55 protein-coding genes (2 of these 55 running past the window's edge) are annotated in these 55,575 nt (G+C 66.9%); 29 read left to right on the plus strand and 26 right to left on the minus strand.

The features are described 5' to 3' along the window. The 3 genes from AXYL_RS34325 to AXYL_RS14875 form a co-directional block, all read right to left on the minus strand. Positions 1-275, minus strand: partial view of a DUF4123 domain-containing protein gene (locus AXYL_RS34325; RefSeq protein ID WP_080551066.1) — the 5' portion only. It extends 148 nt beyond the left edge of the window; the window shows 275 of its 423 coding nt (coding positions 1-275); its start codon is at positions 273-275; its stop codon lies off the left edge, out of view. Beyond that, positions 265-621 carry a PAAR domain-containing protein gene (locus AXYL_RS14870; RefSeq protein ID WP_013393628.1) on the minus strand — a complete coding sequence of 119 codons (357 nt, stop codon included), beginning with the start codon at positions 619-621 and terminating at the stop codon, positions 265-267. Before AXYL_RS14870 ends, AXYL_RS34325 begins: the two co-directional genes overlap by 11 nt. A 96-nt stretch (positions 622-717) precedes the next feature. Next, positions 718-1,704: a Bug family tripartite tricarboxylate transporter substrate binding protein gene (locus AXYL_RS14875; RefSeq protein WP_013393629.1), complete on the minus strand. Its 987-nt coding sequence runs from the start codon at positions 1,702-1,704 to the stop codon at positions 718-720. 194 nt (positions 1,705-1,898) lie between these two features. On the opposite strand from AXYL_RS14875, the gene AXYL_RS14880 reads away from it, so the two are divergent. The 8 genes from AXYL_RS14880 to AXYL_RS14915 all read left to right on the plus strand — a co-directional run bounded on the left by AXYL_RS14880 (position 1,899) and on the right by AXYL_RS14915 (position 9,160). Continuing rightward, entirely contained in the window at positions 1,899-2,780 is an 882-nt protein-coding gene (locus AXYL_RS14880) for a LysR family transcriptional regulator (protein WP_013393630.1), read from the plus strand. A gap of 18 nt (positions 2,781-2,798) precedes the next feature. Then, positions 2,799-3,710, plus strand: coding sequence for a LysR family transcriptional regulator (locus AXYL_RS14885; RefSeq protein ID WP_013393631.1), 912 nt, complete (start codon positions 2,799-2,801; stop codon positions 3,708-3,710). Positions 3,711-3,829: 119 nt separating this feature from the next. Beyond that, entirely contained in the window at positions 3,830-5,035 is a 1,206-nt protein-coding gene (locus AXYL_RS14890) for a CaiB/BaiF CoA transferase family protein (protein WP_013393632.1), read from the plus strand. 90 nt (positions 5,036-5,125) lie between these two features. Beyond that, entirely contained in the window at positions 5,126-6,085 is a 960-nt protein-coding gene (locus AXYL_RS14895; RefSeq protein WP_013393633.1) for a Bug family tripartite tricarboxylate transporter substrate binding protein, read from the plus strand. A gap of 53 nt (positions 6,086-6,138) precedes the next feature. Then, positions 6,139-7,344 (plus strand): 3-sulfinopropanoyl-CoA desulfinase, encoded by a 1,206-nt coding sequence (acdA, locus tag AXYL_RS14900; RefSeq protein ID WP_013393634.1) that lies wholly within the window; start codon positions 6,139-6,141, stop codon positions 7,342-7,344. Positions 7,345-7,411: 67 nt separating this feature from the next. Further along, complete coding sequence (locus AXYL_RS14905) at positions 7,412-8,149, plus strand: SDR family oxidoreductase (protein WP_013393635.1); 738 nt, start codon at positions 7,412-7,414, stop codon at positions 8,147-8,149. Between the two features lie 67 nt (positions 8,150-8,216). Then, positions 8,217-8,534, plus strand: coding sequence for a DMT family transporter (locus AXYL_RS14910; RefSeq protein WP_013393636.1), 318 nt, complete (start codon positions 8,217-8,219; stop codon positions 8,532-8,534). Then, entirely contained in the window at positions 8,531-9,160 is a 630-nt protein-coding gene (locus AXYL_RS14915; RefSeq protein WP_013393637.1) for a TetR/AcrR family transcriptional regulator, read from the plus strand. Before AXYL_RS14910 ends, AXYL_RS14915 begins: the two co-directional genes overlap by 4 nt. 46 nt (positions 9,161-9,206) lie before the next feature. On the opposite strand, the gene AXYL_RS14920 is transcribed toward AXYL_RS14915, so the two are convergent. Next, entirely contained in the window at positions 9,207-9,467 is a 261-nt protein-coding gene (locus tag AXYL_RS14920; protein ID WP_013393638.1) for a DUF2798 domain-containing protein, read from the minus strand. 1 nt (position 9,468) lies between these two features. Beyond that, positions 9,469-10,365, minus strand: a complete 897-nt coding sequence (locus AXYL_RS14925; protein ID WP_013393639.1) for an NmrA/HSCARG family protein — start codon at positions 10,363-10,365, stop codon at positions 9,469-9,471. A gap of 109 nt (positions 10,366-10,474) precedes the next feature. Between AXYL_RS14925 and AXYL_RS14930 the strand changes: the two genes are divergently transcribed. The 3 genes from AXYL_RS14930 to AXYL_RS14940 all read left to right on the plus strand — a co-directional run bounded on the left by AXYL_RS14930 (position 10,475) and on the right by AXYL_RS14940 (position 12,339). After that, positions 10,475-11,368 (plus strand): LysR family transcriptional regulator, encoded by an 894-nt coding sequence (locus AXYL_RS14930; RefSeq protein WP_013393640.1) that lies wholly within the window; start codon positions 10,475-10,477, stop codon positions 11,366-11,368. Between the two features lie 97 nt (positions 11,369-11,465). Further along, a complete protein-coding gene (locus AXYL_RS14935; RefSeq protein WP_202798618.1) occupies positions 11,466-11,861 on the plus strand; it encodes a GNAT family N-acetyltransferase in 396 nt (131 codons plus the stop codon). Positions 11,862-11,928: 67 nt separating this feature from the next. Next, positions 11,929-12,339: a VOC family protein gene (locus tag AXYL_RS14940; protein WP_013393642.1), complete on the plus strand. Its 411-nt coding sequence runs from the start codon at positions 11,929-11,931 to the stop codon at positions 12,337-12,339. A 45-nt stretch (positions 12,340-12,384) separates the two neighbouring features. On the opposite strand, the gene AXYL_RS14945 is transcribed toward AXYL_RS14940, so the two are convergent. Beyond that, positions 12,385-13,311: an alpha/beta hydrolase gene (locus AXYL_RS14945; RefSeq protein ID WP_013393643.1), complete on the minus strand. Its 927-nt coding sequence runs from the start codon at positions 13,309-13,311 to the stop codon at positions 12,385-12,387. Positions 13,312-13,429: 118 nt separating this feature from the next. On the opposite strand from AXYL_RS14945, the gene AXYL_RS14950 reads away from it, so the two are divergent. Next, the gene (locus tag AXYL_RS14950) at positions 13,430-13,948 is read left to right on the plus strand and encodes an O-acetyl-ADP-ribose deacetylase (protein ID WP_013393644.1); all 519 of its coding nucleotides are present in this window, start codon (positions 13,430-13,432) and stop codon (positions 13,946-13,948) included. 39 nt (positions 13,949-13,987) lie between these two features. Here the strand turns inward: AXYL_RS14950 and AXYL_RS34050 are convergent, their stop codons facing one another. The 10 genes from AXYL_RS34050 to AXYL_RS15000 all read right to left on the minus strand — a co-directional run bounded on the left by AXYL_RS34050 (position 13,988) and on the right by AXYL_RS15000 (position 26,811). Next, positions 13,988-17,050, minus strand: a complete 3,063-nt coding sequence (locus AXYL_RS34050; protein WP_013393645.1) for an autotransporter outer membrane beta-barrel domain-containing protein — start codon at positions 17,048-17,050, stop codon at positions 13,988-13,990. Between the two features lie 407 nt (positions 17,051-17,457). Continuing rightward, positions 17,458-18,237 (minus strand): SDR family oxidoreductase, encoded by a 780-nt coding sequence (locus tag AXYL_RS14960; protein WP_013393646.1) that lies wholly within the window; start codon positions 18,235-18,237, stop codon positions 17,458-17,460. After that, positions 18,234-19,778: a class I adenylate-forming enzyme family protein gene (locus AXYL_RS14965; protein ID WP_013393647.1), complete on the minus strand. Its 1,545-nt coding sequence runs from the start codon at positions 19,776-19,778 to the stop codon at positions 18,234-18,236. The genes AXYL_RS14960 and AXYL_RS14965 overlap by 4 nt, the downstream gene beginning before the upstream one ends. 24 nt (positions 19,779-19,802) lie before the next feature. Then, positions 19,803-20,690: an ABC transporter permease gene (locus AXYL_RS14970; RefSeq protein WP_013393648.1), complete on the minus strand. Its 888-nt coding sequence runs from the start codon at positions 20,688-20,690 to the stop codon at positions 19,803-19,805. A 1-nt stretch (position 20,691) separates the two neighbouring features. Beyond that, positions 20,692-21,663, minus strand: coding sequence for an ABC transporter permease (locus AXYL_RS14975; protein WP_013393649.1), 972 nt, complete (start codon positions 21,661-21,663; stop codon positions 20,692-20,694). Positions 21,664-21,670: 7 nt separating this feature from the next. Continuing rightward, complete coding sequence (locus AXYL_RS14980; protein WP_013393650.1) at positions 21,671-23,314, minus strand: ABC transporter substrate-binding protein; 1,644 nt, start codon at positions 23,312-23,314, stop codon at positions 21,671-21,673. A 33-nt stretch (positions 23,315-23,347) separates the two neighbouring features. After that, positions 23,348-23,791 (minus strand): PaaI family thioesterase, encoded by a 444-nt coding sequence (locus AXYL_RS14985; protein WP_013393651.1) that lies wholly within the window; start codon positions 23,789-23,791, stop codon positions 23,348-23,350. Beyond that, positions 23,788-24,801 (minus strand): quinone oxidoreductase family protein, encoded by a 1,014-nt coding sequence (locus AXYL_RS14990; RefSeq protein WP_013393652.1) that lies wholly within the window; start codon positions 24,799-24,801, stop codon positions 23,788-23,790. The genes AXYL_RS14985 and AXYL_RS14990 overlap by 4 nt, the downstream gene beginning before the upstream one ends. Before the next feature lie 31 nt (positions 24,802-24,832). Continuing rightward, on the minus strand, positions 24,833-25,942 hold the full coding sequence (locus AXYL_RS14995) for a DUF2817 domain-containing protein (RefSeq protein ID WP_013393653.1): 1,110 nt from the start codon (positions 25,940-25,942) through the stop codon (positions 24,833-24,835). Then, the gene (locus AXYL_RS15000) at positions 25,942-26,811 is read right to left on the minus strand and encodes a VOC family protein (protein ID WP_013393654.1); all 870 of its coding nucleotides are present in this window, start codon (positions 26,809-26,811) and stop codon (positions 25,942-25,944) included. The genes AXYL_RS14995 and AXYL_RS15000 overlap by 1 nt, the downstream gene beginning before the upstream one ends. A gap of 134 nt (positions 26,812-26,945) precedes the next feature. On the opposite strand from AXYL_RS15000, the gene AXYL_RS15005 reads away from it, so the two are divergent. The 10 genes from AXYL_RS15005 (at position 26,946) to AXYL_RS15050 (ending at position 36,958) form a co-directional block, all read left to right on the plus strand. Further along, positions 26,946-27,833, plus strand: a complete 888-nt coding sequence (locus AXYL_RS15005; protein WP_013393655.1) for a hypothetical protein — start codon at positions 26,946-26,948, stop codon at positions 27,831-27,833. Beyond that, positions 27,830-28,525 (plus strand): hypothetical protein, encoded by a 696-nt coding sequence (locus AXYL_RS15010; RefSeq protein ID WP_013393656.1) that lies wholly within the window; start codon positions 27,830-27,832, stop codon positions 28,523-28,525. The genes AXYL_RS15005 and AXYL_RS15010 overlap by 4 nt, the downstream gene beginning before the upstream one ends. Positions 28,526-28,722: 197 nt before the next feature. Further along, entirely contained in the window at positions 28,723-29,559 is an 837-nt protein-coding gene (locus tag AXYL_RS15015; protein ID WP_013393657.1) for a transporter substrate-binding domain-containing protein, read from the plus strand. Between the two features lie 13 nt (positions 29,560-29,572). Further along, positions 29,573-30,310, plus strand: coding sequence for an amino acid ABC transporter permease (locus AXYL_RS15020; RefSeq protein ID WP_013393658.1), 738 nt, complete (start codon positions 29,573-29,575; stop codon positions 30,308-30,310). Continuing rightward, positions 30,300-31,109 (plus strand): amino acid ABC transporter permease, encoded by an 810-nt coding sequence (locus tag AXYL_RS15025; protein WP_013393659.1) that lies wholly within the window; start codon positions 30,300-30,302, stop codon positions 31,107-31,109. The genes AXYL_RS15020 and AXYL_RS15025 overlap by 11 nt, the downstream gene beginning before the upstream one ends. After that, complete coding sequence (locus AXYL_RS15030; protein ID WP_013393660.1) at positions 31,096-31,947, plus strand: amino acid ABC transporter ATP-binding protein; 852 nt, start codon at positions 31,096-31,098, stop codon at positions 31,945-31,947. Before AXYL_RS15025 ends, AXYL_RS15030 begins: the two co-directional genes overlap by 14 nt. Positions 31,948-32,009: 62 nt before the next feature. Then, positions 32,010-33,224, plus strand: a complete 1,215-nt coding sequence (metC, locus tag AXYL_RS15035) for a cystathionine beta-lyase (protein WP_013393661.1) — start codon at positions 32,010-32,012, stop codon at positions 33,222-33,224. Between the two features lie 122 nt (positions 33,225-33,346). Beyond that, positions 33,347-33,697 carry a VOC family protein gene (locus AXYL_RS15040; RefSeq protein ID WP_013393662.1) on the plus strand — a complete coding sequence of 117 codons (351 nt, stop codon included), beginning with the start codon at positions 33,347-33,349 and terminating at the stop codon, positions 33,695-33,697. Between the two features lie 8 nt (positions 33,698-33,705). Beyond that, on the plus strand, positions 33,706-34,635 hold the full coding sequence (locus AXYL_RS15045) for a CysB family HTH-type transcriptional regulator (protein WP_013393663.1): 930 nt from the start codon (positions 33,706-33,708) through the stop codon (positions 34,633-34,635). Positions 34,636-34,753: 118 nt separating this feature from the next. Further along, complete coding sequence (locus tag AXYL_RS15050) at positions 34,754-36,958, plus strand: rhodanese-like domain-containing protein (protein WP_013393664.1); 2,205 nt, start codon at positions 34,754-34,756, stop codon at positions 36,956-36,958. 25 nt (positions 36,959-36,983) lie between these two features. On the opposite strand, the gene AXYL_RS15055 is transcribed toward AXYL_RS15050, so the two are convergent. The 6 genes from AXYL_RS15055 to AXYL_RS15080 form a co-directional block, all read right to left on the minus strand. Continuing rightward, positions 36,984-38,363, minus strand: coding sequence for a hypothetical protein (locus AXYL_RS15055; RefSeq protein ID WP_013393665.1), 1,380 nt, complete (start codon positions 38,361-38,363; stop codon positions 36,984-36,986). A 65-nt stretch (positions 38,364-38,428) separates the two neighbouring features. Beyond that, complete coding sequence (locus tag AXYL_RS15060) at positions 38,429-38,914, minus strand: GlcG/HbpS family heme-binding protein (protein ID WP_013393666.1); 486 nt, start codon at positions 38,912-38,914, stop codon at positions 38,429-38,431. 142 nt (positions 38,915-39,056) lie between these two features. Continuing rightward, positions 39,057-39,665 carry a response regulator transcription factor gene (locus AXYL_RS15065; protein WP_193353243.1) on the minus strand — a complete coding sequence of 203 codons (609 nt, stop codon included), beginning with the start codon at positions 39,663-39,665 and terminating at the stop codon, positions 39,057-39,059. 17 nt (positions 39,666-39,682) lie between these two features. Then, positions 39,683-41,122, minus strand: a complete 1,440-nt coding sequence (locus AXYL_RS15070; RefSeq protein WP_013393668.1) for a sensor histidine kinase — start codon at positions 41,120-41,122, stop codon at positions 39,683-39,685. Between the two features lie 63 nt (positions 41,123-41,185). Further along, positions 41,186-42,346, minus strand: coding sequence for an HPP family protein (locus tag AXYL_RS15075; protein ID WP_041653512.1), 1,161 nt, complete (start codon positions 42,344-42,346; stop codon positions 41,186-41,188). Between the two features lie 95 nt (positions 42,347-42,441). Beyond that, positions 42,442-42,894: a MarR family winged helix-turn-helix transcriptional regulator gene (locus AXYL_RS15080; RefSeq protein ID WP_013393670.1), complete on the minus strand. Its 453-nt coding sequence runs from the start codon at positions 42,892-42,894 to the stop codon at positions 42,442-42,444. A gap of 80 nt (positions 42,895-42,974) precedes the next feature. Between AXYL_RS15080 and AXYL_RS15085 the strand changes: the two genes are divergently transcribed. Further along, positions 42,975-44,762 carry a chloride channel protein gene (locus AXYL_RS15085; RefSeq protein WP_013393671.1) on the plus strand — a complete coding sequence of 596 codons (1,788 nt, stop codon included), beginning with the start codon at positions 42,975-42,977 and terminating at the stop codon, positions 44,760-44,762. Here AXYL_RS15085 and AXYL_RS15090 read toward each other — a convergent pair. After that, positions 44,748-45,641 carry a LysR family transcriptional regulator gene (locus AXYL_RS15090; protein ID WP_013393672.1) on the minus strand — a complete coding sequence of 298 codons (894 nt, stop codon included), beginning with the start codon at positions 45,639-45,641 and terminating at the stop codon, positions 44,748-44,750. The two genes, AXYL_RS15085 and AXYL_RS15090, sit on opposite strands and share 15 nt — an antisense overlap. A gap of 131 nt (positions 45,642-45,772) precedes the next feature. Between AXYL_RS15090 and argC the strand changes: the two genes are divergently transcribed. Next, the gene (gene argC / locus AXYL_RS15095; protein WP_013393673.1) at positions 45,773-46,705 is read left to right on the plus strand and encodes an N-acetyl-gamma-glutamyl-phosphate reductase; all 933 of its coding nucleotides are present in this window, start codon (positions 45,773-45,775) and stop codon (positions 46,703-46,705) included. Positions 46,706-46,751: 46 nt separating this feature from the next. Here argC and AXYL_RS15100 read toward each other — a convergent pair whose 3' ends face one another. Beyond that, positions 46,752-47,657, minus strand: coding sequence for a LysR family transcriptional regulator (locus AXYL_RS15100; RefSeq protein ID WP_013393674.1), 906 nt, complete (start codon positions 47,655-47,657; stop codon positions 46,752-46,754). A gap of 137 nt (positions 47,658-47,794) precedes the next feature. Here AXYL_RS15100 and AXYL_RS15105 point away from each other — a divergent pair, with 137 nt between their 5' ends. From AXYL_RS15105 to AXYL_RS15120, 4 genes are read left to right on the plus strand one after another with little or no spacing between them, the layout of a single operon-like run. Continuing rightward, positions 47,795-49,366 (plus strand): ATP-dependent acyl-CoA ligase, encoded by a 1,572-nt coding sequence (locus AXYL_RS15105; RefSeq protein WP_013393675.1) that lies wholly within the window; start codon positions 47,795-47,797, stop codon positions 49,364-49,366. 37 nt (positions 49,367-49,403) lie between these two features. Next, positions 49,404-50,717, plus strand: a complete 1,314-nt coding sequence (locus AXYL_RS15110) for an MFS transporter (protein ID WP_013393676.1) — start codon at positions 49,404-49,406, stop codon at positions 50,715-50,717. Continuing rightward, entirely contained in the window at positions 50,714-51,862 is a 1,149-nt protein-coding gene (locus tag AXYL_RS15115) for a thiolase family protein (RefSeq protein ID WP_013393677.1), read from the plus strand. Before AXYL_RS15110 ends, AXYL_RS15115 begins: the two co-directional genes overlap by 4 nt. After that, positions 51,859-52,182 carry a zinc ribbon domain-containing protein gene (locus AXYL_RS15120; RefSeq protein WP_013393678.1) on the plus strand — a complete coding sequence of 108 codons (324 nt, stop codon included), beginning with the start codon at positions 51,859-51,861 and terminating at the stop codon, positions 52,180-52,182. The genes AXYL_RS15115 and AXYL_RS15120 overlap by 4 nt, the downstream gene beginning before the upstream one ends. Before the next feature lie 12 nt (positions 52,183-52,194). On the opposite strand, the gene AXYL_RS15125 is transcribed toward AXYL_RS15120, so the two are convergent. Beyond that, complete coding sequence (locus AXYL_RS15125; RefSeq protein ID WP_013393679.1) at positions 52,195-53,037, minus strand: TlpA family protein disulfide reductase; 843 nt, start codon at positions 53,035-53,037, stop codon at positions 52,195-52,197. A gap of 27 nt (positions 53,038-53,064) precedes the next feature. Beyond that, positions 53,065-53,829, minus strand: coding sequence for an IclR family transcriptional regulator (locus tag AXYL_RS15130; protein WP_041653515.1), 765 nt, complete (start codon positions 53,827-53,829; stop codon positions 53,065-53,067). A gap of 219 nt (positions 53,830-54,048) precedes the next feature. Between AXYL_RS15130 and AXYL_RS15135 the strand changes: the two genes are divergently transcribed. Further along, positions 54,049-55,575, plus strand: the 5' portion of a protein-coding gene (locus AXYL_RS15135; protein ID WP_013393681.1) for an acetolactate synthase large subunit. 21 nt of this gene lie beyond the right edge of the window; the window shows 1,527 of its 1,548 coding nt (coding positions 1-1,527); the start codon lies at positions 54,049-54,051; its stop codon lies beyond the right edge, outside the window.

A 55,575-nucleotide genomic window follows, 5' to 3' on the forward strand; every position in this document is an offset into this window, starting at 1 on the left:
AATGCAGGGGATCCATTGGGCATGCGTACTACTTTCAATCGCGCCTGCAAGGCTTCGGCCAGATCATCTATGGCGTAGCTGCTGAGGATCCAGATACAACCAAGCCCGCTTTCGGCCAGGCGTTGCAGCGCAGCGATGTGGGGATTCCCGTCGGAGGAGCAATCCAGCAGCCATAGGCCGGCATGGGCCAGCGCTTCATCAGGCGTGCCGTCGAACAGCGCTACGCAAGATGAGGAGCGGGATAAGGGATGGGTAGCCGAAACCTCATCGGGCAGCGGCTTCCAGACACTCCTGGCACAGCGTGTCGCTCTGGGCTGTGGCTATCGGAGCGGGATCGGACAGTCCTTGGGCAAAGCCGATACGCGCCACCATCTGTGACGCTATCAGTACGGCGCCGCAGGCGGTGCGCATTCCCTCCACGGCGGTGTCCTGGCCCATGAATGAATGATTGCGTCCCGGATCGGCCAGGATGGGAAAGGCGCCCTTGCATTTCGGGCATGTGACTTTATGTCCCACCAACGCGATCTCTCGTCCAAGGAGCATCGAGGTGGGGTGGCCTTCGGCTACGGTCCCGCCGTGCGAAGTCCGATCTCCCTTTCTGATGATGGAACGTTCAGACATGCCGCCTCCGTCTTGGTCGAAGCCGAATTTAGCATTGTTCGACCAAGGGGGGCGTTGATGACGATCATGGGTGAGTAGACGCAGACTGCACGGGCCTCAATTGATCTTGATATTCCGTTCCTTGACCAGCGTCTTCCATTGCGCGGTCTCGCGCGCCAGATGGTCGCGCAATTCATCCGGCGTGCCGCCGATGGGCTCGGCGCCGATCGAATCCAGCGTGGCGCGCACCTTGGCATCATTCAGCGCGGCGCGCATGGCGGCGTGTAGTTTCGCGACCACCTCGGGCGGCGTGCCGGCGGGGGCGAAAGCCGCGAACCAGGGCATCAGTTCGTAGCCGGGCAGGCCGCTTTCGGCCACGGTGGGCACATCGGGCAGGGCGGCCGAACGCTTGCTGGTCGTCACAGCCAGCGCCCGCAGCTTGCCGGCTTCGATGTGCGGCTTGGCGGAGGTGATGCTGTCGAACATGTAGTCCACCTGTCCGCCCAGCAGGTCGGCGACGGCGGGGCCGCTGCCCTTGTAGGGCACGTGCAGCATGTCTACCTGCGCCATGGACAGGAACAGCTCGCCCGCCAGATGGATGGAGGTGCCCACGCCGGCCGAGGCATAGGTGTAGTGGTTGGGCTGCGCCTTGGCCTTGGCGATCACATCCTGCACGCTGGTGGCGCCGGTGCGCGCGGGATTGGTGACCAGCACATTCGGCACCACGGCCAACAGCGAGATCGGTGCGAAATCCTTGATCGGGTCGTAGTTCAGGTCCGTGTACAGCGCCGGATTGACGGCCATGCCGTTGGCCACGATCAGGATGGTGTAGCCGTCGGGCTTGGCGCGGGCCACGCTGGCCGCGCCGATATTGCCGCCGGCGCCCGCGCGGTTCTCCACGATGAAGGTGGTGTTGAGCTGCTTGCCCATGGATTCGCCCAGGGTGCGGGCGATGCTGTCCATCGCGCCGCCCGGCGGGAAGGGCACGATCCATTTGACCGGATGATCCGGATAGGTCTGCGCCAGCGCCGCGGACGCGCCGCCCAGCAGGGCCAGGCTCACGCAGGCCTGGGCAAGTCGTTTGAATACAGGGCGCAAGCGCATGATGGTCTCCGTAGTGCTCGAATTATTGTGTCGCCGCGCGCCGATGGTCCGCAGACTCGCCGGGGGAAATTCCCGGCATTCATACTTTTACGATCAGGTTTGTGCGATGTGTCAGTATGGCTTGCGTTTTCCGTGCGAGTCCAAGACTATATGGGTTCCGATTGATACCTTTTTGGTATGTATGAGGTCATGCAATGCAACTGAGGCAATTGCGCTATTTTCAGGCCGTGGCGGAAGAAGGCAGCTTCACGCGCGCGGCCGCCCGGCTGCACATGGCCCAGCCGCCGCTCAGCCGTCAAATACGCCTGTTCGAGGAAGAACTGGGCGTGCAGCTGTTCGAACGCACCACGCGGGCGCTGCGGCTGACGGAAGCGGGCCGCTTCCTGCTGGAACAATCGCGTCTGTTGACCGCGCGCCTGGAAGAGGTGCTGGAGGGCACGCGCCGGCTGGGACAGACGCAGCGGCGCTGGTTCGGCATAGGCTTCGTGCCGTCCACGCTCTATGGCTTCGTGCCGGAGCTGATCCGGCAACTGCGCAACGCCGATCCGCAGGTCGAGGTCGGCCTCACGGAAATGACTACCTTGCCGCAGCTCGAGGCGCTGAAGGCCGGACGCATCGATCTGGGCATAGGCCGTATCCTGTTCGACGACCCCGCCATCGAACGGCGCGTGCTGATGACCGAAGCGCTGATGGCGGCGGTGCCGCTGGGCCATCCGATCGCGCGGCTGCGCCGGGTATCTGTCGAGCGTCTGGCGCGCGAGCCCTTCGTGTTGTATCCGGCGCGCCCGCGCCCGAACTTCTCCGACCATGTGCTGGGGCTGTTCCGCGCGGCGGGACATGCGCCGCAGGTGGTACAGGAAGCCAACGAGTTGCAGACCGCCATCGGCCTGGTCGCGGCCGGGCTGGGCGTGACGGTGGTGCCGGCCTCGGTGCAGCGCTTGCAGCGCCAGGATGTGGCGCATGTGGCGATCGACGCCGACACTTTCGTGTCGCCGGTGATCGTCAGTTATCGCAAGGACGATGCGTCGGCGTTTCTGGCGCGGGCGTTGGAGCTGGCGCAAGCGCTGGCGGCTTAGCACCAAGGAAACATGGCCATGCCGGATCAGGCAGCAAAATCCCTCTCCCTCAGACAGCTGGAACTGTTGTTGGCGCTGGCTTCGGCCGACAGTATTGCGGGCGCCGGCGCGCGGCTGGGCATGACGCCCTCGGCCACCAGCCATGCCCTGCGCACGCTGGAGGCCACGCTGGGGGCGCCCTTGCTCGACCGCAATGCGCCGGGCGTGCATCTCACCTATGCCGGCCAGCAAATCCTGCCGCACGTCAGGGACGTGTTCGCCTCCCTGCAGATCGTACGGGCGACGGCGAACGCCAGCGCGGGCCTGCGCTCGGGGCTGCTGAATCTCGGCTCCCTGGGCGCGAGTTCCTCCTTGAACATCCTGCCGCAGCTGCTGGAGATGTTCAAAGCGCGCTATCCGGGCGTAGACGTGTTCGTGACCGAGAAGCCGGACCCGGAACTGGAGCGCGCGCTGGTCGAGCGCCGCATCGAGATCGGGGTGGTGGCCTTGCCCAAGCCTGATTTCGATACGTTGGCGCTGGTCACCGACGAACTGATGGTGGTGCTGCCCGCCGGTCATCCGCTGGCCGAGCGCAAGTCGATCGCGGTGAAGGACCTGATCGACTATCCCCTGATCATGACGCGGGCGGGCTCGCAACCGGTCATTACGCGCATGTTCGAGCGCGCCGGCGCCAAGCCGCATATCGCGCACGACCTCTCGCAGATCATGTCCATCCTGGAATTCGTCAGGCGCGGGCAGGGCATCTCGGTGCTTGCGTCGCTGGTGCTGCCGCAGGCCTACGACGGGCTGGTTTACAGGAAGATCAGCCCCGCCTCCAAGCGCAGGATGGGCCTGGCATGCCTGAACGAACGCAGGCTGTCGCCCGCCGCGCATGCTTTCTGGACCATGGTCAGGGAGGCCGCGCCCAAGCTGAAGTTCCCGGTCAAGTAGAGCGCGCGGCCACGATCTGGCCCGTGCGTCATGTTCCCCTTCATATTGAAAAAAAACTCAATTGAAGGTGAGGATTGGGAATTCTAGACTGCATCGATCGACTCTGATGGAGAAGGCGTATGCAGTCAGTGGAAGCTTCCGCGCTCAGTGGCGTGCGTGTCCTGGACCTCTCGCGCATTCTGGCGGGCCCGAGCGCGACGCAGCTGTTGGGCGACCTGGGCGCGGACGTGGTCAAGGTGGAAAAGCCGGACGAGGGCGATGACACCCGGAAATGGGGGCCGCCGTACATCAACGGCCAGGACGGGCGCGCGACCGCGGAAAGTGCCTACTACCTGAGCGCTAACCGCAACAAGCGGTCCATCGCGCTCGACATCGCCACTGAAGCGGGCCGCGACACGCTGCACCAACTGCTGGGAAATGCCGATGTGCTGGTCGAAAACTACAAGGTTGGCGGCCTGGCCAGGTATGGCCTGGACTATGCGCAGCTCAAGAATCGATACCCGCGCCTGGTCTATTGCTCCATCACCGGATTCGGCCAGACGGGTCCCTACGCGAAGCGCGCCGGCTACGACTTCCTGATCCAGGGCATGGGCGGGATCATGAGCCTTACCGGCGAGCCCCAGGGCGCGCCGATGAAGGTGGGCGTGGGCATCGCGGATGTCATGACCGGCATGTATGCCGCCGTCGGCATCCTGGCGGCGTTGCGCCATCGGGATTTGACCGGCTTGGGGCAGCACATCGACATCTCGTTGCTGGACAGCCAGATTGCCTGGCTGGTGAACGCGGGGACGAACTATCTTGCCGCGCAGGAGCTGCCGACGCGCCTGGGCAACGGCCATCCGAACATCGTGCCTTACCAGGTATTCGACGCCGCGGACGGTCCCATGATTCTTGCCGTGGGCAACGATGCGCAGTTCCGGCGCTTTTGCGAAGTGGCCGGCGTGGCCGGTCTGGCTGACGACGCGCGCTACGCGTCCAATGCCGCCCGCGTTGCCCATCGCGCGGAACTATGCGAGCGGGTACAGGATGCGCTGGCCCTGCGCCCAAGAAAGACCTGGCTGGAACAGCTGGAAGCCGTGGGCGTGCCTTGCGGCCCGGTCAACGATTTGCGCGATGTGTTCAATGATCCGCACGTTCAGGCCCGCGGCGCGCATTTGCGCATGCCTTGCGCATGGGCGCAAGGCGGCGAGCTGAACCTGTTGGCGAACCCCTTGAAGCTGTCCGCCACGCCGGTCTCCTACCGCAGGCCGCCGCCCCGCCTGGACGAGCACGCGCAGCAGATCCTGGCCGATTGGACGACAGCGGGAGGCGGCCGCCAGGAGTAGGGCGTTCCCGGGGCATGGGCGCAGGACGCTGACGGTACACACCTTAGACAACACCGCCCCGGACGAGGGCGGACACACGAGGAGAGAGACATGGATAGGAGACAGTTGTTGGCGCTTGCTGCATTGACGCCATTGAGCCGGGCATTTGCGCAAGGCAAGTACCCCTCGCAGAGCATCAGGTTGATTGCGCCCTACGCGCCGGGCGGCACCGTGGACATCCTGTCGCGGCAGTTGGCCGAGCCGATGCGCGCCAGCCTGGCCCAGTCGGTCATCGTGGAGAACCGTGGCGGCGCCGGCGGCACGCTGGGGGCGGACGCCGTGGCCAAGGCCCGTCCCGATGGCTACGCCATCCTGTTCGGCGCGGTGCATCATGCGATCGCCCAATCCGTATATCCGAAGCTGGGATACGACATCCGCGACATGACTGCCGTGGGCTTTCTGGGACGCGTCAACCATGCGCTGATCGTCAACAAGGATCTGCCCGCGCAGAACGTGCAGGAGCTGGTGGCGCTGCTGAAGGCCAATCCGGACAAGTACAGCTATGCCACGCCGGGTGCGGGCACCATGCAGCACCTGATGGCCGAGTACTTCAAGAACGTCACCGGCACCCAGATGATGCATGTGCCTTACCGCGGTTCAGCGCCGGCGATCGTCGACATCATTGCGGGGAACGTGCACATGATGTTCGAAACCATGCCGTCGGCCATCCAGCACATCCGGGCCGGCAGCGTGCGCGCGATCGCGGTGACTTCCAAGGTGCGCTCGCCCAGCCTGCCCGATGTGCCCACGGCGGCGGAAAGCGGCGCGGCCAATTACGACGCGACCAGCTGGTACGGCATCTATGCGCCGCCGTCCACCTCCGCGGACGTGGTGCGCGTGCTCAACGCGGCAGTCAACGACGCGTTCGCCGACCCGGCGTTCGTGCAGCGCTGGATCGCGCTGGGCGCCGATGCGGGCGGAGGCACGCCGCAGGAATTGGCGGCGCTGACGCGCAGCGAGGTCGAGCGCTGGGCCGAGGTGGCGCGGCGCGCGGATATCAAGGTGGGTTGATGCCGGCGGGCCTTGTGGCCTGGCCGGAGTTTTGCACGTAGCAAGGATGAACCATGACTGAACTTTCCCAAGACCAATTGGCGCTGCAACAGCGCGCGCGCGAACTGGCGCAGACCGTATTCAAGCCGGCGGCCGCGGCCACCGACCAATCCGAACAGTATCCCTGGGACCATGTCCGGCTGCTGCGCGAAAGCGGCTTCATGGGCATGACGATTCCACGGGAGTACGGCGGACAGGGGCTGAGCTATCTCGATACCGTCCTGGTCGTGGAAGAAATGGCCCGCGCCTGCGCCACCATGGGACGCATCACGGTGGAAGCCAATATGGGCGCAATCGGCGCCATCATGCAGTACGGCAGCCATGAGCAGAAGACACTGGCCGCCGGCTGCGTGCTGGCGGGCGACAAGCCCGCCATCTGCATATCGGAGCCCCAGGCCGGCAGCGCAGCCAGTGAAATGGGCACCAGGGCCGTCCGCAAGGGCGACGACTACCTCATCAATGGCGAGAAGTACTGGATCACTGGAGGCGGGGTGTCGCGCCTGCATTTGATCTTTGCGCGGGTCATCGACGATGGCGAGGATCTGGGCATAGGCGCGTTCATCCACGTGCGCGAACCGGACGGCGCGGATGATGGGCTGGAGATCGCCAAGCGCTCCTACGCCATGGGCGTGCGGGGCATACCCGAGACCTACATCAAGTTCCATGACCTCAAGGTGCACAAGTCCATGCTGGTAGTCCCGCCGGAGGGGCTCAAGCGCGGCTTCGCCGGCCTGATGCAGGCCTACAACGCCCAGCGCGTGGGCGCGGGCACGGTGGCGCTGGGCATCGCGCAGGGCGCCTTCGAGGAGGCCGTGGACTACGTCAAGCAACGCCAGCAGTTCGGCCGGCCGATAGCGGAGTTCCAGGGCCTGCAGTGGATGGTTGCCGACATGGCCATCCAGCTGAATGCCGCGCGGCACATGCTGCACGCGGCCGCGCGCAGCGGCACCCCGCGGACCTTCGGCTTTCCAGACCTGTCGTTGGCCGCGCAGGCCAAGATCTTTGCCGCCGAAACGGCGCAACGCGTGACCAACGACGCCTTGCAGCTGCATGGCTCGTCCGGCTATGGGCGCGACATGCCGATGGAGCGCCACGTGCGCGATGCGCGCATGTTCACGATCGCGGGCGGCACGGCGCAGATCCTGCGCACCCAGGTCGCTTCCGCGGTGCTTGGGATGAAGCTGCCGCAAACGCGGGACGGGTATCTGCGCGGGCGGTGATGCTTGACGATGAATTCCGCCTCGCGTAGTATCTTTTTAACCGATCGGTATAAAAGGAGCTTTCGCAATGGAATTCCAAGGCAAGGTCGCGCTGGTCACTGGAGGAACGCGGGGCATCGGCGCCGCCATCGTTCGTAGGTTTGCAGAACGGGGCGCCGATGTCGCCTTCACTTATGCCAGATCGGATCAGACGGCCAGAGACTACGCCCATGAACTCGGCAAAAGCGGCGCCAAGGTCCTGGCCATCAAGGCGGACAGCCGCGATCCGGCCGCCGTCCGGGCGGCGGTAGAGCAGACTGCCGGCGAATTGGGCAGGCTGGACATACTGGTCAATAGCGCCGGCGTGTTCCCTTACGGGCCGGTCGAGGACGCCACGCTCGAAGAAATCGACGACACCCTGGCGATCCACGTCAAGGCGGTGTTCGTGGCCTCGCAAGCCGCGCTGGCTTACATGGGGGCTGGCGGCCGCATCATTTCCATCGGCTCCTGCTTCGCCCAACGCGTGCCGTATGGAGGCGTGACGCTCTATGCGATGAGCAAGTCCGCGCTCATCGGATTCACCAAGGGCCTCGCGCGCGAGGTCGGCGGCCGGGGCATTACGGTCAACATTGTCGATCCCGGGTCGACCGACACGGATATGAATCCCGCCGATGGCCCGACGGTGGCCGCCGAGCTGGAGCTCATGGCGGTCAAGCGCTATGCCGAACCCGGGGAGATTGCGGCTGCTGTGGCCTATCTCGCAGGGGCCGAGAGCCAATTCATTACCGGCGCATCGCTCGCGATCGATGGCGGCTTCACCGCCTAGGATTTCCGCATGGGCGGAGCCGTCGGTGGCATGATCCAATCACTGTCAAACAGGAATGGAGATTCAAATGGCCTGGGGACTCCTGGTTCTGGCCGGCATGCTTGAAATCGTCTGGGCCTTGGCGCTGAAGCAGGCAGACGGCTTGACGAGATTCTGGCCGAGTCTGATCGGCATCAGCGTCGCCATGCTGAGCCTGTTGCTGCTCGCCTTGGCCCTGAAGCATCTGCCTGTGGGCACTGCTTACGCAATCTGGGTGGGTATCGGCGCTTTCGGCGTGGCGGTTTTCGGAACATTGGTGCTCGGCGAGCAGATGTCATCGGCCAAACTGTTGTTTCTGGGGCTGATCGGCGTTGGTGTGGCGGGTCTGCGGATAATCGAATCGTGAATTCTGACAAGCAAGCGAAATCGGCCCCCGCGCCGAAAATCGGGCGTCCCAAGGAGTTCGACAAGGACCAGGCCTTGCTGGCGGCCATGCGAACCTTCTGGACGCAAGGCTATGAAGGCACCTCGATCCAGGATCTCGTCAGCGCCACCGGCGTCAACAAGCCCAGCCTCTATGCGACCTTCGGTTGCAAGGAAGAGATCTTCCGCCAAGCGGTCGAACTCTACGACCGCGTCGAGGGGCGGGCGACGTCGCAGAGCCTCAGCGTGGCCCGCACGGCGCGCGAGGCCGTCGAAACCATGCTGCGATCGAACGCGCGCGCCTATGCCGTGGCCGAGGGGCCGCGGGGTTGCATGGTCGTGTTGTCATCGTTGCTGGGCGCGCCCGAAAACGAAAGCGTGCGCGCGTTTCTTGCCGCAAACCGGAAGGATGGCGAATCGATGCTGAGGGACCGTCTGGCCCGAGGCATTGCCGAGGGCGACCTTGCGCCGTCCGCCGATGTCCGTCAGCTTGCCGCGTTCTACACGACCGTGCTGGAAGGCCTGTCGATCCAGGCCCGCGACGGCGCCGGCGTGAAGAAGCTCAACATGATCATCGATGCCGCGATGCTTGCGTGGCCGGCCGGTTGACGCACGCCGGCGCAGCCACGCGGGATTGATGCCGGCGCTGCCCAGCCTAGGGCTGGACCACCATCCAGGCGACTATCCGGCGCACGACCGGCAGCAGCAGCAAGAGGCTGGGAAAAGCCACGATCCACGAGGCGCCCCAGGCGCTGGGCCAGCTGATGACAAAGTCGGAGCCCAGGCCCACGCTCGTGGCAGTCGCCACCGCGGAAACGATGGCCGACATGAAAACCGAAAGAACCAGCGGCATCAGGAAGGGGGCATAGCGCTGTGGGAGTTTCTTCAGGGTGGATCTAGTCGGGTTCTTGGGCATTTCAATACTCCCCGCCATTCCGAGCTGAGTTTTTCTCGGCGATCAGGTCTTTGATGTATGTGCGTAGCGAGCGCGGCTCGCGTTCGAGCGCAGCCCTTAGCGCCAGACTATTTCCTCCAAGCCCATAGGCGCGATAGTGATCGAAAACCTTCGACAGCAAAGGCAACTGCTGGTCGCCATAAGGCAGGCGGGCGTTTTCCGCCCATGCGCTGAAACCGGGCTCGAGCGCTGCGACCGGAGATCCCAGTTCCTCGGTCAAGGCCGCGACAATGTCCGTGCGGCTGTACATGCCGGCGCAGAGCTCCAAGGTCGCGTAGGCCAGCCTGTCCCCGGTCAGGGCGATTGCGGCAGTCTCGGCCACATCGCGATAGTCCACGCGAGCGATTCTTGTGTCCCGGGGAAAGGGCTCGGCGTAGCTGGAATGGTCGCGGATCGATGGCCAGGCCAAACCGATGTTCTGCATGAAGTTGGCGGGATGCAGGATCGTATATTCCAGCCGTGAGGAATAGAGGGCATCCTCCACCGGAATCTTGCTGGCGTGATTGGCCAAGCGCATGTTCGTCGGCTGGATGACCGATGAAAAGACGAACTTCCTCACGCCGCTGCGCTCGGCCGCCTGGACCAAGGCGACCCCCATCGGCGCTTCGTCCGCGGTGAACGCCGGGCCGATATGAAACACGCCGTCCACGCCTTGCGTGGCGGCCGCGAGACTGTCGGCATCGCGGAGGTCGCCGATGGCGGTCTCTGTCGCGCCCAGCGAGCGGGCCCTCGCGGCGCGTGCCTCGTCGCGCACGAGCGCCCGTACCGTGACCTTGCGCCGCTGCAATTCAGGAACCACCAGGCTTGCGAATTTGCCGGTGGCCCCGACGACCAAAACGATAGGTTGAGTGCCGTTCACAGGGTTTCTCCTTCGTATGCGTGTGAGTACGAAGGCAGTGTATTTTCTACCGATTAGTGGAACAATGCTTGTAGAAATTGAATGTGAATAACGATAATCGAGATAAATAATGAGCCGCCTCGAAGACCTGGAAGCGTTCATCCATATCGCTGAAACCGGAAGCCTGACCAAGGCCGCGCGAAACCTTGGCCGCTCTCTACAAGCCGTCAGCCGTTCTCTCGTTGCGCTGGAAGACGATGTGGGCGTTCAACTGGTCCATCGCACCACGCGGCATTCCTCGCTCAGCGAGGCGGGCGAGGCCTTCTTCCGGCGGGTCAAGCCGGCAATGGAAGAGATAGGCGAGGCCCGGCTGGAAGTCGCCGACCGTCGAGCCGCGCCCTCGGGCCTGTTGCGTGTCGGCGCCCCGGTGCTGTTCGGCCCGGACTTCCTGGTTCCGGTCATCGCGGAATACATGCGCGAGTACCCGCAGATCGAGGTCGATCTGCAGCTGACGGATGCCTTTGTCGATCTTGCCGCTGCAGGCCTCGATCTGGTCGTACGCATCGCCGATCTGCCGGACTCCGGCTTGCAAGGGCGGCGATTGGGAGCCTTACGCAGAGTCGTGTTCGGAGCGCCTTCCTATTTCGAACAGCATGGCCGCCCCGCGCATCCTTCGGAACTGCGCCAGCATGCCTGTATCGTCAGGACCGTCGATCAACAGTCGGGGCAATGGGCCTTTCAGATAGACGGCAAGCGGCGCAACGTCGGGGTCCGGGGTCCGTTCCGGACCAATACGATGGCGGCAATTTATTCCGCCGTCAGCGTCGGGCTCGGTATCGGCTATTCGCCGCTGTGGCAGATCAGGCACCTGCTGGATACGGGACAGGTGGAAGTCATATTGGAAAATTTCGAGTCCAAGCCGGTGCCGATACACGCGCTCTGGCAGGAGAACAGGCTGCCGCCTGCCAAGGTGCGCGCTTTTGTGGATTATCTGGCGGCTGGACTGAAGCTCGATCGGTTCTAGCTGGCACGGTAGACTAAGAATCCTCCTATCCCGATGCCCGGCGACCATGTCTCTCCAAACGCACGTCCGTATAGCCCAGAGCGGAGACATCGATTCGATGGTTGAACTGGATCCGATCGCCAGGCAAGAACCGGGCAGGAGGACATTTATTGCCCATGCGGTGGCTGCCGGCCAATGCTGGGCCGCGACGGAAGCAGACGATGCTTCGGCGCTGATCGGTTACGGGGTGCTTGACCACTCGTTCTTCGAACACGATTTCATTCCGCTGGTCGTCGTTAGAGATTCGGCGCGGCGCCGTGGCGTCGCTACGGCAATCCTGCGGACGCTGGAGTTGCAATGCCAGGGAGGAAAACTGTTCACGTCGACCAATACTTCAAACAACGCGATGCGCCAATTGCTTGGCCAGCTGGGCTTTATCAGTAGCGGCCAAATCGAAAATCTGGATGACGGCGACCCTGAACTCGTGTTCGTGAAGTTCCGATCCTCCCTTTGAGGACCGCCATCTGTCTGCAGTTGGTCAATATCCAACCCGAATCTCACTCTGCCCCAGGAGGATCATCATGCCGGTATTTCAGATCAAGCACTTGGACCACGTGGTCCTGAGAGTGCAGGACATGGCGCGTAGCCTGGAGTTTTATACCAAGGTGCTAGGCTGTTCCATCAAGAAGAAAAACGATGAGTACGCCATGATCCATCTGGGCGCAGGCAGCTCCATGATCGATCTGGTCGACGTGCAAGGGCCATTGGGAGCGGCAGGCGGTGGAGCCCCAGGGAAAGACCGGCACAATCTCGACCACTTTTGCCTGCGGGTCGATCCGTTCGATGAAACGGCCATCCTGGAGCATCTGCGCGCTTTCGGCATTACGGCGGACAAGGCCGTGATGCGATATGGCGCGGAAGGCGAAGGGCCTTCGATCTATTGCTTCGATCCCGACGGCAATCAGATCGAACTGAAGGGGCCTGCGATCTAGGGCAGGCTTATCCGACGTGGATTCAGGCCAGATCTGTGTAATTGCTCAGCGCACCGGCAACAAATACTTCAGGGCCTGCGTGAAGCCGCGCGGCGCCACGGTGAGATGGTCCTCGTCGTTCAGGACCACGGACTTCAGTTTCAAGCCTGGATATTTCCGGCCTTGCAGCGCCGTCTCCAGCGCTCGGTTGTCGGCGACCATGTCCACCGTCTGGTTGTAGCGCCGGTCACCTTTGCGCAGGGCCTCATAGGCGCCGACGTAAAGATAAACGTTCGCCGCCAGATCCTGATGCTGCTGCGCATAGCGCGCTTCGAGCTTCAATGCATATCGCTTGTCATACCAGAGAGAAGGACTGCCCAGGATATAGCCGTTGAACATGCCGGGCTCGGTGAAAAGGATCTGCGTCCCTAGCAGGGCGCCGTAGGAGTGGCCGAGAAAGAGGGCTCTCGCCGCGTCGGCCCGATAGCGGGCGGTAACGAAAGGCTTTACCTGATCGCGCAGGTACTGTTGATAGGCACGCGCCTGGCCATGGATCGCGTTGGGTGGCGCGGTGCTTGGACCGTTCGGGGTCGGCGTGTAGTCGCGCTGACGGCTGACTCCGCCGTCCTCGCCCTTGCCATAGGACAGGCCGACAAGAATGAATTCCTCGATTTGCGGCCCTTCGACGTTCAGGCGGCGTCCCAGCTGCCGGATGATGGGGAAAGCATAGTCGGCATCGGTCACATAAAGCACGGGGTAGCGCCGCTGCGGCTGCTTCGCATAAGAGGGCGGCAAGGCGACGAAGACTTGGTAGCCGCGGCCCGACATGGGGTCGGGCACGTCCCATACTTCGCTATCGGCGATTTCGTAGGGGCGTCCCTCCCCAGGCTGTATCTTTGGAGCCGATTGGGTTTGGGCCCGCGTCGGACTGCCTGGCACGCCGAAGCTGGCGAGGAGGGCAATCAGCAGGGCATTAAGAAGGCGTCGTTGCATGTGAGGGGGGATGTCGGTCTACAATTTTGGCTGTGTCAGGCAGGCGGAATTTTAGACTGGCATCCATTATCCGAACTTGGGAAGTCATAAATTATTCAGTGCCGCAAGGAGCAAGATCATGTCCACAAGCCTGCGCGCAATCCGTTCAGATATTACGAAGCTCCAGGTGGATGCCATCGTCAACGCTGCAAATTCCTCATTGCTTGGCGGTGGCGGGGTCGATGGCGCCATCCATCGCGCGGCTGGCCCGGATCTGCTGCAGGAATGCAGTTTGCTGGGCGGCTGCAAGACCGGGGATGCCAAGGTGACCCAAGCCTATCGCCTGTCCGCTCGGTACATCATCCATACGGTGGGCCCGGTATGGCGGGGCGGAGATAGCGGAGAACCGGCGCTGCTGGCCAGCTGCTATCGCCGGTGCATCGAGCTTGCCGAGGAAAGGGCGGTCACATCGATTGCGTTTCCCAGCATCAGCACGGGGGTATATGGGTATCCCATTGAATTGGCAGCGGAGGTGGCAGTCAGGACTGTGCGCGAAAGCCTCGCTGGGGACTCCTCTATCCAGGAGGTGATTTTCTGCTGCTTTTCACCAGAAGACCTTCTTCAATACGAGCGCATCTTGAATCGGCCGACCTTTTAGCCAGCCGATTCCATCCGACGCCTTCCCTACAGGCTGGCCTCACCACGTGTACTTCACGCCGATCCGCCCCACATACTGATGGTAGTCTTGCGCGCCCCAGCTGCCGGAAGCATTGACCCATCCCGTCCAGCCCTTGGTGAAGTTGGCGTGCACCCCCAGCTTCAATTCATATCGGTCCTTGGGATACAGGTCTCCGATGGGTAATTGATTGAAAGACACGGAACTGTCGACGTTGCTGTGCCACCAGTTCACGGTTGCGAAAGGTTGGGCCTGGCGGTTGTTGCCAAGGTCAAATGTGGTGAAGGTGCGCACCCCAAGGCGGGTAATGGTGCCGTTCGAATCGGCGCGGTCTACCCGGGTGCCGTTCTGCTCGGTGATGCTGTCGGTATTGCTGTCGACATAGATGATTTGAGCCTGCGGCTCCAGCGTCCAGTTTTCCCGCAGCTTGAATGCGTAGCCGGCTTCCGCAGATATCGCCCAAGCCTGCGAGTCGTAGTCCACGCGCGGCAGTTCGGCGCCTTGCACCCGGTTGTTGAACCAGCCGTATTGGAACCAGGTGTCCACGTAGGCGCCCAGTTTGGTCTCGTCGTTTTGAAACCATGTGCCATAGACGCCTGCGCTGTAGCCGTTGACGCGGCCTTTTGCCTTGTATGGATTGCCGTCGGCGCGGGCAGTGCTGTCAGCCGTCCCGTATCCAAGCATGGCTCCGAGGTGCAATCGATCTGTCTCGGAAAAGAGCTTCCATTGCGCAAGATCGCCGCCGCCCTGCAACAGGAACAGGTCGGTGCTCACGTCAAAGTTGCCGTCGCGGCTGTGGCTGCCTTCCCATTTTCCTGAGGTGCGCAGCCAGAGCGAATTACGCTTGCTGCCGTCGGCCGCGAACGGTTGCGATTCGATGAATTGAGGTTCACCTAAACGGTCGTGCATGCTCTGCACGAACATCTGCCCCACCAGGCGTTGGTTGGCCAGGTAAGCCGCGACTTCGGGCCGATACAAGGGCTCGGGCTCGGGCTCCGGGTCCGGCGGCGGCGGCGGAGGCGGTGGCGGCGGCGGTGGCGGCGGAGGAGGCGGAGGAGGAGGCGGAGGAGGCGGGGGAGGCGGGGGAGGCGGAGGTGGTGGAGGTGGTGGAGGGGGCGGCGGCGGAGGCGCTTCCTTTTCAGACCGCAAGTACCAGTTCTGATCGGTCGGTGCTGCCGCGGATCCCTGATAGAGCCGATACTCGTAGGGGCCAGCCACCGCGCGACCGGACAGCGCGAACGCACCCGCGCCGGATACGCCGCCGTTGGTCACCTCGACCACCTGAATCCCGCTTGCCGTCGTCAACGCGCCGGGGCCGCCAGTGTTCTTTATGCGCAGTTGCGATGTGCCCGTGGCGCTCCCTCCATTGACGATGAGCTTGTCCGACGGAGAGCTGTCATCTCCCAGGTAAGTATTGAGCGCGATGGTGCCGTTCCCGCCGTAGTTGCGCGTCGTGACGGTCTTGTAGCTGCCGGCTTGCGGGGGCGTAAAGTCAATGAGGCTGTTGGTATTGACCAGGTTCGTGAGGTTGGAGTTTCCCGTCACCTGCCAGGTGCTGTCATTGCTCATGGAAAGATTGGTCGTGCTGCCAGGCTGTGTCAGCACGCGGCCCTGGATCAAGGTGCCGCTGGCGCCGATATCCGCGGTCGCGACGGCAGTGGCGCCGACGTTGATGGCGGCATTGCCGCCGGTGACGGAGGAGCCGCTCAAAGACACGATGGCGGGACCCTCCGATAGATGTATGCCGTCGGCTTGGGCTGAGGCAATCTTGGAATCCACAAGGGTGTACGTCTTTGCCGCGGCGCCCGCCGCCCCGGTCAGATGCAAGCCCTGGGCATTTGCGCCTGAGGTTTGCAGCGTCGCGCCGGTGGCGCTGAAGCGCGTGGCGTTGACCGACACGCGGACGGCATCGGCGTCCGCGCCCTGGGTGTCGACCAGGCTTCCCGTCTCGCCGTCGCGGCCCAGATTGACCGTGCCCCAGCCCTCGACGTGGATGCCGTACGCCGCCTGTCCCAGCGTGCTCATCCGGGTGCCGTTGATGTTCGCCACGGCGCCGGACTGGGTGCGCACGGCCACTGAACGGTCGCCGAAGGTCAGAATCTGCCCGCCGTCCACGGTCGCGGGCGGCCCGCCGTTGACGAACAGCGCAAACGAGCCCGCGGCCAGCGTGCTCACCTGGGTGTCTTTTAAGGTGGCGCTGCCGCCGTTGACGTACATGCCGTAAGTGCGGTCGGACTGGATGGTCATTCCATCGGCCTGGAATATGCCGTTGGTAAAGACATAGACGCCGATCGCGTTTTGTGCGCGAACCGACGTGCCGGTGCCCATGAATTTGCCGTAGTCCTGTACCAGAACGCCGTATGCGGTCGTGCCTTCGGTGGTGATCGATCCGTTTGTGGCCGTGAGCAGGCTGTCTTTCTCGAAGACATGGACGCCGTAGGCGGCGGAACTCTTGGTCAGGATGGCGGTGTCGTACAGATTGGCTTTGGCGCCTCGCCACACCTCGGCGCCTTTGGAGCCGCTTTGCAAGGTGGTCAGCGTCGAGTCCCGCAGTACGGTCGTCGCACCGGGGCCATAGGTGCGCAGGGCATGGGAGCCGGCAAAATCCGTCGTGACAAACACGTTCGTACCATCGAACTCTGACGGAACGCCCGTCTCCCCGACGTTGTAGATGCCCCGCACGCTTCCGCCGGTGGCATAGACGTAGACGCCTCCCGGCCTGACCACCATCTTGCCGCCGCTTTTGACATACAAGCCGTCGATGGCGTTGCCGCTGACGCTTATGCGGATGGGCGTTCCGTCGCCGAGCGAGGGATCCAGGATGGCCAAGCCCCCTTGGACCTGAATGCCCGTACCGCCCATGGATATGGGGTAGGGCGGTTTAGGCGTGATGACCGTGCCGCCGACAAACGTCTTTTCTTCGCCGTCGACAACCCGAAATGGGATGATGTAGGTGCCTTGCGGGATTATCTCCGCAAGCGTCGCCGAGCCGCTGAGCGCCGCGGCAAGTCCGATGGCGACACGAGCCGCGAGGTTCGGCGATTGAACAATGGGGGGGACATCTTCATGTTCTGCGCATTTCACGAGCGGCTCCTGCCAGAGGAAATGTGACCGGAAGTCAATCTGGACGCCGCAGGAATATTGATGCGCCGTCTTTCGAGCAGACACAACATGAACGCCATGGAACCCTACTACTACTTTTCTCCTAGTGCAAATGGCCGATGCGCGATTGCACGCGGCGGCTGGCCGGCATTGCCAAGAGGCAAATTTTTTTTTGATAATGGGGCGTGCCAGCAGCCGACCCCGCAGCGGCGCCGCCGAGCGCTGTCGGGCTGCGGTTCTACCTGCACCGGCTTCGCTGTCGACTGCCTTGGAACGCCGCTCAGGCGCAGTGCGTCCCTTGAGGCTAGGGAAAACCACTACTTCGAATTGCGCACATCGTGGTCGATCCGTTCTTGAAGGAAGACGCAAGATTGCCCGGCGGGCCGAGCCTACAGACGCTGCCCGCCCGTCGCATCGATACTCTGCCCAGTGATCCAGCGCCCCTCATGCGAGGCCAGAAAGGCGACGATGTCCGCAATATCCTCAGGCTGCCCCACACGGCCCAATGCAATCGTCGTGGCGATGACCTTGCTGTGCTCGGGATCGCGGGCGCGGGTATTGAGGTCGGTGGCGGTGGCGCCGGGCAGCACCGCATTGATGGTGATGCCGCGTGCGCCGAGTTCGCTCGCCAGCAGCAGCGTCAGCGCCTCCAACCCGGCCTTGGCCGGCGCGTAGACGCTCATTTCCGGATAGGCGGCGCGGGTGCCCATGGAGGACACGTTGACGATCCGGCCATGGTCGCGCAGGAAGGGCAGGGTCTGCTGGATCAGGAAGAAAGGCGTCTTCAGGTTGACTTGCAGCACCCGGTCGAACGCGTCTGGCGTGACTTCCGGCAGGCGGGCGCGCAGGCCCACGCCGGCGTTGTTGACCAGGATGTCCAGGCCGTCATCGGCGTAGCGTTCCTCGAGCGAGGCGCGCAAGTCCCGCGCCAATGCCGCCGCGGCGTCGGCTCGCGCCAGGTCGGCCTGCAAGGCCCAGGCCTGGCCGCCTGCCGCCTGGATCTGGCGCACGACGTCGTCGGCGGCATTGCCAGCGCTGTTGTAGTGCACCGCCACGCGCGCGCCGCGCCGGCTCAGGGCCAGGGCGATGGCGCGGCCGATGCCGCGGCTGGCGCCGGTGACGAGGGCGGTCTTGCCGTTCAGGCTGTCGGGGGATTCAGGCTTGCTCATGCGGTTTCCGTTTCGGGTTGGGCCCACGCGTGTTGCGCTTCCAGTTCGCGCGCGGCAAGCAGCAGCGCGTTGCGGTCGACCTTGTTGGTGCCGGCCCAGGGCAGTTCATGCACGAAGCGGATGCGGCGTGGGTGCTGGTAGGCCGGGCCGTGTTCGAGCGCGTGGCGCTTGAGGGCGTCGGCGTGCAGCCGGCTGCCGTCGCGGCGCACGACAAAGGCGACGGGGATGTGGCCGCGTTCCTCGTCGGCCAGCGGCACCACGCAACTCTGGCGCACGTCGGGGTGCGATTCCAGCAGCTTCTCGACTTCGACCGGATAGATGTTTTCGCCGGAGCAGACGAACATGTCGTCGGCGCGGCCCACGAAATAGTAGAAGCCGTCGGCGTCGCGCCGCAGCACGTCGCCGCTGTGGTACCAGCCGTCCTTGAGCACCTGGGCGCTCTTCTCCGGCAGGTTGTGATAGCCCGCGAGCACGGCGGGGTTCTTCATCAGCAGCACGCCCTGGTCCGGGCTGGGACCGTCAGCGAGCCGCACCTGAGTGGGATCCAGCGGGTAGCCCAGCGCCAGCGCGGGCGTGGGCAGGCCGTCGGGATGCGGGCCGAACACTGCCGGGCCGGCCTCGGTAGTGCCGTAGCCGTGGGTTACGCGCACGCCGGGCAGGGCGCGCTGGATGCGTTCCAGCAGCGCCACGGTCATGGGGGCCGAGCCCAGCATGACCCGCGTCAGCGCCGACAGGTCGCGGCCTTGCAGCAGCGCCGGGTCCTTCACCAGCCGGGCGAACATGGTGGGGACAGCGGTAAGGACGGAGATGCGGTAGCGCTCCAGCGCGTCGGCATAGGCGGCGACGTCGAACGAAGGCTGGATCACCAGCAGGCTGTTGCTGGCGAAGGCGCGCTTGGCCATGAACAGACCGTTCATGTGGAATAGCGGCTGGGCCAGCAGATAGCGTTCCTGTGTGCCGGCGCCGGCGACGACGGCGCCGGAGGTGGCGGCCAGCGCCCAGAGCTGGCCGCGATGCGTGAGCGGCACGCCCTTGGGCTTGCCGGTGGAGCCCGAGGTGTACAGCATCTGAGCGATGTCGTCGGCCTGCGGCGTGACGAAGCCGAAGTCCGTGGGCGCGATCTGCGCGGCAAAGCCTTGGGGACCGGCATCGTCGAAGTCCAGTACCGGCACCTTGGCCTCGAAGGCGGCGCGGCGCGGGCCGTCCACCAGTGCGAGCGCGATGCCGGCGTCGCGCAGCACATAGTCGATGTTCTCCTGCGACTGCTTGATGTTGATGGGCACGGCCACATAGCCGGCCCGCATGATGCCGAAGTACGCGATCAGGTACTCGGCCCGATTCAGCGCGGCGATGGCGATGCGGCTGCCCGGCGCCAGCCCGCGCGCGGACAGCCAGGCGGCCACGCCGCCCGCCAGCAGGCGGACCTGGGCATGGGTGTAGTGCAGCTGCGCGTCGGGCAGGCGCAGGTCGATGATGGCGGGCAGATCGGAAGACAGTTCGGGGTCGGCCAGATGGCCCAGGTTGAGCAGGGAATGCGTCATGGAATTTTCCGGAAAGAATGAGGCTCAACGCCTTTGCAGCTTGGGATTGAGCGCGTCGTTCAGGCCGTCACCGACCAGGTTCAGCGACAGCACGGCCAGCATGATGGCCACGCCCGGCACGGCGCAGATGTACCAGGATGAGCGGATCAGGCTGCGGCCTTCGCCGACCAGCCGGCCCCAGCTGGCGATGTTGGGATCGCCCAGGCCCAGGAAGGACACGACCGATTCGTAGAGGATGGCGCCGGCCACTACCAGCGAAGACATCACGATCACGGGCGGCAGGGCATTGGGCAGGATTTCGGCGGCGACGATGCGCAACGGCCTCATGCCCAGCGCGCGGCAGGCCTGCACGAACTCGCGTTCCTTGAAGGACAGGAACTCGGCGCGGGTCAGGCGGGCGATGGGCGGCCACGACACCAGCCCGACCGCCAGCGTGATGTGCTCGATGCGCGGTCCCAGGATGGACACCACCGTCAGCACGAACACCACGTTGGGGATGATCTGGAACAGTTCGGCCACGCGCATCAGGCCTTCGTCGATCCAGCCGCCGGCCCAGGCCGCGGCCGCGCCCACGCTTACGCCGATCAGGGTGGCGGTGGCCGCGGCCACCAGGCCGATCAGCAAGGTGGCGCGCGCGCCATGGGCAATCATGGCGGCGATGTCGCGGCCCATGGAATCGGTGCCCAGCGGATGGCGCCAGGACTCGAACGGCCAGATCTCGGGAGCGCCGACGATGCGTAGCGGATCGGCGGGGTAAAGCCAGCCGGCGCCCGCAGCCAGGAAGGCAACAAGCACGAGCAGCGTGGCGCCCGCGACGGCGCCGCGGTTGCGCGCAAAGCGTGCCGCGAACGAGGCGTGGCGACGCGTGGATGCGGTGGGCAGGGCAGTAGCAAGGGTAGGGGATGCAGACATGTCAGGCAGCCTTGATGCGCGGGTCCAGCCGCGTGTAGATCAGGTCGACGGCGATATTGGCGATGATCACCACGAAGGAGCTGAGCACCAGGATGCCCAGGACCACGGGATAGTTGCGGCTCATGACGCTGTCGAACAGCACCGCGCCTATGCCGGGCCAGCTGAACACGGCTTCGACTACGATACTGCCGCCCAGCACCGCGCCCAATTGCAGGCCCAGCAGCGTGACGATGGGCAGGAAGGCGTTGCGCAGCACATGACGCAGCACCACGGCGCTGCGTGTCAGCCCCTTGGCGTAGGCGGTGCGCACGAAGTCCATGCGGCTGACTTCCAGCATCGAGGCGCGCATCACGCGGGCATAGGCGGCGGAATAGAACAGGCCCAGCGCCAGCGCCGGCAACGCCAAGTGATGCAGCACGTCCAGCGCCTGGCGCCAGGCGCCGCCGGCCAGGCCGATGGTGACCATGCCGCCCACCGGAAACCAGCCCAGCTTGACCGAGAACAGCACGATCAGCATGATGCCCAGCCAGAAGCTGGGCGCGGCAAAGCACAGCACCGCGAACACCGACACGGCGCTGTCCCACCAGGTGTTGACCTTGACGGCCGACACGATGCCGGCCGCCATGCCCACCAGCACCGCGATGGCGAGGCTCGCGCCCATGAGCAGCAGCGTGGCCGGCAGGTGGGCGAGGATCACGTCCAGCACCGGCAGGTTGTGGCGGTAGGAATAGCCCAGGTCGCCGCGCGCCACCGAGCCTATGTACTTCAGCAGCTGAACTGCGGGCGGCTGGTCCATGCCGTAGGTCACGCGCAGGCGCTCGATGAGCGCCGGATCGGTGACCTGCTGCTCGGCCGTCATCACGTCCAGGAAGGTGCCGGGCACGGATTGGATGAGCGCGAAGTTCAGCACCACCACGCCCAGCAGCAGCGGCACGGCCTGGGCCAGTCGGCGCAAGATCAGTCGGATCGGCATGCGCGCCTCAGGCCTGCAGCCACACGTCGGCCAGGCTCTCGCCCTGGACGTTGGCGCCGGTGGTGAAGTTGCGCACGTTTTTTCCGGCCAGCGTGAACGACTGGATTTCCACCAGCGGCACATGGGGCACGTCGGTGGACGCCAGCCGGGCGAACTGGTGCGCCAGCGCGCGGCGCGCTTCCGGGGCGGTTTCCTGGGTCAGCTTGGCCACCAGCGCGTCCATTTCGGGGCTGGAGTAGCCCGTGGCGTTGCGGAAAGCGGCGCCCTTGACGATGCCGTCGGTGGTGTAGAACTGGGTCACCGTGGGCACCAGCTCCAGCGGCGCCGTGAAGTTGGAGACCGCGATGTCGTAGTCGTAGTCGCCATAGATGCGCTTGAGCGCCGTGGCGCGGTCCACGGAATCCAGCTTGACCTCGATGCCCACGTCTTGCAGCGCCTGCTTCAGGTATTGGCCGAGCTTGGCGTTTTCTTCGAACCAGGCGGCGGCCACCAGGTTCACGGTGAAGCGCTTGCCGTCCTTGAGCGGCAGGCCGGCGGCGTCCAGCAGCGCGGCGGCCTTTTTCGGATCGAATGGATAGCGCGGCACGTCCTCGGTGTAGAACAGCGGGTTGCTGCTGAAGACGGGGGCAATGGCGGGCTTGCCGCGGCCGTAGTAGATGGTGTCGACGATGAACTGGCGGTCGATCGCGTGCAGGATGGCCTGGCGCACCTCGCGGCGGTTGACGATGTCGCGGCGCTGGTTGAATTCGGCGGTCACGGTCCAGGCCGAGTTCTGGTAGCCGCGGGTGTCGACCACCACCTTGCCGGTCTTGAGCAGGCGGTCGATGTCGCGCCCCGGCACGGGATTGGAATAGGCCAGGCCCAGCTCGCCGGTCTCCAGCGCGGCGCCGCGGGTGGCAGGGTCGCCCCACCAGCGGATGATGAGGCGGTCCAGGTTGGGCTGGCCTGCATTCCAGTAGCTGTCATTGCGCAGGTATTCGACGTGGCTGCCGCGCACCCACTTGCCGTACTTCCAGGGGCCGGTGCCGACCGGCGTGTTGTTCAACGGGTTGGTGATGATGTCGCGGCCGTCGTACAGGTGCTTGGGCAGCAGCAGCTGGAACTGGCCGGCCAGCGTGGACTTCAAGAAGAATTCTGGCACTGGCGCGTCGAAGTTCAGCACCACGGTCAGCGGATCGGTGGCGGTGGCGCCGGTCAGCGATTTGAGTGCGATGCCGGCGGAAATCGGCTTCCAGTGCTGCAGCACGTTGTAGACCACGTCGGCGGATGTGAAGGGCGCGCCGTCATGCCAGGTGACGCCTTCGCGCAGCTTGAGGGTGTAGCTGCGGAAGTCCGCCGCGGGCGTGACGGACAGGGCCAGCGCGGGCTGGAACTTCAGGTCGGCGTCCAGCTTCAGCAGGCGTTCCAGGATCTTGGTCGCGGTCTGGAACGGGCTGGACCCGCCGCCGCCCGGCACGAACAGGGCTTGCGGTTCCAGGCCGCCCCAGCTTGCCACCAGCGTGCCGCCCTTGCGGGCGGGGCCGGCATCGGCGCCGGGTTGGGAAGTCGCGGCCAGCAGCGCCTGTGGCGCGATACCCAGGCCGGCGGCCAGGCCGCCGGCGGCGCTGCGGGTCAGGAAGGCGCGCCGTCCGGGGCGCTGCGCAGTAGTCATGATGTGTGTCCTTGCGTTCGGATGAGAGTCCGCTCAGCCCTGGCTGAGCGTGGCGTAGGTGGCGCGGCCGATGGCCACCAGCGCGCCCTGGTCGTTGTAGAGGTCGACGTCGGCCACGCCCACGCTGCGGCCGTTGCGGCGCACCCGGGCCACGGCGGTCAGCGCGGTGTTGACGGCGGGGCGCAGATAGTCGACGCGGAAGTTGATGGTCGGCAGGCCACGGCCCAGCAACATGCCCACGGCGAAATCGCCCACGGTATCGATCACCGCGGCCAGCGGGCCGCCATGCCATTGGCCGCTGGCCGCGCCGCGCTCGAATTCCGGGCGCATGGGGGCCAGTACGGTCAGCTCGCCTTGTTCGTGATTGACGTCGCGCACCGACAGGCCGAGCCAGGCGATGAACGGCGAATCGTCGAACTTGGCCTGAATGGCGGCGGCGTCCAGGGTGGCGGCGGGCGCCTTCGGGTTGGCGCTCATGCCGACACCAGTACTTTGCCGACGATCTTGCGATCCTCCAGCGAAGCCAGCGCTTGTGCGCCTTGTTCCAGCGGCCATTTGCGGTCCACGTGGACGCGCAGCCGGCCGTCGCGCACCAGCGCCAGCAGCTCGTGCAGGTCTTCGCGTTCCCAGCCGTTGGAGCCGCGGATCTGCAGCTCGAAGGTCCAGATGTAGCGCAGGTCTTCCTTGGGATCGAAGCCCGCGGTGGCGCCGCAGGTCAGCAGGCGGCCCCCCAGGCGCAGGCAGCGCAACGATTTGACCCAGGTGTCGCCGCCCGTGAAGTTGACCACCACGTCGACGCCGCCGGGTTTGCCGCCGCGGCGGCGCGACGGCTTGCCGAAACGCTCCTGGACCGCCTTGAGAAAGTCTTCCTCGGTGTACAGGATGATGTGGTCGGCGCCCAGGGCGCGCAGCGCCTCGGCCTTTTCGGGGCTGCCGGCGCAGGCGATGACTTCGGCGCCGGCCAGCTTGGCCAATTGCACGGCGCACACGCCCACGCCGCCGCTGGCGCCCAGGATCAGGACTTTTTCGCCGGGCTGGACCTGGCCGATGCGGTTCATCATGCGCAGAGCGGTGCCGTAGGCCACGGGCAGCGCCGCGGCCTGGTCAAAGCTGACTTCGTCGGGCAGGCGCAGCAGCTGGTGCGCCGGCACGCGGCACAGCTCAGCCAGGCCGCCGTGGATGGTCTCGCCCACCAGGCCGCCGTCGACGCGGTCTATCGGGTCGACCAGCACGCGGTCGCCGGCCTTCCAGTCGCGCACGTTGGCGCCGGTGTGTACCACCACGCCCGCCACGTCCAGGCCGATGATCACGGGAAAGGGCAGTTTGATGCCGGGCATGCCGCGGCGGGTGAACACGTCGTGGTAGTTCAGGGACGAGGCGCCGACGCGGATGACCACGTCATCGGGACCGGCAACGGGATCGGGGAATTCGGTTTCCAGGCGCAGCTTGTCGCTGCCGCCGTGTTCACGCAAAACAATGGCTTTCATGAGTGTCTTGAAGTGTGGATAAGGGAAAGAATCACCACGCGGCCAGGCCGGCGATGGCCTGACGCGTGATTTGCAGGCCATGGGCCACCACATTGCGGCGCCAGACGCTGGATACGGGAACGAAGGCATCGACCAGGTCCGCGCGGAACTGTGCATCGCGCGCCGCGTCTGGCGTGGCGGGGGCCTTGAAGCGCAGCCATTGGTCCAGCCTCAGGGCCGGCCGCATTTGCAAGCCGCGCGTGCCGAACTCGACCACCGCGCCGGCCAGCGGCCGCGCGCCCAGGGCCTGCTGCACGCCGCGGAACACCAGGCCCTGGTAGTCAGGACGGGCCAGGCCGTGCGGGCGCTGTCCCAGCACGCGGTCCGCGCCCCACCAGGCCGCGGCCTGCGCCTGTTCCGCGCTGCCGTCGGGGTTGAAGCACAGGAAGAAGGGTTCACCGTATTCACCTATGCCGGTATGCCAGTCGATGAAGGCCACGCGCTTGCTTGCGCCCAGGTGTTCGTCGACGATGCGGCGCAGCGTGCGGTTGGACCATTCGGGACCGTTGCCGCCGTAGACCAGGCCGTCCGGATGCGTGTATTGGCCGCTGGCCGTCACGTTGAACAGCGCATCCGCGCCATGTTGCTGGCGAAAGCTCTCGAGCGCGTCGGCGCCGGCATCGAGCGAGGCTTCCGTCCAATACTGCGGAATCAAGTGTGGATGCAGGGTGGCGTAATGCGGGTTGGCGGGTGCGGGCCGGGTATGGTCGATAAAGTTGCGGTTCAGGTCGACGTTGTTTTCGGTCGTGCGCGTGTCATGCGCGTAGCCATAGGGATTCAGCGCATGCACCAGCACCACGTTGACCCCGTCCGGCAAGGGCAGGCCGCCGTCCGCCTGCAACCAGGCCAGCTGCACCGCCGAGCCGGCGGCGCCTTCCAGGCCGTGGGTGCCGCTGATGGCCAGATGGCTGCGGGCAGCGGTTGGGCTGCCCAGCACCGCCACGTCCACCGTCAGCGGCCGGCCTTGCGGATCCTTGGCGGTGGGGTGCTCGTGGCGTGAGAGCGCGGCGCCACATGCGGCGGCCACGGCTACGAAGGCCTCGCGCGCCGCCGCGTAGCCGGTGGCAAAGCAATCCCAGTAGTCGGGCAGGGGCTGGCCCATCATGCCTCCTGCACGAAGACTTGCAGCGCGCCCGCGGCATGCTCGGGCGCCACCGCCAGTTCGCCTTGCGCGTTGGCGCGGTAGGGGACCTGTCTGCTGTCGAGCCACGCGCGCGTCTGTCCGATATCGCGCACGCCGATGACGGAGCCTGCGAACCAGCCGCCCTGGCTGCTGGCGGGCAAGCCCGCCGGTACGCGCACATGGGGAAAGCGCTGTTCGAAGGCGGCGGGAGCAAGAAAGTCGATGCGCAGGCTGCCGCGCCGCACTTGCAGGCCTTGGTCCGGAAGCTCGCTGATGGCAATGGGGCCGAGTACGCGTTCATACGCGGGGCGCAGGGCTTGCGGTTCGGGATGCACGGCGATCAGCGATTCGATGCGACGCGCGCCATTGGCATGGTCCTGCCATTCGGGGCGGTACACCAGATGACGCGTGAGATGGCCGCAGGTGAAGAAGTCCGGCACAGTGAACAGGCCGGCGGGAAACTGGGTGTTGTTCCAGGCCGCGTCCTCGCTGCCTTGCGGCAGGTGCACCGGACGGCCGCCACGCTGAGGCGGCTCGGCTGCTATGCCCAAGCGGGCCAGCTCGGCGTGCACGGCGGTGCTGTCGGTGGTTTGCAGCGCAACGGATACCGGACCTTCGTAGGTGTCGTCGAAGCCGGCAAAGCGCGACTGGTCGCGCAGTTCCGGCGGAAAGGCCAGCAGTTCCAGGTAATTCGCGTCCAGGATCAGCGTCTGGTTGCGCGTGCCGCGGTGGTGCCGGCCTTGCGGCGCCAGGGCGAATCCCAAATTCTGGTATTGCTCGGTTGCGGCCTGCAGGTCATGCACCCGGATGATGTAGTGGTCCAGTCCGGTGACTGAGGGTAGGGACATCGCGTTTCCTGATTTGGCTTGACGGAAACAGGCAGTCTGGCCGATGCGAAGTCGGGCCAGAACGATTGAATTCGCATGTGGATATCTGTTTTCTGACGAGGGGTTCCGCGTGGCGATAGAATGCGGACTCCGAGATGCGTCCTGCCAGCAAGAAATCCGTGCCTGTTGCCCGTTCACCCGCCAGATACCGCGCCAAAGCCCCCGCCAGCATTGCGCTGGCGCTCGCATTGCTGATGGCTGGCGTCGCGCAGGCGCAGGGCGCGGCGCCCACGACGGGCAAGGTCAGCGAGGCCATGGGCGATTTCCGGATCGAAGGATATGAGGGGTCGCGGCTGCGGCAGATCAAATTCCGCGACAGGACGTACCGGCCTCTGAACGCCTACGAGTTCATTCACGTGCGGGCGTTGGGCCCGACGATGGGCGGCCAGCCGGTGCTGCTGGCCGTGTCGAACGATTTCATGGGGGTGGGCACGATCTTGATCGCGGTGCAGAACGGCACGCCGCTGGCGCGCGTGCTGAGCCCCGCCATCGACATTCGCGATCCCGATCTGGGCCTGCCGCAGCCCGACCGGCAGGACGTGCTGCTGTTTACGGCAGGCTCGCGCGCGCTGGTGACGTCGACCGGGCAGGTGCTGTGGTTCGAACACCTGCTGCCCAAGGAATACCAGGCGTCGGGAGGCATGCTGGTGTCGGTATCGCCGGACAATGGCAGCGGCGCCTTGCTGCTGGACAACGAGATCCGTCTGAGCAAGGCGGACGACGGAGTCTACGCGCGCGTGCCCTTCACCAAGGCGATGCAGGGCAAGGCCTTCAAGCCGCTGTGGGACGAGAGCTACGCGGCTGCGCGCAAGACGCATGGCGAGGGACGGCGCATCGATCAGCGCCGTCTGTACGACAATCTGAAAGCCGAATGGATCAACCGGAATTTCCGCTGGCACAAGACCGCGCAAGGCTGGCAACTGCGGGGGCAGGGGCTGGATTCATCGCCAGTCTTGGCACAGGAACGCGGAGAGGTCCGATGATGGCGCGCGCCACGTTCCGGCGGGCTGCGAGAAGCGCATCGCGCTTGGCGGCGCCGGCGCTGCTGGCGGGGCTGATGGCGGGGTGCGCGACGCAACCTGATGTTTTTGAAAAGCACCTGCGCAGCGAAGACGCGAACCCGGCGGACGCCGCGCTGACGCTGGACGTTACCTTCGCCCGCGCGCCCGACCATGATCCCAAGTCGAACGTCTACGGCGGCGCCGCGCAGCGTGTCGAGTATTCGGGCTATCCCAGTATCGACGTGCCCTTCTATCGGAAGGGCCTGGGTTTCGAGCTGGGCGTGCTGGGGGATCCGCGGGCCTTGCTGGCATTGCCGTATCCCTCGCCCAAGGTCGATGCGTCCACGGTCAAGCTGAAGATCTTCGGCCAGCGCCTGGATGCCAGGCACTATCGTTTCCTGGTCCTGCCACGGGCCGGATGGCGCAGCCTGGACAGCTTCCAGGTGTCGTTTGCCATCAACGGCCGGCGCGAGGGCATGACGTTCGCCTATAGCGCACAGGCCACCTGCGATAGCAGCTTCGACGTGACGACGCCCACCTATGGCTTCGGCATGTCGGTCTCGGCGAGTTTTCCCGGCGGCAAGCCGGGCTGCCTGAAGGCTTGCGACGCGCGGCCGGGCTACCCGGGGCATTGCGCGTTCTTTTCTGGCTTCGAGACCGTACCCGGCCTGTAGCGCCGGTGCTCCACCCCGCCGCAGTTTCTGCCGAACCCGCGGCGGTGTGCGCTGCCTCGCCGTCGAGCATGGTCGCGCCGGTGGACTTCGAGCGGAATTGGGTGGCTCGCATATTCATATCTGAAAGTCTTCTTTGCCGTGGCGTGCATGGGCACGCAGCATGGAGGTCCGTTCACAGCTCTCCAATCGATAACGACATGGCAACTCGCAAGACACCGGGCGGCGCCCGCATCGCAATTTCCCTGGCGCTGGCCTTAGGCGCCGGAGCGGCGCAGGCCGACGCCACCTTGGACAAGGTCAAGGAACGCGGCACCATCACCATAGGCGTGCTGGCCAATGGCGGCGTGTTCGGCTCGCTGGATCCGGCCACGCAGCAGCTGGTGGGCTGGAATCCGGAGCTGGCGCGCGAGCTGGCCAAGGATCTGGGCGTGAAGGCGGAACTGGTGCAGGTGCAGACCGCCACGCGCACGCAGTTCCTGATTTCCGGCAAGGTCGACCTGCTGATCGCGTCCATGGAACTGAACCCCGAACGCGCCGAGATCCTGGGCTATGCGCCCACGCCTTTCTTCCGGGTGGGCGGCGCCGCGGCCACACTCAAGACCAGCGGCATCGCCAAATGGGAAGACCTGCGCGGCAAGCCCGTATGCGTGTCGCAGGGCAGCAGCTTCGCGCGGCCCCTGTCGACGGATTATGGCGCGGTGGTCAAGGGCTACAAGAGCTCGTCGGATTCGCTATTGGCGCTGCGCGGCGGCCAGTGCGTCGCGGCCGTGCACGACTCGACTCTGATCCAGCCCTTGCTGCGCAGCAACCCGGAATGGAAGGACTACCACGCGCCCATTGCCACCGAGGTGCTGCCGGCCAACTCGGTGGTCTGGACCCGCAAGGGCGAAACCGACACCATCGCCGCCGTGGACAAGGTGGTGCAGGACTGGCACCGCAAGGGCTGGCTGATCGCCACGGAAACGCGTCTGGGCATCGCGCCGCCGCAGCCGCTGCTGCAGGAACTGCACGCGAAGTACAAGCAGGGCAATTGAGGCGGGCCGGGGCATGTTCGAGTCGGCATTGAGCGCCTGGGTCGGCTTCTTCAAGCCCCTGGGCCTGAACTACAGCTTCGTGCTGGATGCGGGCGAGCTGTCCGCCTTCGGCCGCGGGCTGCTGGTCACGCTGCAGCTGTGCGCGTGGACCATCCCGGCCAGCCTGCTGTGCGGCGTCCTGATCGCCGCGGGCCTGACCAGCGGCCGCGCCTGGCTGGCCCGGCCGCTGCAGGCCTTCGTGGAGGTCACGCGCAATACGCCCACGTTGGTGCAGCTGTACTGCGCCTTCCTGGTGCTGAACATGCTGATCACGCAAAAGCTGGGCGGCGGCAGTCCGATAGCGCCGTTCGCGTGGGTGGTGATCGTGGTGGCGCTGCACAAGGGGGTGTTCCATGCCGAGGCCCTGCGCGCAGGCATCGAAGCGGTGCCCGCGGTGACGATGGAGGCGGCGCGCTCGCTGGCGTTTTCGCGGCGCCAGATCCTGACCCAGGTGCAGTTGCCGCTGGCGCTGCGCTTTGCCTTGCCGGCGCTGGTCAACAACCTGGTGGACCTGGTGAAGATGACCGCCATCGCTTCCGCTATCGCAGTGGGCGACGTGACCTATGAATCCATCATGATCTGGTCGTATCGGGACAACGTGCTGGAACTGTTGCTGCTCATCCTGCTGTACTTCGGCCTGCTGACCTGGCTGGTTGGCGTGGGCGGGAGATGGCTGGAAGCGCGTTTGAGGATGCCGGGCTATGGGCAATGATCTGGCCTTGCAGGCGGGGGCGGCGGGGCGCCGGCTGCCGGCGGCTTTACGCGATCCCTGGCTGGCAGTGTTCCTGGCGCTGGCGGCCCTTAATCTGGCCTGGGCGGCCACCGGCACGGCGCCGGCCGCGGTGCGGACCCTGTGGCAGTGGTCGCCCGCCTTGTTGCGCGGGCTGGCGATGAACATTCAGATCAGCGTGCTGGCCATGGCCTTGGGCACGCTGGCGGGGCTGGTGGTGGGCGCGCTATCGCTGTCGCCGTCGCCGTTGCTGCGCCGGCTGACGCGCGCCTACGTGCTGCTGTTTCGCAATGCGCCCATCCTGGTGCTGGTGTACTTCACCACCTATGTGTTTCCTTTCGAGCTGAGGCTGGGCGGATGGAATCTGCCGTTTCCGGACTGGATCAAGGTGGTCATCGGCCTGGGCCTGCCGGCCAGCGCCAACGTGGCCGAGATTTTCCGCGGCGCGATCCAGTCCATCCCCAGCGCGCAATGGGAGGCCGCGCAATCGCTGGCGTTCCGGCGCTCGCAGATCTTCCGCATGATCGTGCTGCCGCAATGCCTGCGGCGGATGCTGCCGTCCTGGATGAATCTGTATGCCAGCATCACCATGAGCACCTCGCTGGCCTCGCTGGTGGGCGTGCACGATCTGGTCGACGCGGCCACGGTGGCCAGCAACACCGTATCGCGCACCGACTTCACGATACTGGTCTATTTCACGCTATTGGCGCTGTTCTTCGCCTATTGCTATCCCATCGCGCGCTGGACGCGCTATCTGGAAAGACGCCATGAGCATTATTGAGTTCGAGGCGCACGCCGTCGCCCAGACGCCGCTGGTCAGCCTGCAGGACGTGCATCTGGCCTTTGGCCAGACCGAGGTGCTCAAGGGCATGGACGTCGAGGTCCAGCAGGGCCAGGCCGTGTCAATCATCGGGCCTTCCGGTTCGGGCAAGTCCACCATCCTGCGCTGCATGACCGGACTGCTGCGGCCGCAGCGCGGCCGCATCCAGGTCGGCGGTGTGCGCGTCGATGCCTTGAAGACGGAGGCCGAACTGATCGGCTTGCGCAAGCGCGTGGGCTTCGTGTTCCAGCAATACAACCTGTTCCCGCATCTGAGCGTGCTGCAGAACTTGACGATCTCGCGCATCAAGGTGGCCGGCCTGCCGCGGGCGCAGGCCGAGGCGCGGGCGCACGAGCTGCTGGCCAAGGTGCGGATGGAGCATAAGGCGCACGCCTATCCCGGCGAACTGTCCGGCGGCCAGCAGCAGCGCGTGGCGATTGCGCGCGCGCTGGCGTTGCAGCCGGAGTTGATCCTGTTCGATGAAGTGACGTCCGCGCTGGATCCAGAGATGGTCGGTGAAGTCCTGACCGTGATCCGCGAACTGGTGCAGGACGGCCTGACCTGCGTGCTGGTGACGCATGAGATGCGCTTTGCCGAAGAGGTCAGCGACATCGTGTATTTCACCGAGGCCGGTCGCATCGTCGAGTCCGGGCCACCGGCGCGCCTGTTCGGAAAGCCGTCCAGCGAGCGCACCCGCGCCTTCCTGCAACGCGCGGTCGGCGCGGCGCCGCCGCGGGACAGCGTCGCCGATCCCATACAGGCTTACCTGAATTTCGATCCGCTGCGCCTGGCAGTGTGAACCATGATGGAGTTGCACATGACTTTCGTATCCCTGACCTGCAACCGTGCCGAGGTGCGCGCATGAACCTGGCAGACGTCCGCGTCCAGACCCGGCTGGTGCATGCCGGATCGCCCGAGCTGAAGCAGGGTGCCGGACCGGTGAACGTACCGGTGGTGCGCACCAGCACCGTGCGTTTTGCCGACACGGCCGCGCAAGCGGCCCTGGGCCGGCAACGTGCCGCTGGCGAGCGGGTGGCGACCTACGGCCGCCATGGCCTGGATACCCATCAGGCGCTGGAAGAGGCGGTGGCCTCGCTGGAAGGCGGCTATCGCACCTTGTTGGCGCCTTCTGGGCTGTCGGCCATTGTGCTGGTGCTGTTGGCGACGTTGGCGCCGGGGGACCACGCGCTGGTGGCAGACAGCGTCTACTCGCCGGTGCGCAAGGTAGACCGTGCGCTGCTGCAGCGCTTTGGGATCGAGGTGGAGTATTTTTCCGCCACGCACGACGAACTGGAGCCGCTGATCCGCCCCAACACACGCCTGCTGTATCTGGAGTCGCCCAGCTCGCTCTTGTTCGAGGTGCTGGACCTGCCGGCGTTGGCGGCCGTGGCGCGGCGCCATGGCGTGCTTGTGGCGGCGGACAATACCTGGAGCGGCGGCCTGTACTACCAGCCGCTGGCGCTGGGGGCGCACATTTCCATCCAGGCGGCGACCAAGTATCTGGCGGGGCATTCCGACGTGATGATGGGCGTGGTTACCGTGGACGGTCCGGAGCTGGCCCGGCAAGTCGCCGCCGCCCACGACGCCCTGGGCTTGTCGGTGGGCGCGGACGACGCCTACCTGACCTTGCGTGGCCTGCGCACGTTGGACGTGCGGCTTGCGCGGCACCATAAGAACGCGCTTGCCGTGGCCGGATATCTGGCGCGGCATGAAGACGTCGCAAGCGTCTATTACCCGGCGCTGGAGCAAGACCCGGGACATGCGCTGTGGAGGCGGGATTTCAGCGGCGCCAGCGGCCTGGTGTCGTTCGCCTTCCGGCATTCCGATGCCACGGCCGCGGCGCGCTTCATCGATGCCTTGCGCTATTTTTCCATTGGCGCTTCCTGGGGCGGCTACGAAAGCCTGGCGCTGGAGGCCGCGCCCGAGCGCCTGGCCGAGCACCGCTATTGGCAGGACGGCGCGCAGACGCAATCGGTGGTGCGCCTGCACGTCGGGCTGGAAAGTCCGCTGGACCTGATCGCCGACCTGGAGCGCGCTTTCGCGGCCACGCGCGAGGCTTTGCGGCGCAGCGCCTGATGCATATGCAAATGAGCGGTTTTCTTTAGGGTTTCCGGCTATGTAGAAGCAACATATACCTCTTTGTCCGTTGGTACCCGCGACCACTAGAATTTGCCCTGTTCCATGTTTGGCGGCAGGGCATGTCTACTATTCTTTCCATCGGATCGGTGCAACTTCCTTTTCTTGCTCAACGGCAGGAAGCGGTACGCGAGTTCTATCGGCATGTCATCGGCTTGGAGGAGGTGGCCGGGGCCGGCGGCCAGCGCTTGTTGTTCGCGTTGGGCGAGGCGACCTTGTCGCTGTCTCCGGTGGACGAGGTCAGCCGCGAGGTCAGGCCCGACTATCTGGCGCTGAAGACCCGCGCCTACGACGACATCCTGGCGCGGCTGCGCCTGGCGGGTCTCCATCCGGTCTGTTCCTTGCCCGATGCCGAGCCTCGCGTGATGTACGTGAAAGATCCGTCAGGCAATCAGCTGGCTTTCCTGGGCTGAGGCGCGCGATGAATTTTCAGCAATTGCGCTCCGTGCGCGAAGCCGTGCGCCAGGATTTCAACCTGACCGACGTGTCCGAAAGCCTGCATACCTCGCAGCCTGGCGTCAGCCGCCAGATCCGCGAGCTCGAGGAAGAGGTGGGCGTGGACATCTTCGTGCGCTCCGGCAAGCGGCTCATAGGCCTGACCCCGCCTGGCGAATTGATCTTGCCGCTGGTCGAGCAGATCCTGCAATGCGCGGACAACATCCGCCACGCAGGCGCGGAATACGCGGACAGCCGGACGGGCGTGCTGTCCATCGCGGCCACCCATTCGCAGGCGCGCTACGCCTTGCCGCCCGTCGTCAAGGAGTTTCGCGAACGCTATCCGGAAGTGGTGCTGCATCTGCATCAGGGTTCGCCCAAGCAGGTTTCCGAAATGCTGCTGGAAGGCGAGGCCGACATCGGCGTGGCGACGGAAGCGGTGGCGGATTATCCGGGGCTGGTCAACTTGCCTTGCTATCGTTGGAGCCACAGCATCATCGTGCCCCGCGGCCACCCGCTGGAACGGCAACAGGACGGTGTCACGCTGTCGCAGCTGTCGCGCCATCCCATCATCACCTATGGGCGCGGCTACACCGGCCGCGCCCATATCGACGAGGCGTTCGCGCGGGCCGGCATCACGCCCGACATCGTCATGACGGCGATGGATGCGGACGTGATCAAGACCTATGTGGAGCTGGGGTTGGGTCTGGGCATCGTGGCCTCGGTGGCCTGGGACGCCGAACGCGACACGCGCCTGTGCGCCATCGACGCCCGCCATCTGTTCGAGATCAATCTGACGCGGCTGGCGATACGGCGCGGCGCGTGGCTGCGCGGCTACGCCTTCCACTTCGTGGAGATGTTCGTGCCCACCCTGACGCGCGAGATCGTCGAACGCGCGCTCAAGGGCGAAGGCTGAGGCAGGCGGCGCAGCGGCCAACGTCCCGCGCATATCCTTAGTTGCATCGCTTCGTTCCCGCCGCCGCGCGGCGCAAGTAGGCTGACCTTTTCTCCCACACGGAATCCAGGGTCATCCCATGAGCACATCTGTACCGCCGCCCGCGGCCGCGAATATTCCCGATCAACGCGCAAAGGCAGTGCGCGAATTCATCGCCCAGGCGCGGCGGCTGGCGCCCGACGCCGCCAGCGCGACGCGCGAACAATTGACCCAAGTGGCAACACTGCTGGAGGCGTTGGGGCGGCGTCGGGAACTGTTCCCGGAAGAGGCGTTCGCCGTGGTCCCCGGCAGGCCGACCGCTATCTACCGACTGGCCGAGGACCTGGACGGCGGCCATGCCTTGTACCTGTCGCTGGGCGCGCCGGGCAAGGCCCAGCCGCCGCATGACCATACGACGTGGGCCATCATCGCCGGCGTGCAAGGCAATGAGCGCAACGAGGTCTATGCGCGCGAACCCAGCGCCGATCCGCTGCGCGACGTGCTGACCCACGTGCAGCGCGTGGATGTGCAGCCGGGCAGCTCCATCGTGCTGGGTCCGCAGGATGTGCATACCATCGAGCTGGTGGGCGACGAGCCCGGCGCGCACCTGCATTTCTATGGGCTGGCGCTGGACCGTCTGCATGGCCGTGTGGTGTTCGAGAGCACCGCGGGCGGCACCTACCGCACGTTCTCGCCGCCTGCCGCGATCTACCACGCGCGCATCTCCGCGCAGGCCCTGCAGGATGAACTGCGCGGCGCGGGCGAGATCGCCTTGCTGGACGTACGCGAGGCCGGCCGCCATGCGCGGCGCCATCTGCTGCATGCCGTGCCCGCGCCCTTGTGGCGCCTGGAGCTCCTGATCGACAGGCTGGCGCCGCGCCGCGATGCGCGCATCGTGCTGATGGACGATGACGAGACGCTGGCGCATCAGGCCGCTGCCAAGCTGGCGCGCCTGGGTTGGACCAATATCTCGGTGCTGGCGGGCGGGACGGACGCGTGGGAGCGGGAAGGGCGCGAGTTGTTCTCCGGCACCAACGTGCCCAGCAAGGCCTTCGGCGAAGTCATCGAACACGAGAAGCGCACTCCCTGGATAGACGTGGACGAACTCGATGAGCGCGTGGCGCGCGGCGACGACATCGTCGTGGTGGACAGCCGCACGCCAGAGGAATTCCACAACTTCACGCTGCCCTTCGCGCACAGCCTGCCCGGAGCGGAACTGGTCTATCGCATCCGCGAACTGGCGCCGGACCCCGCGACGTTCGTGGTGGTGAACTGTGCGGGCCGCACGCGCAGCATCGTAGGCGCGCAGACATTGATCGACGCCGGCATACCCAACCGAGTGGCGTCGCTGCGCAACGGCACCATGGAATGGTTGCTGTCGGGCCGCGAACTGGCCCACGGCAGGCATGCCGCGTTGCCGGAGCCGGGAAATGAGGCGCTGGCGGCGGCGCGCCAGCAGGCGGCCGATGTCGCGCGCCGCGCGGGCATCGCGCACATCGATACGGCCACCTTGCGGGCATTCGAGGCGGAACAGGGCGTGCGTACCCTCTACAGGTTCGATGTGCGCACCCGCGAGGAGTACGAGACCGGCCATCTTGAAGGATGGCGCTGGGCGCCCGGCGGCCAGCTGGTGCAGGCTACGGACGAGTACCTCGCGACGCGCCGCGCCCGCGTGGTGCTGGCGGATTGGGACGGCGTGCGCGCCTTGACCACCGGCGCCTGGCTGGCGCAGCTGGGCGCGGTGGAGGTCTATCTGTACCAACCGCCGGCATCGGCCCCGGTGGTGAGCGGGCCCGAGCCGCGGTGGGTGCTGCGCCACCGGCCTGACGCGGGCGGCCTGCGGCCGCAAGCCTTGCGGGCCGCGCTGGAAAGCGGCCAAGCCGTGCTATTCGACGTCGATTCCGGGGCCGCGTACCAGCGCGGCCATGTGCCGGGTTCGCGGTTCGCGGCGCCCGACCGCGTGGCGGAATTCCTGCCTGAGGATGGCGGGCGGACCATCGTGCTGACTTCCTCGGACGGCGTGCTGGCCAGCGTGGTGGCGGCCGAGCTGGCGTGGCGCAGCCAGCGGCAAGTGCGCTACCTGCTGGGCGGCACGCGCGCCTGGGCGGCTCAGGGCCTGGAATTGGCGCGTGGCGCGCAAGACGTGCTGACCGGGGACGACGACCACAGCATCAGCCCCTATCTGTTCGAGGACCTGGCTGCGCGGGATCAGGGCTTCCGCGACTACCTGGACTGGGAGCTGGGGCTGGTGGCGCAGCTGGAGCGGGAAGGCAGCCAGGACTTCCGGCTGATCGCGCGCGAATGAACTGATGGGCTTGCGGGCGCTGGCCTCAGTGCGCGGCGCCTTCGATCGCCGCCATCAGGTCATCCGGATGCACCATCAGTTCGCGCGCCTGGCATAGCGTCGGGTACTGCTGCAGCACGCCGGTCCATTGCGACGATTCCAGCAGCAGGCGCCAGACCGGCTCCAGTGTTTCCGGGGCCGCCTCCAGTCCCTGCGCCAGGCGGCTGGCGTACTCCAGGCTGGGCTGCGCGGACAGCAGCTGCATGCGGCTGGCGGCGCTGAGCAGGCGGGGAATGGCCTCGGCGGGACCGTCGCAGAAATAAAGCACGCTGGTGTCGAGCCGCGGGCCGTCGGCGGGCAGCGCGCGCAGCGATGCGCCGCGCAAAGGGAACCGGCCCTGGCGCGTGCTGAAGGCATAGTCAGTCTGGGGCCCTGCGTGCGCCAGCAGGCGCAGGCCGCGCAACAGGCGCGGGAAGTCGGTGGCGGCGGCGTCGGCCGAGGCCTTGGCTTCGAGCAGCAGGCACAGATCCCAAGCCGCAGGCGCATTGGCGTCCTCTGTCCTGCGCAGCAGGGCGGCGTCCCATTCGCTTTTGGCGCGTTCGGCGTTGGCGGGCAGCGATGGCGGCACGCGCATGGAGGACACGGCCTGGTAGCTGTCTTGGCCATCGGCGTCGTTGAGGCGGCGGGCCAGGACCTCCAGCGCCTTCAAAGCCTGCGCCTCGACGGCGTCGCCGCGCAGCCGCGATGCGGAGCCCTGGGCGAGGGCGACCGCGCTGCCGGGACTCGGTCCTTGTCGTTCCCACAGCGCGCGGTAGCGGCGCACGTCGGCGTCGGAGGCAAGAACGTCCAGCCGTTGCAGATGCGCCAGCGCAGGACTTGCGAGCAGGCGCTCGAGGATCGCGCAGGTTGCGGCGGGCAGCGCGTCGGCCGGCAGGTTCGTCAGACGGTTAGCGGCTTCCGGCAATGTGGTCCATGATTCGGACGCGGCCGCGGCTTGCAGGGCAGCCATGGCCTCGCGCGCCGCGCCGGCCGGCATGCGCTCGACCTTGGCGGGATGGGCTATGGCGTTGGCGGCGGCGATGACCTCGCGGCGGTCCTGGGCGGCGCGGGCGGCCAGGGAGGCGTACTCGCGCACGGGAGCCAGGCGGTGCCGCAACAGCATGGCCTGGAATACGGGATCGCCGTCGGACTCGCGCATGGCATCGCGGATCAGGCGCGCCAGGGCAAAGAGAAAGGACTGTTTGATGGCGGGCGGCGGCGGGGCGCCGGTTTCAAGCGACAGGCGGGCCTGTTCGATGGCGACGGCCAGCGCGGTGGCGGACGGGGCGCCCTCGACAGGTATTCTGGAAACGGCCGGCACGCGGTAGCGCCGGGCAGTGCGGCGCAGCGTGGCATCGAGCAGGGACAGGGAGGGCGGCTGGGGCATGGCGCCCCAAGCCTACCGCGATGCCGTCGGCGCGGCAAACGCACCGCGCCCGGTCCGGCTGCGGCTTACTTGAACAGCGCGGCGTTCTCTTGCAGGGCGGCGTCGGCGCATTGCGCGTCCAGGTTGCCGCCGGGAGCGCCCGCCACGCCGATGGCGCCGATCACCGCGGAGCCGGCCTTGACGGGCACGCCGCCGCCCAGTACCAGGAAGCCGGGGATGTCGGTCAAGGTGGCCGCGGCCGGGTTCTTCTGCACGTTTTCCAGCATCGTCAGCGTCGGGGCCTTGGCCGACGCCGCGGTGTAGGCCTTGGCGCGGCTGGCTTCGATAGTGTGCGGGCCGGCATTGTCCGAGCGGGCGAAAGCCTTGAGCAGGCCGGCGCGGTCCACCACCGAGGCGCTGACGTTGTAGCCCTTGGCCTGGCAGGCGGCGACGGTGGCCGTCGCCAGCTTCTGCGCGTCGGCCATGGACAGGTTGCTTTCGTTGAGCACGGCGGCATTGGCGGCGCCGGCGCAGGCGAACAGGGTGGCGAAGGCGATGAGTTTGGGCGACATGTCTGTGTCCTTTGTGGGTCGGTGACAGGAACAGACAGCTTAAGGATAGCGGCCGATCCGCGGTATTCGGTCGGCTACGCTGGGGGCTCCGTAGGGCTACGGAGGCCGCTCGGCGCAAGGCTGCGTGCAGCGTGGGCGGGCGCTAGCCCAGCAGCCCCGCGTACTCGCGGATCAGCCCGGCCAGGTTTTCCGCTTCCAGCTTGGCGAAGACATTGGCGCGGTAGGTCTCGACGGTGCGCGGCGACAGATCGAATTCGCGCGCGATCTCCTTGTTGCTCAGGCCCTGCACGATGCGTTCCAGCACGTCGCGCTCGCGCCCGGACAACTTGTCCAGGCGTTCCTGCGCGGCCTGGGTTACCGCGAGCTTTTCGCGGCTGGCGATGTGGGTGCGCACGGCGGCCTGCACGGCGTCGAGGAAGACGTCGTCGTCCACCGGCTTTTGCAGGAACTCCATGGCGCCGCCCTTGAAGGCGCGGCGGCACAGGTCGACGTTGGCGTGACCGGTCAGCATGACCACCGGCAGGTCCGATTGTTCGGCCAGCCGGCTCAGCACGTCCAGGCCGCTGATGCCGGGCATGCGGATGTCCAGGACCACGCAGCCGATGGTTTGCGGATGCAGCTGGGCCAGGAAGGCCAGCGGATCGCCGTGACCCTCGCTGCGCAGGCCGACGCTGCGCAAGAGCAGCGCCAGGCCGTCGCGCACCGCGTCGTCGTCGTCGACCAGGTAGACCAGCGGGGATTGTTCGAGCATGGGAATGTCCTGCATAGTCATGCGGCAGCGCCGGAGCGCGGCAGGCTTACCGTGAAGCAGGCGCCTGCCGGGCTGAGATTGCGCGCGGCGATGCGGCCGTCCATGGAGCCGGCCAACGTTTCGCACAGCGCCAGTCCCAGGCCCATGCCTTGCGGCCGCGTGGTGTAGAAGGGGGCGAACAGGCGCGGCAGCGCGTCGGCGGCGATGCCGGGGCCGGTGTCGCTGACGCTGAACAGGTAGTCCTCGCCGTCGGTGCGGCCTTCCAGTGAAATCTGGCGTGGCCCGGAAACGCCAGTCAAGGCGTCGGCGGCGTTTTGCACCAGGTTGTGCAGGATCTGCTCCAGGGCCACGCGGTCGCCCAGCGGGCGGACGCCGGGGCTGGCGTTGTGCCAGCTCAGCCGTATGCCCTGCCTGGCCAGTTCGGCTTCGCGCAGGAAGCGCAACGATGCCACCAGCGCGTCCGGGTCCAGCGCTACGCGGCGGGCGGGCGAACTGGGCTGCACCAGGGCGCGCATGCGGCTGATGATGTCGGCGGCGCGCTTGGCCTGTTCGGCGCTGGCCAGTAGCGCATGGCGCACCGCGGGGCGTTCCTCGTCGTCGTCCAGCAGCCTCTCGGCGGCGCGGGTCTGGGCCAGGATGGCGGTCAGCGGCTGGTTCAGTTCGTGGGCGATGCCGGCGGCCATCTCGCCCAGCGTGCTCAGGCGCGCCATGGCGCCCAGGCGCAGTTGCTCCTGCTGGCGGCGGGCCTGGGCGAGCGAACGCTGCCAGGCCGCGGCGCCGACCACCAGCAGCGCGCTGGCCAGGCCCCAGGCCAGCCAGGTGGCCCAGGGCCAGACGCCCGGGGTCAGCTTGCGCGTGCTGCGCATCTGGAAGGGTTGGCTGGCCGCGCCCAGCGGCTTTTGCAGGGCCAGCGGCCAGCCAGGGGCGCCGGCGTCGGGCTGCTTGTCCAGCAGCGGCAGCGGGGTCTGGTCCACGGTCAGGGTCAGGTTGGCCAGCCCGGGTGGAAAGTCGGCGGCGGGCACCAGTTGGCGGGCGTCCAGCAGCAGGCTCCAGCCGGACGGCGCCACCAGCCAGTAGCGGGCATTGTCCACAGGCAGCGTCACCGGGCGCGCCAGGCCGCGCGCGCGTTCGACGGCGGCTGCAAGGCCGGCAGGTTCCGCCACGTTGCCGCTCCAGGCGCCGCCGGGCAGGTAGCCCAGCCCCAGCAATTGCGGCATGGCCGGTTGCAGGCTGGGATACAGGCGTTCGGGAGCGGGAGGATGGGAGAGGGCGGCCAGGGTCGCCAGCACGGCCTCATGCTGCACCGTTTTCTGGCTCAGCATGCGCTGCGCCACGCTGGTGCTCTGGGTGAAGCGTTCGTACTGGTCGACGTAATCCTGCCGCCCGATCCACAGGGCGCCGAGGGCGAACAGGACCAGCCAGCAGAAGAAGGCGCGAGCGCGCGATAGGGGATTCACGCCTGAAATTATGCCTTGCGGCCGGCGCGGGCAGGAATCCGTAGGGCTACGGAGGGCTGGCGCTCAGGCCGCCAGCTTCTGGGCGTCCGGGTCCGACGCCTGCGAGCTGGCCGCCAGCGCGATCTGGTAGAGCGCGGCTACCAGGTCCGATTGCGTCACCAGTCCGACCAGGTTGCGCGCTTCATCCAGCACCGGCACGCAATGCAGGCTGTCCGACATGGGGCGGGCCAGCTCGATGACGGGCAGGCCCGGGGTGGCGAAGGGCACTTCGCTGCGCATGCAGTCGGCCACCAGCAGGTCGGGCGCGGCGTCCGCGTCGGCGGCGACGGCCACGAGCCGCGTTTTGCGTGCCAGCACGTCGCCCTGGCTGACCATGCCGGCGTAGCGCCCGGCCGAATCGAGCACCGGCAGCGCCTGCAGGCGGTGCTTGTCGAACAGGCGCACGGCGTAGTCCAGCGGATCCTGGGCCTGCACCGTCACCACGTCGCGCGACATGATGTCGGCGCAATGCACGTCGCCGAAGCGGCGCACGCTGGCGCGCATTTCCGCGGCCAGCACGATTTCTTCCAGGTCTTCCTTGCTGATGTCCAGCAGTTCGCCGCGCTGCGTGAGCGCGTCGTCCAGGTCGGCCAGGCTGAAGCCCAGGCGCGCGCTGGGCGCCAGGTCGCGCGTGTTGTGGCCGGCGGCAGGGTCGGCGTGGCGGCGCGGATAGTTGCGCTTGAGCGCGCCATTGAAGACCACGGCGATGCACAGCAGGATGGCGGAATTCAGCGCCACCGGCCACAGCGCGAAGCCGTAGCCCAGGCTGGCGACGGTGGGGCCGCCCAGCACGGCGGTCAGCGCCACCGCGCCGCTGGGCGGATGCAGGCAGCGCAGCGAGAACATGGCGCCGATGGCCAGGGCCACCGCCACGGCGGCCGCCACCCCGGGCACGGGGATGAATTGGGCGCAGAACACGCCGATCAGGGCCGAGACCAGGTTGCCGGCCATGATGGACCAGGGTTGGGCGAGCGGACTGGCGGGCGCGGCGAACAGCAACACCGCGGAAGCGCCCATGGGAGCGATGAACCAGGGGCTGGCATCGCCCAGCGCATGGCGGCCGACCCATTCCGTGCAGAGCAGGCCGAGCAGCGCGCCCAGCACGCCGTAGAGTTTCTCGCGTCCGTTGACGCCCACCGGCGCTGGCGCGAACGAGCCCAGCCAGCGCTTGATTGCAACACCCAAAACGATCTCCTCGCGCATCTTTAATATGTCGCGGGGCGACAATTTATCACGCGGGGCCAGGCCGTGCTGCATAAGCTTATGCAGCACGGCGCGTTTCAGGCTTCGCCGGGCTCGTCGCCGATGCGCGTGAGCAGGCGCGTCAGCAGCGGGCGCATGGCGCGCAATTCTTCCAGGTGCGAAGCCGACAGGTCTTCCAGCATGCGCTCGGCGCGGGCGGTCAGCACGACTTCGACGCGGCGGCCGTCCTCGGGGTCGGCTTCGCGGCTGACCAGATCCAGGCGCGCCAGCCGGCCCACCAGTTCGGCGGCGGTGTGGGGACGGATCAGCAGGCGTTCGGCGATTTCTCCCACGTACAGGCCGCGGCGGCCGGGCGTGCTCTTGCGGGTGCCTTTGATGGCGAGCAGGGCCTGGTGCTGCTGCGGCATCAGGTCCAGGCCGGCGGCGGCGTTTTCGCTGAACGCGGCAAAGCGGCGCAGCGCATAGCGGAAGTCGGCCAGCAGTTCGTAGTCCGTGGCGGTCAACTGGGGAGGGGGCGGGGGCTGTTTCACCCGACTGATTCTAATATATGTCGTGATACGATATATATGACATTTCGCAAATCCCTGCGAGATTCTTCCTCCCTTCGAACATGCCTCCCACTTCTTCCTCTGCCCGGGCCGCGCTGCGCCTGGGCGACTTCACCACGGACAAGCGCGTGGTCCTGCTCATGGGCCTGGCCATTCCGGTCGGCCTGGCCAGCGTGGCCGCGGCCTGGGCCTTGCTGCGCCTGATCGCGCTGTGCACCAACCTGGCCTACCACCACCAGTTTTCCTTCGAGGATCAGCCCATCACGACAGGCCACCTCGGGCTGGCCTCCGTCGCCATTCCGGTCGTGGGCTGCCTGATCATCGGCCTGATGGCGCGCTATGGCTCGGAGAAGATCCGCGGCCACGGGATTCCGGAAGCCATGGAAGCCATCCTGATCGGCAAGAGCCGCATCCAGCCCAAGGTGGCCGTGTTGAAGCCGGTGTCTTCCGCGATCTCCATCGGCACGGGCGGCCCGTTCGGCGCCGAGGGCCCCATCATCATGACGGGCGGCGCCATCGGTTCCCTGCTGGCGCAGACCATCCACCTGGACGACGGCGAGCGCAAGACCCTGCTGGTGGCCGGCGCCGCCGCGGGCATGACGGCCATCTTTGCCACCCCGCTGGCGGCGGTACTGCTGGCGGTCGAGCTGCTGCTGTTCGAATGGAAGCCGCGCAGCTTCCTGCCGGTGGCCATGGCCGCCTTGGTGGCGGCGGCCACGCGCGCCTTCGTGCTGGATGCCGGGCCGATCTTCGCCTACGCCGGCGCACTGTCGTTCACGCCGGCGCATCTGCTGGCCTGCGCCGTCGTCGGCGTGCTGGCGGGCCTGGGGTCGGGCGTGCTGACGTCCATGGTCTACACCGCCGAGGACCTGTTCGAAAAACTGCCTCTGCACTGGATGTGGTGGCCGGCCTTCGGCGGCCTGGTCATCGGCATCGGCGGACTGATCGAACCGGCGGCGCTGGGCGTGGGCTACGACAATATCCGCCATCTGCTGGCGGGCGATCTGGCGTTCCAGGCCGTGTTGCTGCTGCTGGTGGTCAAGGTCATCATCTGGTCCGTTGCGCTGGGCTCGGGCACCTCGGGCGGGGTGCTGGCGCCGCTGCTGATATTCGGCGGCGCGCTGGGCGCGCTGGCGACGCCGCTCTTGCCGCAGGCGGCCCCGGGCTTCTGGGCACTGCTGGGCATGGCCGCGATGATGGGCGGCACCATGCGCGCGCCGCTCACCGCGACCCTGTTCGCGGTGGAGCTGACCGGCGACATGGGCGCGCTCTTGCCGGTGCTTGCAGCTTGCGTGTTCGCGTACGGAGTCACGGTGCTGCTGCTGAAACGATCCATCCTGACCGAGAAAATCGCGCGGCGCGGCCACCATATCAGCCGCGAGTACCGCGTCGATCCCTTCGACCTGCTGCGCGTCAGCCAGGTCATGACCACGCCGGTCGAGACCCTGCCGGCCGACTGGACGGTGGCGCAGGCCATCGCGCATTTCACGACGGCGCAGCCGGTGCATACCAGCTACCCGGTGCTGGACGCGCAAGGCGTGGTGGTGGGCGAGGTCACGCGCGCCGACACCCTGGCCTGGGCGATCGACGACGAGCAGACCGGACGCACGCTGGGTGATGCCCTGCAAGGACGTGACCTGGTGTACGGCCATCCCGAGGAATTGGCCAGCCAGATCGCCGACCGCATGGCGCTGACCGGCGCGGGGCGAGTGCCCATCCTGGACCGGGTCAACGGCCGGCTGGTCGGCATCGTGGGGCGCAAGGACCTGTTCCGCTCGCGCGCGCGGCGGCTGCGCGAAGAGAGCCAGCGCAACGCGTACTTCCGCCGCACGCCTTCAGTGGGACGCTGAGGCCCGCAGTTCCCACAAGACGTCCAGCACATGCCGGGTGGCTTGCTCTACTTGTCCGGCGCGATGGGCGATGCCCAACGGACGCCATAGCGCGGGCCGCAGCGGGCGCATCTCGATGCGCGGATCCGGCTGCGGCGCGGTGGCTTCGTGCGGCAGCAGGGTGGCGCCGTAGCCCGCGGCGACCAGGCTCTTGATCGCGTCGTTGTAGTTCAGCTGGATGCGGGCGCGCGGGTTCAGGCCCGCGGCGGCGAACCATTCCCCCGTCAGGCGCGACAGCCGCGTGCTGGCGTCGTTCAGGATCAACGGCCGCTCGGCCAGCCAGGCCGGCGTCAGACGCGCGGGCGCCTGCCAGCTTGCGGGCAGGAAGGCCATGACCGGATCGCGCCGCCACGGGCGCAGCACCAGGCCCTCCAGCGGCGGCTGGGGCAGGGCCACCAGGCCCACGTCCAGCGAGCCGTCGGCCAGGCGCAGCAAGGTTTCCTGGGAAGTCAGCACGGCCACCTGCACGTCGATGCCGGGATGGTTGCGGCCCAGCGTTTCCAGCGCCTGCGGCAGCAGATGGGCGATGGCGCCGGTGGAGGCGCCCAGCCGCACGCGCCCGGCCAGCCCTTGCACCTGACGCTGCACGTCGTCCAGCGCCTGGTCGGCGTCGGCCAGCAAGCGGCGCGCGCGTTCCAGCAGGGTTTCGCCGATGGAGGTGGGCCGGACCTGGCCGCGCTTGCGCGTGAGCAGCGGCGCGCCGATACGCGCCTCCAGGTCGGCCACGTGCAGGCTGATGGTGGGCGGCGCCAGATGCAGCGCGCGGGCCGCGTCGGCGAACGAGCCCAGGTCGGCGATGGCGACCAGGGTGCGCAGGCGGTCCAGGCTGATTTCACGCATGGCGGTCTCGTTCAGGAAAGCTGAATTGGATAGTCATGATATTCGACTTTTGTTATCTACGATCCGGACCGATGATGAGGTCCTGCGCCCGGAACGTTCCGGCGCTCCCTTTGATCCAGGACGCAAGCGCCATGACCCATCCTCTAGTTTTCATCGACGGCGACCAGGGCACCACCGGCCTGCAGATCCACGAACGCCTGCATGGGCGCGCGGACCTGCAGCTGCTGACGCTGCCCGCAGCGGAGCGTAAGGACCCGCAGCGCCGCGCGCAGGCGATCAACGGCTGCGACATCGCCATCCTCTGCCTGCCCGACGAGCCGGCGCGGCAGGCTGCCGCTTCCATCGTCAACCCGGACGTGCGGGTGATAGACGCCAGTTCCGCCCACCGCACGGCGGCAGGCTGGGTCTACGGTTTCCCGGAAATGAACGCGGAGCAGGCCGGGCTGATCGCCCAGGCCCGGCGCGTGAGCAATCCCGGCTGCTATCCCACGGGCGCGATCGCCTTGCTGGGGCCGCTGCTGCGCGCGGGGCTGGTGCCGGCCGACTATCCCGTGGTGATCCACGCGGTGTCGGGCTACTCGGGCGGCGGCCGCGCCGCGGTGGACGCGTATGAGGCCGCCGATGGCGGCGGCGGACCGGCATTCCAGCTCTACGGGCTGGGCCTGGCGCACAAGCACACGCCGGAAATCGAACGCCATTCCGGCCTGACGCAGCGGCCGGTGTTCGTGCCGGCCTACGGCGCGTATCGCCAGGGCATTGTGCTGACGGTGCCGTTGCAGTTGCGCCTGTTGCCCGAGGGTGTCGACATGCAACGTCTGCAGGCCTGCCTGCAACAGCACTACGAAGGCGCCAGGCATGTGCAGGTGGTGGCGCCGCAGGACGCGGCCGCCCACACCCACCTGGATCCCCAGGCGCTCAATGGCAGCAACGATCTGCGCCTGGCCGTCTACGGCAATGTCCAGGAGGGGCAGGTACTGCTGACGGCAGTGTTCGACAACCTGGGCAAGGGCGCGTCGGGAGCGGCGGTTCAGAACCTGGACCTGATGCTGGCCGCGATGGGATAGCGCGGCGGCAAGCGCCCCACGGAGCGGGCCGGCGGCCCGCTGCGGCTCAGGCCGGATCCGGGTCCGCCAGCGTTTCCACCACCAGGCGGCGCAGCCAGGCCGTGCCGGGGTCGCTTTCGAAGCGGGCGTGCCAATGCACGGTCACGGACAGGGGCGGCAGGGCGATGGGCAGCGGGCGTATCTGAAAGGCGTCGTCCCGGTTGAACCAGATTGCCGCCCGCAGGGGCAAGGTCATGGTGAGATCGGTGCGCCGCAAGATCTCGGCCGCCGCTGAAAAATGCGGCAAGGTCAGATAAGGCCTGCGCGGCAGCCCGGCCTCGCTCAACACGTCGTCCAGCAGGCGGTGGGCGCTGGCGCGCGAGGCCACCAGGATGTGGTCCAGGCGCTTGAACTGGCTGCGTGTCAGGCCGGCCGACAAGACCGGATGGCCGCGCCGGCCCATGCAGGTGTAGCGTTCGCGGAATAGTTCGGCATGGCAGGTTTCGCTGCCCAGCCCGGCCAGGTTGCCGATGGCGAGATCGACCTCGCCTTCCTTGAGCGCCTGCGGCAGCCGTTCCAATGGAACTTCCAGTACCTCGACTTGCAGGCGCGGCGCCAAGGCGTGAACGCGTTCCATCAGCGACGGCAGGAACACCATTTCACCGATATCGGACATGGACAGGCGAAAGCGCCGGGTGCTGCTGGCCGGCTCGAAGCGCTGCCGCAGGCTCACGGCTTCGGCAAAGCTGTTCATGCCGCGTTCGATAGGCTCGGCCAGGGCAAACGCCACCGGCGTGGGCTGCATGCCGGACGCCGTGCGGACGAACAAGGGGTCGTCGAACTTTTCGCGCAGGCGCGCCAGCGCGTAGCTCACGGCGGGCTGCGTCAGGTTCAGGCGCTGCGCTGCCCGGGTGACGCTGCGCTCGTGCAGCACGGTCAGGAAAACCCGCATGAGGTTCAGGTCGAAGTCCATGCATGCCTCTCATATCAGCCTGATTTATAAGATAAATAATACCTATAAATTTGACATATAAATAGTTGATTCCTAGACTAATTTCATAGGGCTGGGGCAACGCTTGCCGATGGCCGCAACACAGGGGAAGCACCGCCATGCATGCGTTGACACTGCCGTCGTTGTTGCTGGAGCAGGGCGCCCGTTGGGGCGTGCGCACATGGGTGCAGGCGCCAGGCGGCTCGCTGCGTTATGGCGACGCGCCCGACCATGCGGCGGCCTGGGCCGCGCGCCTGGCCGCGGCCGGCGTCGCCCGGGGCGACCGGGTCGGCCTGATGGCAGGCAACCGGCATGAATTCCTGTCCATCGTGTTGGGCTGCGGCTGGCTGGGCGCGGTGGTGGTGCCCATCAACACGGCGTCGCGCGGCATGCAGCTGCAACACATCCTGGCCAACAGCGGTTGCCGGTTGCTGGTGGCCGACGCCGCGTCCTGTCCCGCGTTGGCGGCGCTGGATACGCGATCCCTGGCCTTGAACCGCATCTGGCTGCTGGACGGGAATGCCGACGCGTTGGCGCTGCCGGTCCCGGCCAGCGCGCCGCCGCCCGCGCCGGACACGCCGCTCCCGCCGGCGGCCGACGTCGGGCCGGGAGATACCTTGGCCATCCTGTACACCTCGGGCACGTCCGGCCTGTCCAAGGGCGTGTGCTGTCCGCACGCGCAGTTCTATTGGTGGGGCAGGATCGCCGCGCGCAATCTGGAAATCGCCGACAGCGATGTGCTCTACACGAGCCTGCCGCTCTTTCACACCAATGCCTTGAACGCCTGCTTTCAGGCCCTGGTCACGGGCGCAACCATCGTTTGCGATGAACGCTTTTCGGCCAGCCGCTATTTCGACCGGCTCGAGGCCACGGGCGCCACGGTGACCTATTTGCTGGGCGCCATGGTGCCCATGCTGCTGGCGCAGCCGCCCGCCGCGGCCGAACGGCGCCACCGCGCGCGGATTGCGCTGGCGCCTGGGGTTCCTGAACGCTTCCATGCGGTGTTCGCCGAACGCACCGGCATCGCGCTGCTGGAAGGCTACGGCTCCACCGAGACCAACTTCGCGCTGGGCGGCACGCTGGCCGGACAGCGCCCAGGCACGATGGGCCGCGCCGCACCCGAATTCGACGCGATCGCGGCTGACGAGCACGACGCCGCAGTGCCCGACGGCACGCCGGGCGAACTGCTGCTGCGCGCGCACATGCCGTTCGCGATTGCGACTGGGTATTTCGGCATGGACGACAAGACCGTGGACGCATGGCGCAACCTCTGGTTCCACACGGGGGACCGCGTGGTCCGCGAGGCCGACGGCTACTTCCGCTTCCTGGACCGCATGAAGGACGCGATCCGCCGGCGCGGCGAGAACATTTCCTCGTACGAGGTGGAGCAGGTGCTACTGGCGCATCCGTCGGTTGCCGCCGTGGCGGTCTATGCGGTGCGTTCGGAGTTGGCCGAGGACGAGGTCATGGCCGCGCTGGTCTACAAGACCGGGCAGGCCATCACGCCTCAATCGCTGCTTGATTTCTGCCAGCCGCGCATGCCGTATTTCGCCGTGCCGCGCTACCTGCGCGTGCTGGACGACCTGCCGCGCACCGAGAACGGCAAGATCCGCAAGTTCCAGTTGCGGGATGAGGGCATCACCGGCGACGCCTGGGACCGGGACGCCGCCGGCTATCGCGTGGCGCGCTGAGCGCCATGGTTCCATTCAAAACATACAAGGGGCGGCAATGACGATGGCATACAAGGGGGCGGCCGCGGCCGCTGGCGACGATGCGCGCAGAAAGCGCACTCGGCGCGTGGTGATGGCCTCCGTCGCGGGCAACGCGATGGAATGGTATGACTTCTTCATCTACGGCACGGCGGCGGCGCTGGTGTTCGGCGAATTGTTCTTTCCCAAGGGCACCGATCCGCTGCTGGGCACCATGGGGGCCTTTGCAGGCTTTGCCGTGGGATTCCTGGCGCGGCCGCTGGGCGGCGTGATCTTCGGCCATATCGGCGACCGCTACGGCCGCAAGCTGGCGCTTGAGTGGACGCTGGGCCTGATGGGCGCGGCGACGTTCCTGATCGGGCTGCTGCCCACCTACGATCAGGTGGGCTTCTGGGCGCCGGTGGCCATGGTGGTGCTGCGCATCCTGCAGGGCGCGGCCGCGGGCGGTGAGTGGGGCGGCGGCGTGCTGTTGATCAGCGAGGCGGTCGGGGGCAAACGCCGCGGCTACTTCTCGTCCTTCAGCCAATTGGGCGTGGCGGGCGGCTTCGTGCTGTCGTCGGGCGTCTTCATGCTGGCGCAGCAGCTGCCGCAGGAGGCCTTCATGAGCTGGGGCTGGCGCCTGCCGTTTCTCTTGAGCGTGCTGATCTTCGGGGTGGGCCTGTACATCCGCAAGCACATTCCGGAAAGCGATGAATTCGTGCAGGCCGCCAAGACGGCCAAACGCGGCATGCCGGCGGTGGAGGTGTTCCGCCGCTATCCGCGCCAGGTCTTTACGGCGATGGGGCTGCGCGTGGCCGAGAATGGCGGCTCGTACATCTTCCTGGCGTTCGCGCTGGCCTATGGCAAGTTCCTGGGTATTCCCAACGACGTCATGCTGGGCGGCGTGCTGCTGTCGATGTTCATCGAGCTGGGCACCCTGGTCTGGTTTGGCCACCTGTCCGACCGCATCGGCCGGCGCACGGTATACCTGATCGGTTCGGCCGGCCTGGTGCTGGTGGCATTCCCATTTTTCTGGCTGGTGCAGACCAAGGAGCCGGTGTGGATCTTCCTGGCGTTTTTCCTGGGCAACACGGTGTGCCATGCCGCCATGATCGGGACCCAGCCGGCGTATTTCGCCGAACTGTTTCCCGCGGAAGTCCGCTACACGGGATTGGCGCTGGGGCATGAGCTTGCCTCTGTTTTCGCCGGGGGCTTGTCGCCGCTGATCGCCATGGCGCTATTGCGCAAGTATGAGTCGGCGACGCCCGTGGCGTGGTTCCTGGTGGGCATGGCCGCGGTTACCGTGCTGACCTTGTTGCTGACGCGGGAGCCGCCGCGCGAGGAGTCGGCGTGAGCGCGGCCAGCGATCCGGGCATCGTCGGTGTGGGCGAAACGCCCGCCTTGCGCCATCCCGGTCCCCAGACCAGTACGGCCGGCCTGATGGCCGAAGCGATTGCCCAGGCGCTGCGCAACGCGGGGCTGGCGCCAGGCCGTGTGGACGGGCTGGGCGTGGCCTCATTCACGCTGCGTCCGGACCGCGCCATCGATCTGGCGTGGCAGTTGGGGCTGCGGCTCAACTGGTGCATGCAGGACGAGATGGGCGGCGCCAGCGCCATCAATCTGCTGCGCCAGGCCTGGCTCGCGCTGGAAGCCGGGCAGGCCGGGACGATCGTGCTGGTGGCTGGAGACCATTTCACCGGGGCCGATTTCGCCGGACTGGTGCGCGGCTACAACCGCAGCGCGCGCGACTATCTCAGCCCCTTGGGCTGCGAGGGTCCGAACCCCTTGTTCGCCATGCTCACGCAACGGCAGATGGCGCGGACCGGGCTCAAGCGGGAGGACTATGGCGCGCTGTGCGTGGCGCAGCGCCAATGGGCGGCGGCGAATCCGAATGCCGCCTATCGCCAGCCCTTGAGCCTGGAGCAGTACCTGGCCGCGCCGTTGATCGCGCCTCCCTTGGGCCGCATGGACTGCGTGCCGGTGGTCAGCGGCGCATGCGCCTTGGTGCTGAGTGCGCGTCCGGCGGGGATTTGCGTGAGGCTGCTGGCCAGCGATGCCCGCTACAACGGCGACCAGCAGGAAGGAGACGGGCTGCAGACCGGCATCGCCGAGTTTGCGCCCGCGCTCTGGCAGCGTGCGGGCCTGGGGCCGGACCAGATGGACGTGGTCAGTGTCTATGACGACTATCCCGCCATGGCGCTCGCGCAACTATGCGATCTGGGTTTCGCCCGGGCGGACGATCTGCCCGGCTTCATCGCGCGCCGCCTGGCCAGCCGCGACTTGCCGGTCAATACCGCCGGCGGCCAGTTGTCCGCCGGGCAGGCCGGCACGGCCGGCGGCATGCATGGCCTGGTCGAGGTCGCTCGCCAGCTGTTGGGGCAGGCGGGTGACCGGCAGGTGCGCGGCGCGCGCCATGGCGTGGCCACCGGCTACGGCATGGTTCAACTGCGCTACGGCATGTGCGCCAACGCTGCGGTGCTGGCCCGGGAGGAACGATGAGCATCAAGGTCAGCCAATGTTGCAGCTGCGGTCATCTGGTCTATCCCGCCCGGCTGTGGTGCCCGGCTTGCGGCCATGATCAGGCGCGGGCCGCTGCGGTGGAATATGCGGAACTGCAGGCCTGGACGGTGTTGCCGTCCAGGGACGGCGCGCCTGCCACGGTAGTCGCGACCGTCCGGGCGCTGCCTGTGGGACCGGTGCTGGTTGTGCGCCTGGAAGAATCTCCCGTCCAGGCAGGCCAGCGTTTGTCACTGTTCGAACGCGATATGGATGGGCAGGCTTTGCCCTGCGCCCGCGTCCTGGCCGAGCCGCAAACCTGAATCGCTTCCCGCTCAATCGCCGCTGGCCGGCTCCTGGATCGTATCCAGGCGCTGGGCCAGCGAGGCGGCCGACAGCTCGCCCACGCGCAGGTCCACCAGCCGCCCCTCAGCATCCAGGAACAGCGTGGCCGGCAGGCCGCGGTTGCTCATCTGGCGCGAGGCCGCGCCTGCGGGATCCAGCAGCACGTTGCGCAACGACGGCGCATGCTGCGCCAGGAAATCGGTGACCGCCGGCGGGGCCTCGGCCTGGTTCAGGAAGACGAAATTCACGCCAGGATGCGCCGCCTGCGCCGCGGCGAACGCAGGCATTTCGCGGCGGCAGGGCGGACACCAGCTCGCCCACAGATTGATGACGGTGGGCTTGCCTTGGTAGACCGCCAGTCCGGCCGGCGCGCCGTCCAGCTGGCGCAGGGCCAGCTCGGCCAGTTCGGGTTGCGCCTGGGGCGTGGGCGCCAGCCAACGTCCGCCGCCTATCCAGACCACGCTTGCCAGCGCCAGTGCGCCCAGCAGCGCGGGCCGGGGCGCCTTGCGACGCAGCGCCGCATACAGCGCATAGGCCCAGGCCGCGGCCAGCCCGGCCATGCCGGCCCAGCCGCCGTCGCGCAGGTCCAGGATGCGCAGCGGGTTCTCCAGGAAGTGCGCCGGGTACTGCCAGACGAAACCCAGCCGGGCGACGACCAGGCCGGTGATGAGCGCGCGCCATAGCACCGCGCCGGTGTCGGACGGCGCGGCGGTCACGGCCGCCTGCTTGCGGGTGAGCAGCCTGGCGGCCAGTAAGCCGATGGCTGCCGCAATGATGAGGACCAGCAGCTCCGAGGGAAAGACAAGCGGGCCGATACGGATGGCGGGCGTCATGGAAGTACCTGCGGCTGAGATGGAGGATCAGGCCGCATGTTGCAGCTTGGCGGGCGCCTGGGCGATGCGGCGGGTGATTTCGGCGGCGGCGCGGAGAATCAGGCCGGCCAGATAGTCCTCGCGGAAGGCCGCGAAGGCGTCTTGCGCGCCGATGATGGTGATGCTGCCCAGTACATGGTTCTCTTCATCGAAGATCGGCGCGGCGATCCCGGTCTTGCCGGAATCCAGCTCCCCCGACGATACGCAGTAGCCGGCCTTGCGCACCTGCAGCATGGCGCGGGAAAACGCTTTCCAGTCCGGCCCCAGCCGCTGCATGTCGGGCGACTGCGCATGCTCGTCATAGACGCGCCGCAACTGGCGCGGCCCCAGATTGGCCAGGATTACGCGCGCCGTCGCGCTGCGCAGCAGCGGCATGAACCGGCCGCGGCCGAAATTCAAGGCTTGGGTATTGCGGCCCGGCTGCTGATGCACGTTGATCACTTTGTCGTCATAGCGCGCGCTGAGCAGCACGTCCAGCCCGGTCTGGCTGGACAGTTCCTCGATCAGGTCGCGGCTCACGGTCAGCATGGGGTCGTATTCCCGCATCTGCAGGTCCAGCGCGATGATGCGCGGGCCCAGCGCATAGCCGGCGGGCAGGCGCACCAGCAATCCGCAGGCGCACAGTTCCCGCACGTAGCGGTAGGCGGTGGCCGGCGCGTAGCCGCGCAGTTGGCAGATGGCGTCGACGTCCAGGACCGGCCGGTCGGGCTGAAAGAGGTCCAGGACATCGAGCATGCGGCGAAGACTGTTCATGGGTGCGAGGTGTGGGGAAAGCTGACGTGCTGCGAGGGTGCACCAAGGGGCGCTTATTGGCAAATCGCCGCGCCGCGCGCGGCGCGCATGCGTGCGTATAGAAGATCCGCGCAGAACTATCAAATAGATAATTCTAATAAATTATCAGGCATCAATCTGCCTAAATGAATTGAACATTTATCAAATTACGATAAAGTAGCAAAAAAGGAGGCGGTAATCATGAGCGGAGCGAGTGTCTTGCTGGAGGCCTTGCGCAAGCAGGGCGTGGAAGTCTGTTTCGCCAATCCCGGCACGACCGAGCTGGACTTGGTGCGGGCCATGGAAGAGGTGCCCGGCATGCGCTGCGTCGTCGGCCTGCAGGAGAACGTCTGCACCGGCGCGGCCGATGGCTACGGCCGCCTGACCGGCAAGCCGGCCGCGACCCTGCTGCATCTGGGGCCGGGATTCGCCAACGGCATCGCCAATCTGCACAATGCGCGGCGCGCCCGCACCCCCATCGTCAACATCATCGGCGACCACGCCAGCTGGCACCTGGAGTGCGACGCGCCGCTGACCTCGGACATCGAGTCGCTGGCGCGCCCGGTATCGGGCTGGGTGCAACGCATCGCGTCCGCCCAGGACGCGGCCGGCGCCGCCCGCGCCGCCGTGCGGGCCAGCCTGGCCGATGGCGGCCAGGGCGCGACGCTGATCTTTCCGGCGGACTTCCAGGCGGAAAGCGTCACGGACGAATCCGCCGACGCCGCTGCCGACGGAGTCGCTACGGAACCTGTCGCATTCGATGCCGCCGCCGCATGGCAGCGCCTGAGCCGCGCGCAAAAGCCGCTGTTCCTGCTGGGCGGGGGCGGGCCGGCCAGCGGCCTGGGCCGCCGCGCGCAGATTGCCGCAGCGCGCCTGTGCGCGGCCTTGGGCGGTAAGGCTTATGCCGAGACCTTTCCCGCCAGATCGGAGCGCGGCCGGGGCCTGCCGGACTTCGACCGGCTGCCGTATTTTCCGGAACCCGCGCGCGCCGCGCTGGACGCTGCCGACCTGGTGGTGCTGGTGGGGGCGCTGCCGCCTGTGACCTATTTCGGCTATGCCGGCCACCCCAGCCGGCTGGTGCCGGCGGAGCGCCTGCTGGAACTGGCGGCGCCCGGCCAGGACGCCGCGTCGCGCCTGGAGGCGCTGGCCGAACTGGCCGGCGCGCCGGCTTTCGAGCCCGCCGCCGCGATGCTCCCCGAACCCGTCCCGGGCGTCTTGACGCCGCAGTCGATTGCCGCCGTGGTGGCGCGCGCTTTGCCGGATGACGCCATCGTCTCGGTCGAGGGCGGCACCTGCGGCTATCCGCTGTACGCCGCGTCCGCCGGCGCCGCGCCGCACACGGTGCTGACCAATACCGGCGGCGCCATCGGCCAAGGCCTGCCCGTCGCCATGGGCGCGGCGATCGCCTGCCCGCAGCGCCGCGTGGTGGCCGTGCTGTCGGACGGCAGCACCCAATACACGATCCAGACGCTGTGGTCGCTGGCGCATGAAAACCTGCCGGTCACGGTGCTGATCGCCGCCAACCACCAGTACGCCATCCTGCGCAACGAGCTGCGCCGCGGCAATGCCGTGTTGGGCGAACGCGCCGCCGAACTGACGTCGCTGGACCGCCCGCGCATCGATTGGGTCGGGCTGGCCTCCAGCTACGGGGTGCAGGCCAGCCGCGCCGCCACCTCGGAAGAACTGGCCGCGCAGCTGGCGTCGGCGCTGCGCCAGCCGGGACCGGTC

Origin of the sequence: Achromobacter xylosoxidans A8 (assembly GCF_000165835.1) — a bacterium.
In the GTDB taxonomy this organism is placed as follows: domain Bacteria; phylum Pseudomonadota; class Gammaproteobacteria; order Burkholderiales; family Burkholderiaceae_B; genus Achromobacter; species Achromobacter xylosoxidans_B.

Bases quoted from the DNA above. Each gene is read 5' to 3' on its own strand.
- AXYL_RS14995 (WP_013393653.1), bottom strand. From the start codon at position 25,942: ATGGGCCAGCCCCTGCCCGACTACTGGGATTGCTTTGCCACCGGCTAC.
- AXYL_RS15060 (WP_013393666.1), bottom strand. From the start codon at position 38,914: ATGTCGCCCAAACTCATCGCCTTCGCCACCCTGTTCGCCTGCGCCGGC.
- AXYL_RS14970 (WP_013393648.1), bottom strand. From the start codon at position 20,690: ATGTCTGCATCCCCTACCCTTGCTACTGCCCTGCCCACCGCATCCACG.
- AXYL_RS15020 (WP_013393658.1), top strand. From the start codon at position 29,573: ATGTTCGAGTCGGCATTGAGCGCCTGGGTCGGCTTCTTCAAGCCCCTG.
- AXYL_RS14880 (WP_013393630.1), top strand. From the start codon at position 1,899: ATGCAACTGAGGCAATTGCGCTATTTTCAGGCCGTGGCGGAAGAAGGC.
- AXYL_RS15085 (WP_013393671.1), top strand. From the start codon at position 42,975: ATGCCTCCCACTTCTTCCTCTGCCCGGGCCGCGCTGCGCCTGGGCGAC.
- AXYL_RS15015 (WP_013393657.1), top strand. From the start codon at position 28,723: ATGGCAACTCGCAAGACACCGGGCGGCGCCCGCATCGCAATTTCCCTG.
- AXYL_RS14920 (WP_013393638.1), bottom strand. From the start codon at position 9,467: ATGCCCAAGAACCCGACTAGATCCACCCTGAAGAAACTCCCACAGCGC.
- AXYL_RS14890 (WP_013393632.1), top strand. From the start codon at position 3,830: ATGCAGTCAGTGGAAGCTTCCGCGCTCAGTGGCGTGCGTGTCCTGGAC.
- AXYL_RS15040 (WP_013393662.1), top strand. From the start codon at position 33,347: ATGTCTACTATTCTTTCCATCGGATCGGTGCAACTTCCTTTTCTTGCT.
- AXYL_RS14870 (WP_013393628.1), bottom strand. From the start codon at position 621: ATGTCTGAACGTTCCATCATCAGAAAGGGAGATCGGACTTCGCACGGC.
- acdA (WP_013393634.1), top strand. From the start codon at position 6,139: ATGACTGAACTTTCCCAAGACCAATTGGCGCTGCAACAGCGCGCGCGC.
- AXYL_RS14985 (WP_013393651.1), bottom strand. From the start codon at position 23,791: ATGAGCGCCAACCCGAAGGCGCCCGCCGCCACCCTGGACGCCGCCGCC.
- AXYL_RS14975 (WP_013393649.1), bottom strand. From the start codon at position 21,663: ATGCCGATCCGACTGATCTTGCGCCGACTGGCCCAGGCCGTGCCGCTG.
- AXYL_RS15010 (WP_013393656.1), top strand. From the start codon at position 27,830: ATGATGGCGCGCGCCACGTTCCGGCGGGCTGCGAGAAGCGCATCGCGC.
- AXYL_RS15125 (WP_013393679.1), bottom strand. From the start codon at position 53,037: ATGACGCCCGCCATCCGTATCGGCCCGCTTGTCTTTCCCTCGGAGCTG.
- AXYL_RS15090 (WP_013393672.1), bottom strand. From the start codon at position 45,641: ATGCGTGAAATCAGCCTGGACCGCCTGCGCACCCTGGTCGCCATCGCC.
- AXYL_RS14960 (WP_013393646.1), bottom strand. From the start codon at position 18,237: ATGAGCAAGCCTGAATCCCCCGACAGCCTGAACGGCAAGACCGCCCTC.
- AXYL_RS15030 (WP_013393660.1), top strand. From the start codon at position 31,096: ATGAGCATTATTGAGTTCGAGGCGCACGCCGTCGCCCAGACGCCGCTG.
- AXYL_RS15130 (WP_041653515.1), bottom strand. From the start codon at position 53,829: ATGAACAGTCTTCGCCGCATGCTCGATGTCCTGGACCTCTTTCAGCCC.
- AXYL_RS14940 (WP_013393642.1), top strand. From the start codon at position 11,929: ATGCCGGTATTTCAGATCAAGCACTTGGACCACGTGGTCCTGAGAGTG.
- AXYL_RS15100 (WP_013393674.1), bottom strand. From the start codon at position 47,657: ATGGACTTCGACCTGAACCTCATGCGGGTTTTCCTGACCGTGCTGCAC.
- argC (WP_013393673.1), top strand. From the start codon at position 45,773: ATGACCCATCCTCTAGTTTTCATCGACGGCGACCAGGGCACCACCGGC.
- AXYL_RS15065 (WP_193353243.1), bottom strand. From the start codon at position 39,665: ATGCTCGAACAATCCCCGCTGGTCTACCTGGTCGACGACGACGACGCG.
- AXYL_RS15050 (WP_013393664.1), top strand. From the start codon at position 34,754: ATGAGCACATCTGTACCGCCGCCCGCGGCCGCGAATATTCCCGATCAA.
- AXYL_RS15055 (WP_013393665.1), bottom strand. From the start codon at position 38,363: ATGCCCCAGCCGCCCTCCCTGTCCCTGCTCGATGCCACGCTGCGCCGC.
- metC (WP_013393661.1), top strand. From the start codon at position 32,010: ATGAACCTGGCAGACGTCCGCGTCCAGACCCGGCTGGTGCATGCCGGA.
- AXYL_RS14885 (WP_013393631.1), top strand. From the start codon at position 2,799: ATGCCGGATCAGGCAGCAAAATCCCTCTCCCTCAGACAGCTGGAACTG.
- AXYL_RS14910 (WP_013393636.1), top strand. From the start codon at position 8,217: ATGGCCTGGGGACTCCTGGTTCTGGCCGGCATGCTTGAAATCGTCTGG.
- AXYL_RS14980 (WP_013393650.1), bottom strand. From the start codon at position 23,314: ATGACTACTGCGCAGCGCCCCGGACGGCGCGCCTTCCTGACCCGCAGC.
- AXYL_RS15025 (WP_013393659.1), top strand. From the start codon at position 30,300: ATGGGCAATGATCTGGCCTTGCAGGCGGGGGCGGCGGGGCGCCGGCTG.
- AXYL_RS15005 (WP_013393655.1), top strand. From the start codon at position 26,946: ATGCGTCCTGCCAGCAAGAAATCCGTGCCTGTTGCCCGTTCACCCGCC.
- AXYL_RS14965 (WP_013393647.1), bottom strand. From the start codon at position 19,778: ATGACGCATTCCCTGCTCAACCTGGGCCATCTGGCCGACCCCGAACTG.
- AXYL_RS15120 (WP_013393678.1), top strand. From the start codon at position 51,859: ATGAGCATCAAGGTCAGCCAATGTTGCAGCTGCGGTCATCTGGTCTAT.
- AXYL_RS14905 (WP_013393635.1), top strand. From the start codon at position 7,412: ATGGAATTCCAAGGCAAGGTCGCGCTGGTCACTGGAGGAACGCGGGGC.
- AXYL_RS14950 (WP_013393644.1), top strand. From the start codon at position 13,430: ATGTCCACAAGCCTGCGCGCAATCCGTTCAGATATTACGAAGCTCCAG.
- AXYL_RS15045 (WP_013393663.1), top strand. From the start codon at position 33,706: ATGAATTTTCAGCAATTGCGCTCCGTGCGCGAAGCCGTGCGCCAGGAT.
- AXYL_RS15000 (WP_013393654.1), bottom strand. From the start codon at position 26,811: ATGTCCCTACCCTCAGTCACCGGACTGGACCACTACATCATCCGGGTG.
- AXYL_RS14895 (WP_013393633.1), top strand. From the start codon at position 5,126: ATGGATAGGAGACAGTTGTTGGCGCTTGCTGCATTGACGCCATTGAGC.
- AXYL_RS15110 (WP_013393676.1), top strand. From the start codon at position 49,404: ATGACGATGGCATACAAGGGGGCGGCCGCGGCCGCTGGCGACGATGCG.
- AXYL_RS14945 (WP_013393643.1), bottom strand. From the start codon at position 13,311: ATGCAACGACGCCTTCTTAATGCCCTGCTGATTGCCCTCCTCGCCAGC.
- AXYL_RS14935 (WP_202798618.1), top strand. From the start codon at position 11,466: ATGGTTGAACTGGATCCGATCGCCAGGCAAGAACCGGGCAGGAGGACA.
- AXYL_RS14990 (WP_013393652.1), bottom strand. From the start codon at position 24,801: ATGAAAGCCATTGTTTTGCGTGAACACGGCGGCAGCGACAAGCTGCGC.
- AXYL_RS15105 (WP_013393675.1), top strand. From the start codon at position 47,795: ATGCATGCGTTGACACTGCCGTCGTTGTTGCTGGAGCAGGGCGCCCGT.
- AXYL_RS14930 (WP_013393640.1), top strand. From the start codon at position 10,475: ATGAGCCGCCTCGAAGACCTGGAAGCGTTCATCCATATCGCTGAAACC.
- AXYL_RS14875 (WP_013393629.1), bottom strand. From the start codon at position 1,704: ATGCGCTTGCGCCCTGTATTCAAACGACTTGCCCAGGCCTGCGTGAGC.